The sequence below is a fragment of the Streptomyces tagetis genome (assembly GCF_018069565.1).
GTDB classification, from domain to species: Bacteria; Actinomycetota; Actinomycetes; order Streptomycetales; family Streptomycetaceae; genus Streptomyces; species Streptomyces tagetis.
Window position 1 is genome coordinate 398,404 of record NZ_JAGPNL010000001.1, and the last position, 57,193, is coordinate 455,596.

Consider the following 57,193-nt stretch of genomic DNA (forward strand, 5'->3'; position numbering starts at 1 on the left):
GCCGCCGGGCGAAGTCGTCGGCGACCGAGGCGTGCACGAGGAAGCGGTTGGCCGCCGTGCACGCCTCGCCGCCGTTGCGCATCTTGGCGACCATCGCGCCCGCGACCGCCTCGTCCAGGTCGGCGTCGGCGAAGACCAGGAAGGGCGCGTTGCCGCCCAGTTCCATGGAGGCGCCGAGCACCCGGTCCGCGGCCTGGCGCAGCAGGACCTTGCCGACCTCGGTGGAGCCGGTGAAGGAGACCTTCCGCACCTCGGGGTGGTCCAGCATCGCCCGGACCACCGGGCCGCTGTGCCGGGTCGGCACCACGTTGACCACGCCGGGCGGGGCGCCGGCCCGCCGCAGGTGCCCGGCGATCGCCAGCGCGGTCAGCGGGGTCGCCGCGGCGGGCTTGAGCACCACCGAGCAGCCCGCGGCCAGCGCCGGGCCGATCTTGCGGGTCGCCATGGCGGCCGGGAAGTTCCACGGGGTCACCAGGACGGCGACGCCGATCGGGCGGCGCTGGACGAGGATGCGGTTGCCGCCGGCGGGCGCGTGCCCGAGCGTGCCGGACAGGCGGACGGCCTCCTCGGCGTACCAGCGCAGGAACTCGGCGGCGTAGGCGACCTCGGCCCGCGCGTCGGGCAGCGCCTTGCCGTTCTCGGCGACGATCAGCCGGGCCAGTTCCTCCTGCTCCGCGCGCATCGACTCGAAGGCGCGGCGCAGTACCTCGGCGCGTTCGCGCGGGGCGGTGCCGGACCAGCCGGGCAGCGCGGAGGCCGCCGCCTCGACGGCGAGGACCGCGTCGGCGGGGGTGGCCGAGGCGACCGAGGCGACGGGCTCGCCGGTGGCCGGGTCGCTCACCTCGAAGCGGGCGCCGTCGCTTGCCGGCCGCCAGGCCCCGCCGACGAACAGGTCGGCCGGGGCCGCCGCGGCCACCGCGCGGGCCGTGGTGCTCACGCCGTCGCTCCGCTCGTCCAGTCCAGCGCGAACCGGTCCTCGCAGATCCCGTCGAGGACCCCGAGGAACCGTTCGTGCGCCGGATGGTCCCAGTACCGGCCGAACGCCTCCGGGCCGGTGAACCGGGCCAGGCAGCCGTGGGTGAACCCGCGGTCCAGGCCGGACCGGTTGGTGTTCTCGCCCCAGCTCAGCTCCGCCAGCCCGGCGAGACCGCCGGCGAGCCCGGACTCCAACGCGGCCAGTGCCTCGGCCAGTTCGCGTTCCTTGCCGGGCCGGGGGCGGAAGACGACGTAGTGCTCCAGCACGTCAGCCCCTTCCCGTGCCGCCGGCCGGGCGCCGGTCGCCCCGGTCGACCGTGAAGTCGAAGCCGTTCCAGTAGCGGGTGCCGGCCACCAGGAGTTCGTCGGCCGGGAAGCGGGTGATCACCCGGGGGCCGTCGGCGGTCACCACCACCTCCTCCTCGATCCGTGCCGCCGACGCGCCGTCCTTGGTCGGCCAGTACGTCTCCAGGGCGAAGACCATGCCCTCCTCGATCGGCACCGGGTGCTCCAGCGAGTGGTAGCGGCTGATCAGCGGCTGCTCCCACACCGAGAGCCCCACCCCGTGGCAGTACTGGAGCCCGAACGCCTCCTCCTCGCTCGCGTACCCGAGGTCGGCGGCGCTGGGCAGGGCGAGCGCCACGTCCCGGGTGGTCCCGCCGGGCCGGACGGCGGCGATGGCCTGGTCGATGGCGTCGCGGGCCCGCTGGTAGGCGTCGCGCTGGGCCGCGTTGGAACTGCCGATGTTGAGGGTGCGGTAGTAGCAGGTCCGGTAGCCGTTGAAGGAGTGGATGATGTCGAAGTAGGCGGTGTCCCCGGGCCGGGTCATCCGGTCGCTGAAGACGTGCGGGTGCGGGCTGCACCGTTCGCCGGAGATGGCGTTGACCGCCTCGACCTCCTCCGATCCGTTCTCGTACAGCACCCGGTTGACCAGCGCGACGGCCTCGTTCTCGCGCATGCCGACGTGCAGGGTGCGGTACAGCTCGTCGTAGGCCGCGTCGACCATGCCGGCCGCGTGGTCGAGCAGCGCGATCTCGTCGACGGTCTTGATCCGGCGGGCCTGCTGCATCAGCTCCTGGCCGTTGACGATGTGCAGGCCCTCGGCCTCCAGCGCGCGCAGCACCGGGATCTCCACCACGTCGACGCCGACCGGCTCGCCGAGGAGCCCGCGCTCGCGCAGGTGGCGGGCGATGCGCCGGGCGTTGCCCGACTCCACGCCGACGTTCTCCGGGATGGAGCCGCGCCAACTGGAGATGCCGGCCTGCCAACTGCTCTCCGGCAGCCAGCTCGCGTGCGCCTTGTGCTGGCGGGCGGCCGAGCCGATGTCCCACAGGATGGGGTCCTCGCCGCGCATCAGCAGCACGCAGCGGAAGAGCTTGTCGCGGGCCCAGTTCCCGATGTGGGTGGCGGTGGTGTAGCGGATGTTGTTCTGGTCGAAGAGGATCAGCGCGCCCAGGTCGGAGGCGTCGAGCGCGGCGCGGGCGCGGGCCAGCCGCTCGGTGCGCAGCCGCTTGAAGTCGACGCGCTCCTCCCAGTCGACGCCGAGCGTGGCGCCGGGCGAGGCGATGCTGTGCAGGGACATGGCAGAACTCCCTCTGGTCTGACGGTCGTTGTCGGTCTCGGGCCCGCCGGGGTCCGCCCGGCGGGCGGCTCACACGGGGGCGTACTCGCCGGACTCCGGCTCCGGCGCCCGCACTTCGGGCGCGGGGCCGGAGCGGCCGGCCAGCTCCCAGCCGGTGCGGACGATCTCCCGCACGGACAGCCCGTACTTCTCGAACAGGTACGGGCCGGACTTGGAGCCCTCGGCGAAGGTGTCGCGCAGCCCGATCCGGCGCAGCGGCACCCCCGCCCCGGCCTCGGCCAGCACCTCGGCGACGGCGGAGCCGAGACCGCCGATCACGCTGTGGTTCTCCACCGTCACCACGCCGCGGGTGCCGAGCGCGGCGCCGAGGACGGTGTCCCGGTCGAGCGGCTTGACCGTCGGCAGGTTGGCGACCCCGGCGTCGACGCCGTGGGCGCGCAGCACGGCCGCGGCCCGCAGCGTGGCCGGCAGCATCATGCCGCCGGTCAGCAGCGCGACCTCCCCGCCGGTCAGCAGGCGCTGTCCCCCGCCGACGCGGAAGGCGTGGTCGTCCTCGAAGACGACGGGGATCTCCCCGCGCTTGAGCCGCAGGTAGACGGGGCCCGGCAGGTCGGCGAGGAGCGGCACGGCCTGGCGGATCTCCACCGCGTCGGCGACGTCGACCACCGTCATGTTCGGCAGCGCCCGCATGAGGGCGACGTCCTCGATCGCCTGGTGGCTGGGCCCGCCGGGGGTGGAGACGCCGGGCATGAAGCCGACGATGCGCACCGGCAGGTTCGGGTACGCGATGGCGTTGACGATCTGGTCGTAGGGCCGCCGGGTGGCGAAGACGCCGAAGGTGTGCACCCACGGCTGAAGCCCCTCGCGGGCCAGGGCGCCCGCCATCGACATCATGTTGGCCTCGGCCATCCCCGCGTGGACGAACCGCTCGGGGAACACCTCCTGGAACAGGTCGACCTCGCACTGCCGGGTCAGGTCCCCGGACAGGCACACCACGTCCTCGCGTTCGCGGGCCAGGTCGACCAGCGCGCGGCCGTACGGCTTGAGCACGGTCGGGTAGGGAGCCTCACGCATCGCCGTCCTCCAACTCCGCCAGGGCACGCGCGGCCAGCTCGGCGGGGAGCTTGATGAAATGACCGTCCGCGTCCTCGGGCAGACAGTCGAGGCCGTGCACCGTGGAGGTCCGCGCGATCACCACGCCCGGCCGCTCGTCGGCGACGGCCCGTGCCAGCGCGGCCCGGAGCGCGGCGGTGTCGTGGCCGTCGGCCTCCTCGGCGTACCAGCCGAAGGCGGCCCACTTGTCCACCAGCGGTTCGATCGTGGTGATCGAGGAGACCGGCCCGTCGACCTGGGAGTCGTTCGCGTCCAGCAGGACGACCACGTCACCCAGCCCGTGGTGGCCGGCGAACAGGGCGGCCTCCCAGGTCTGCCCCTCCTGTACCTCGCCGTCGCTGACCAGGACGAAGGTGCGCCGGGAGCCCTCCCGGCCGCGCAGCCGGTCGGCCAGCGCGAAGCCGGCCGCGCCGGACAGGCCCTGCGCCAGCGAACCGCAGGTCAGATCGACCGCGGGGCTGGTCTCGGTGCCGATGGCCTCCAGCTCGGCCCCGTTCTGCCCGTACGCGCCGAGCTGTTCGTCCGTGAGGTCGCCCGCCTCCCGCGCCACGGCGTACGCGGCGATCACGTAGTGGCCGGGGGAGCAGACGAAGCGGTCGGTGCCGCGCCGGAAGAAGTCCGTGTGCAGCACGGCCATCTGCTCGGCCGACGACAGGGCCTGCCCGAGGTAGCCGAAGCCGTGCGGGGCGACCATCTGCACGGCCCGCAGCCGGATGCGGCGGGCGAGGGCCACGGCGGGGTCGGGGGCGGTGGCAGGCGGTGTGGTGCCGGTGCCGGCAACCCCGGCCGGGGCGTGGGTCGCGGTGCCGGGGCCGGTGGCCGCCGTCGTGTCCAGGGCGGTCATGCCGCGCCCTCCTTCGGTTCCAGCATGGCGACGAAGTGCGCCAGTGCCGCGTCCAAATCCGCCGCGTACCCGGCGTTGACGCTCAGTTCGGCGAGGGCGCGGCGGCCGGTGGCGGCCAGCGCCCCGGACCGGGCCGCCGCCTCGGCCAGCTCCCGGGTCCGCGCGTCGACCTCGTCCGCCGTGGCGGTCGCGGCCAGCACGCCCAGCTCCGCCAGCCGCGCCGCGGTGAACGGCAGGCCGGTGACCAGGTTGTACGTCGCCGCCTTGGCCGGCAGCAGATGCCGCACCGGCACCTGCGCGATCATCGGCCAGCCGCCGCCGGCCACCTCGACGGTGCCGAGCACCGCGTCCTCGGCGGCGACCGCCGCGTCGGCGAGCAGCACCAGCGAGAAGCCCGAGGCCAGCGCGTCGCCGCGGACCGCGGCCAGCACCGGCTTGCGCAACAGCGGGAGCAGGCCGAGGAGTCCGACCACCTCGGCGGCGAACTCCCGGGCGGTGCCGGTCGCCTTCAGCTTCGCCAGATCGGCGCCGCCGCAGAAGGCCCGCGCCGAGCCGGCCAGCACGATCACCGCCGCCTCCGGGTCCTCGTCGGCCTCGCGCAGCACCCGTACGAGGGCCCGGGTCACCTCCAGGTCGAGCAGGTTGCGCTCGCCGTTGTCCCACTCGATCCAGGTGGCCGCACCTCGCCGGGTGGCGGTCACCGTGGCCGGGCCGGCCGTGGTCGCGCTCATCGTGTCTCACGCCTTCCGTCGGTCGTCAGGGGGCGGAACGAGCCGAGCCCGCCCTGGAAGAACAGCAGGGGACGCCGTACCGGCTCGGCGGCCAGCGCCCGTACCCGGCCCACGACCAGGTGGTGGTCACCGGTGTCGGTGATCTGCTCGATGTCGCAGTCGATCCAGGCGAGGGCGTCGGCGAGGACCGGGGCGCCGGAGGGGGCCTCCTGCCACTCCAGGCCCTCGAAGCGCCGCTCGACGGGACCGGCGAACCGGCCGCACAGCTCGTGGTGCTGGTCGGCGACGACGTTGACGCAGAAGCCGCCGGAGTCCCGGATCGCCGGGAAGGTGCCGGAGGTCTTCGCCGGGAAGAACCCGACGAGCGCCGGCTCCAGCGAGATCGAGGTGAAGGTGCCGATCGTCATGCCGACCGGGTCGCCGGCGGCGGTCCGCGACGTGACGACGCTGACGCCGGTGGGGTAGTGGCCGAGGACGTGCCGGAACCGCTCGGGGGTCACGGCCCCGGCCTCGGACGGGGAAAGGATCGCGGTCATGGGAGTGCTCCGATCCGGCTCACACGTGAAGGGGCAGCGGGCCGTCGGCGCCGAGCAGCAACTTGCCGTAGACGTCGGTGGCGAGTCCCGGCGTGGCGTGCACATGGCTGCCGGCCATGCCGACGTCCTGGTAGATCCGGGACAGCACGCTGGTCTCCATGAAGCTGCTGGACCCGGCCGCCTTGAGCAGCGTGTCCACGGCCTCCTGGACGAGGGTGACGACGTGGCCGACGTCGTTGCGGACCCGGGCGCGGGTCAGCTCGTCCAGGTACTCCCCGCGCAGCGCGGCGGCGTCGATGTCCCGGCAGGACCGGTGCGCGAGCAGCTCCGCCGCGTCGATCTTCGACAGGGCCTCGGCGACGCCGACCTGGTGCACGGGGGAGTTGCGGCTCTCGGTGTACGCCGTGCCGACGACGCCCTTGGCCTTCAGCCGCTCCATGGCGTGCTCCATCGCGGCCCGGCCCAGACCGACCTGGATGGCGGCGAAGATGACGGTGCCGGTGGGCAGGAAGGCCGCGTTGGCGCGCGGTTCGGAGGCGCGCAGCTCGGTGGCGTAGTCGCCGCGCACCATGTCCTCGAAGAACTGGACCCGGTGGTCCGGGACGAAGACCTCCTCGGCCACCACCGTGTCACTGCCGGTGCCCCGCATGCCGATCGGGAACCAGGACCGCTCGATCGTCCACTCGCCCGGCGACAGCACCGCCAGCGCGTGGGCCGCGCCGCCGTCCTCCCGCGGCGCGAGGAACCCCATGATCGCGTGGGTGGCGGCGTACGACCCGGACGCGTACGGCCAGCGCCCGGAGACCAGGTAGCCGCCCTCGACGCGGCGGCCCTTCGCCGACGGGGCCAGCACCACGCAGCAGCGGGCGGCCGGGTCCTCGCCCCAGATCTCGTCCTGGGCCCGCACCGGCCAGGTGGTGGCGAACCAGTTGCCGATGTTCAGCAGCATCGCCGACCAGCCGGTCGAACCGTCCGCCCGCGCCAGCTCGGCCAGCACGTCGACGGTGGTCCGCGAGTTCGTCTCCCCGCCGCCGTGGCGCCGGGGCACGGTGAGGCTCAGCAGGCCCTGCCCGGCCAGCGCCTCGATGACGGCCGGGACGACACGGCCCTCCCGGTTGCCCTCCTCGGCGTGGTCCCGGATGAGGGTGCGCAGCGCCGCCGCCCGCGCGATGATCTCCTCGTTCGGCTCGGTGCCGGTCGTCGGGGGGAGCGACGCGACGCCGCTCGCCAGGGTGGTCACACTCATACCGCACTCCCGTTGGATTGCCCGCACGGATCGGGTCCGTTGCCTTGCTTCGGTGCTCAGGACTGTGGGCGAACGAGACCCCCCGGGCCCATGGTCAGGCGCCCCAAACTCCTGCCCCGCGCTGTGGACGCGGGGCGCCGGGCGACCGGGGAGGGCGGCCGACCCGGCACCGGGCACAAGAGCGGGCCGCGCGACTGTGCGGGGTGAACAGGACTTGGGCCGCCCGGCCCCGCACGGGTACTGAACCAGCCGGACCAATGGTTCGATGTGGCCGAAAGACCCCCCGTCCGTGCCGGCCGGCACCCGAGGAGAGCAGCATGGAGCACGACTGGGTCCGCGCCCTCTCGCCGAGCGAGACGGCCCAGCCCCTCACCTCCCTGGCCACCCGGCGCCGCGCCCTCAGGGCGATCGGCGAGGGGGCGACCGCATGGGGCGTCGCCGCGGGCCACCGGATGGCCGCCTACATCCTCGACACGCTCACGGACTGGCCCGGCGACCGCTCCGACGAGGAGCGGGAGGCCCTGGAGCGGGCCACCGAGGCCAGCACCCTGGACACCCTGACCGCCCTGGTCACCCAGGACGTCACCCTGCTCCAGACATCGAGCGAACCCTCACAGAACGTCGCCTTCTACGTCGCCGAGGGCATCCCCCTGGAAGAGGTCGTCCGCAATGTGCACAGCGGGCAGGAGTTCCTCATCCAGGAGCTGATCGAACGCATCGGCGCACTCGTCCCCGCGGAACACCGCCTGGCCACCATCCAGTCCGCCACCCGCCTCGTCATCCAGTCCTGGTCGGCCTTCATCAGCGAGATCACCCGCCTCTACGAGGACGAGGCGCGGCGCCGGCGCGAGAGCACCGAGGGCGCCCGGACGCAGGCGGTGCGCCGCATCCTCGGCGGCACCCGCCGCGCCCCCGACGACGCCGACCAGGACCTCGGCCACCGGCTGGAACAGACCCACGTCGGGCTCATCCTGTGGCTGGAGGGCCTCGACATCGAGACCGCGCGGCTCTTCGACTTCGCCGGGGTCGCCGCGTCCCTCGCCGCGCAGGCCCACGCCGGTCCCGAGCCGCTGGTGATCCGGCGCGGCGCCACCCGGGTCGACGTCTGGCTCGGCAGCCCCCGGGCCGACGTGGTCGCCGTGGCCGACACGAAGGTACCGCTGCCCCCGCCGCTGCGGGCCGCGGTGGGCCGGCCCGGGGTCGGCGTCGACGGCTTCCGCGCCACCCACGAGCAGGCGGTCGCCGCCCGCCGGGTGGCCCGGCTCGGCGCGAGCGGCAGCCAGGTCGTGGACTACGCCGACGTGGAACTGGTCTCCCTGCTCGCCGCCGACCCCCAACGCGCCCGGGGGTTCGCCCACTCGGTCCTGGGCCCGCTGCACCGCGCCGAGCCGCGCATGGACGAACTGCGGCGCACCCTGGCCGTGCACATCGACAGCGACCGCAGCATCGCCCAGACCGCCCAACTCCTGCACGCCCACCGCAACACGATCTCCTACCGCCTCTCCCGCGCCACCGAACTCCTCCCCCCGGGCCACACGACGACGGAGCTGCGCTGCGCCCTGCTCCTGGCGGACATGTTCCCGGGAGCGGGCTGACGCCGCCGAGCCCCGCCCCGACAGCCGGCCGGCCCCTCCACGAGGCCGGAACCAGTCCCGCCGGCAGGGCACTCGGACCGGGACCCCGCCCAACCACCCCTCTGCGCCGGGACGTTCGTCCACCGTCGTGCCCGTCGCACCCCCTGGTGTGCGGAACGCACAAGCCCCGGCGGGCGGTCGGCGGGAGCCGGGCGCGGGGCACAGGCGGCGGCGCGGAGTCGGGCGTCCGGAACGTGGCGCCCCGGGGCGGCGTGGTGAGACTCGGGTGTCAGCAGGCGGAACCAGACCGCGAGCCGACACCGAAGAGGTCCCCATGTGCCTTGACGCCGAGCACTGCCACCACCTCGACCGCCGCCGACTGCTCCGACTGGCCGGAGCCTCCGCCATGGCCGCCGGAGCCGCCACCGCCGTCGGTGCCGTGCCCGCCGCCGCGAGCCCCGGGACGAACCGGCGAGGCCGAGGGCCCGCCGCCGAACTGCTCCTCCTCGGCACCCACGCCGGACCGCCCGTGGTGCCGGGCCGGGCCGGCATCTCCTCGGCGCTGCGCGTCGACGGCGTCAACTACGTCGTCGACTGCGGACGCGCCTCCACCACGCAGTACGTCGCCGCCGGACTGCGGATGCGCGACCTGCGGTCGGTCTTCATCACGCACCTGCACGCCGACCACGTCGCCGACTACTACCAGTACTTCCTGCTCGGCGGCAGCGCGCCCAGCAGCGACGCCAGCCGGGACCTGCTCGCCGGCCCGGTGTCGGTGTACGGTCCCGGACCGGCCGGCGCCCTGCCGCCCGCCTTCGGCGGCCACGGCGTGCCGACCGTGCACCCGGAGGACCCCACCCCGGGCATCGCCGGGCTGACCGAGTACTGCCACCACGCCTTCGCCTACAGCAGCAACGTGTTCATGCGGGACTCCGGCTTCCGGGACATCCGCACCCTGGCCGACGTCCACGAGATCCGGGTGCCCGAGGTGGGCGCCGGCCCCCTCGGGCCGACCGCGCCCGCGATGAGGCCGTTCACCGTCACGGAGGACGACCGGGTCCGGGTCACCGCCGTCCTGGTGCCGCACGGGCCGGTGTACCCCGCCTTCGCCTACCGCTTCGACACCGACCACGGCTCCGTCGTCTTCTCCGGCGACACCACGTACTCCGACAACCTCGTCCGGCTCAGCCGCGGCGCGGACGTCCTCGTGCACGAGGCGATCAACATCGAGGGCGCGCAGGCGCTCACCCCGGCCCACAAGGACCACCTGCTCGAATCCCACGTCGAGATCCAGAAGCTCGGCGCCATCGCCCAGCGCGCCGGCGTCGCCCACCTGGTCGTCTCGCACCTCGCGGACTTCGTGACGTACCCCCTCGACACCCGGCAGTGGCGACGGTGGGCCCAGCGCGGCTACGACGGCAAGGTCACCGTCGCCCAGGACCTCGACCGCGTCCCCCTCACCCGGCGCCGCCACTGACCCGCCGACAGGGGTGCCCCGGGCGCGGCGAACACGCGCCCGGGGCACCCCGGAACCGGGCGGCGGCGCCCGGTTCAGCCGGTCAGGCCCATCCGGGCCCGGTCCCGCTGCTGGTCGATGAGGAGGAGGGACAGCGCCCCCGCGGCCACCAGCAGGAGCGCGGTGAGGAGGAAGGCGTGGGTGAAGCCCGCCGCCGCGGTCGCCGCCGAGCCGACCAGGAAACCGGCGATGGCGGGGGCGAACAGGCCGCCCGCGCTCAGCAGCGCGTTGGTCACCTGGAGGACCGCACCGCGCTGCCCGACCGTCGTCATCTCCGCCGCGACCAGGTACGTCACCGCGAACAGCGCCGGCGCCGTGCCGAAGCCGAAGGTGAACGCCACCACGCTGAGCGTGCCCGGCGAGACGAGCGCGCCGCACAGCAGGGCGAGCCCGCTGAAGACGGTCGCGCCGGAGAGGACCACGCCCCGGGAGACCCGGGTACGGACCCCGCGCACGTCGAGGTGCTGGGTGACCCAGCTCAGCCCCACCGTCGCGGCGGCGCCCCACAGCGCGGGGAAGACGATCATCGAACCGGCGTGCTGGGTGCTGTAGCCGAGGACCTTCTCGTAGTAGGTCGGCAGCCAGGACGTGGCGAGCGCGAAGGTCCAGTAGCCGAGGAAGGAGCACACGACGGCCAGCAGCCACGACGGCGTCAGGAAGGTCTTGCGGTACGGCACCGGCGCCACGGCCGGGGTGACGTCAGCGGCCGGTCCGGACGCCACCGGCGCCGTTCCCTCGATCTCCGCCTCGGCCCGCTCCGAGGTGTACGGGCCCTCCTTGCCCACCACCAGCCACAGCACCGCCCACACCACGCCGATCCCGGCGAGGAAGACGAAGGTCGCCCGCCAGCCGAAGTCGGCCGCGATCCAGGAGAGCACGGGTGCGAAGCAGACGATGCCGAGCGTCACCCCGGAGGAGGCGAGGGCGGCGGGCGTGGCCCCCTTCTTCCTCGGGAACCACTGGTACACCGCGTGCATCATGATCGGCGCCAGCGGTCCCTCACCGGCGCCCAGCAGGACGCGGCTGAACCACAGCGCCGGCAGCGAGGCGAAGACGAAGACCGGCACCTGGGCCACGGCCCAGATCAGGCACAGGGCGAGCAGGAACCACTTCGACTTGACGCGGTTGGCGATGGGCGCGGCGACGAGCTGGGCCACGCCGAACAGGAAGAAGACGGCGCTGCCGAGGAGGCCGAACTGCTGCGGGGTGATGTGCAGTTCCCGCATCACCGGCACCGCGACGATGCCGAGGATGGCCTTGTCGGCCCAACTGATCATCATCAGGACCAGCAGCATCACGGCCATCAGCCAGCCGTACGACGTGCGTTTCCCGGGAGTCCAGTGGCGGGGGTCCGCCGGGTCCGCGACCTGCGGGACCGATGCCGACGCGGCGAGTTGTTGCGTCATGGAAGCCTCCGGAACGGAGAACGGTCGCGCGAGCGGACCGCGAAGGGGAGGGAGGGGCGGGGCGGACGCCGGTCGCACGACCGGCGGCCCCGGGGCCCGGCGACCCGTACGGCTACGGACCGGGACTGGACAGGGCGGCCCGCGCCCGTACGGCGACGGGCTGGGCAGGGGGGTGGTTCAGGGAGGGGGCGGGGCGGGCGCGCGGCGGATGGGGTGTGCCCGGGACCTGTACGGGGCGGCCGAGGCCGGACCCCCGCCGGGCCCGCGGCCCTTCCCCGGCGCCCGCGCCCCCGTCCGTCAGGACCGGGGGGTGACCCGGACCGGGAGGGAGGCGAAGCCGCGCAGCACGTTGTGGACGAGGGGGACCGGTTCGCCGGCCGGCTCGATGGTCTCGACGCGGGCGGCGAGGGCCCGCAGCACGAGTTCGATCTCCAGCCGGGCGATGGGCTGGCCGACGCACTGGTGCAGCCCCATGCCGAAGGCGACATGGCCGGACGCCTGCCGCTCCAGGTCGTAGCGGTCGGCGTCGGCGCCCCACTTGCGCGGGTCGCGGTTGGCGGCGCCGATGAAGAGCAGCAGCTTCGCGCCCTCCGGGATCGCCACCCCGCCCAGCACGCTCGGCGCGGTCGTGGTCCGGTGGAACTTCTGAAACGGCGACTCCAGGCGCAGCGCCTCGTCCACCGCGAACTTGGCCAGCGACGGATCGTCCCGCAGCGCCGCCCACGCCCCCGGCGTCCGGGACAGGCAGGCGAGGGTGTTGCCGATGCCGAAGACCGTGGTGTCCACGCCCGCCGACAGCAGCGCCCGGACCAGCAGCGCGGCCTGCTCGGCGCTGATCAGCCCGTCCTCTACCCGCTCCCAGACGCGCGCGCCGAAGCCGGTGTCGTCCAGGTTCTCCCGGGCGCAGTTGCGCAGGATCGCGGCGCTGTGCGCGTCGGCGTGGGCGAAGGCGTCCGCGAAGACGTCGTTCTGCGGGCCGAAGGCGTTGAACACCATGTTGCCGTAGGGCAGCAGGTGCTCCCGGCCCTCCTCGGGGATGCCGACCGCGTCGGGGAAGACGCGCAGCGGGTAGCGCTCGGCGAGGTCCTTGACCACGTCGAACTCGCCGCGGGCCACCAGTTCCCCGGCGATCTCCTCCGCCGGCCCGGTGAAACGTTCCCGCAGGGGGCGTACCGTCGCCGGGTTGATGACCCCGGTCAGCGCGCGCCGCATCACCGTGTGGACCGGCGGGTCCGACTCCAGGATGCTCGGCGGGCGCCAGCCCGCGTCCCGGCGGATGTCCCGGGGGCCGAGCCCGCCGGAGGAGCAGTACGTCTCGAAGTCGGTGAGGACCTCGTAGACCTCCTCGAAGCCGGCGACCGCGTAGGCGCCGCACGTCTCCAGCCAGGTCACGGGTCCGTGCGCGCGCAGGCGCTCCAGCATCGGGTACGGGTCCGTGATGTTCGCCGGCGAGAAGGGGTCGTCGGGGAGCGTGATGACGCCCCCGGCAGGTGCGATGGTCATGAGGGGAACCTCTTCGGCAGGGATCTCACAGGTCGAGGACGAGCCGGTCACAGCCGGCCGCGGCGCGCGAGACGCAGATCATCATGGTCGAACCGGCGTCGTCGCCGGTCAGGACGGCGTCGCGGTGCTCGGGCTCGCCGGAGAGCACCGCGGTCTCGCAGGTGCCGCACAGCCCCTGCCGGCAGGAGGACAGGACGCGTACGCCCACGTCCTCCACCGCCTCCAGGACCGTACGCTCGGCGGACACCGACACGGTCTTGCCGCTGCGCGCCAGCTCGACCTCGAACGGGCCGGACGTGGCGCCGGGCCCGAGCGCGGCGGCGGCGAACCGCTCGGTGTGCAGGGTGCCCGGGGGCCAGCCCATGCACAGCTCCTCCACGGCGCGCAGCATGCCGCCCGGACCGCAGGCGTACACCAGCGTGTGGGCGCGCGGCAGCGACAGGACGGCCCCGAGGTCCATGCGGCCCCGCTCGTCCTCCGGCACCAGCTCCACCCGGTCCCCGTACGTGTCCGCGAGCTGCCCGGCGAAGGCCATCGCGGCGCGGGACCGGCCGCCGTAGACGAGCCGCCACTCCCGGCCGGCCCGCTCGGCGCGCTCGATCATCGGCAGCAGCGGGGTGATGCCGATGCCGCCGGCGAGGAAGAGGTACTTGCGGGAGTCCCGGACGGGGAAGTTGTTGCGCGGCTCGGAGATCTCCAGGGTGTCCCCGGCGCTCAGCTCACGGTGGACCCGGCGGGAGCCGCCCCGCGAGCCGGGCACGTCGAGCACGGCGACCCGCAGGTGGGACAGGTCCCCGGGCGAGGAGCACAGCGAGTACTGGCGCACCAGGCCGCCGCCGAGGTGGACATCGACGTGGGCGCCGGGCTCCCAGGGCTCGAACGGCGATCCGTCCGGAGTGACGAGGACCAGCGAGACCACGCCGTCGGCGACCCGGTCCACGCGCGCCGCGATCACCTCACGGGTACGGGGCACGAAGCCGTCCTCCGTGCGCGCACTGAGTCCGCCCATCTGAAGCCTGCTTTCTCACGTGGTACTCGGGGCCGGGCGACGCGGTGTCGCTCCGGTGCGGGAATGCTAGGTACCGCGAAGTGCCTTTCCCCGGCGCTTTCCACTCAGTGGAACCCGCCCTGCCCCGCCCGACCGCGCCCCCACCGGGACCGTGGCCACCGCTCCGCCGCGACCTGCGGGTTTCCGTCCGGCCGGGCTTTTCTTCGTCCTCCATCGGCCGTAATGTGCGGTTTCATGAGTTCCCTGGACAAGCGGACCGCCGAGCGGGGGGAGCCGTCCGGCGGCTCCGCGGGGCCGGTCCCGAAGTCCGTCGCCGCCCGCACGCTGAGAATCCTGGACACCTTCGACTCCGGGCACTGCGAGCTGTCCCTGAGCGACATCTCCCGCCGCAGCGGGCTGCCGGTGGCCACCTGCCACCGCCTCGTCGGGGAACTCGTCGAGTGGGGCGGACTGCTGCGCACCGGCGGTCGCTACCGCATCGGGCACAAGCTGTGGTCCCTCGGACTGCTCTCGGAGAGTCACCACGGACTGGCCGAACTGGCGGCCCCGTACATGCACGACGTGCTGTTCCTGACCAAGCACGTGGTGAACCTGTTCGTCCTCGACGGCGCGCACGCGCTGCTGTTGGAGCGGATCTCCGGCACCCAGCCGGGACGGGCCCTGCACCGGGTCGGCGACCGGCTCGCACTGCACGCCAGCGCCGGGGGCAAGGCGTTCCTCGCCTACGGACCCCCGGAGCTGGCCAAGGCCGCGCTCGCCAACCCGCAGCGGCTCACCCCGAACACGGTGATCGACCCGACCCGGCTCCGCCGCGAGCTGGAACAGGTACGGCGCAAGGGGTACGCGGTGACGCTGGAGGAGGCGGTCCGGGGCGCCCACGGCATCGCGGTCCCGGTCACGGCGGCCGACGGTTCGGTCCTCGCCGCGCTCGGCGTGGTCACGGTGGGCACCCGGCCCCGGCCCGCCGCCATCGTGCCGGTGCTCCAGATCGCCGCGCGCAGCATCGCCCGCGAGGCGGGCCGCCTGGCGGTACGGGGCGGGCCGGCGGCGTAGGGGAGCGGTGGGCGGGGCCCGGGGCGGGGCCGGGTGTCCGCAGGGGGAGGAGAGGGGCGCGGTGGTCCCGGCGGGACGGCGTGCCGCCGTCTGTCAGAGGGGCGGGACGAGGCAGAGCAGGGCCGTCGCGGCGGTCAGGCCCGCCGTCAGGACCATCGCCGGGCGCGGCGGTGGCGCCGTCTCCCGCCGCAGGCGGCCCGCGACGAAGGTGACGCCCGTGGCGAGCGCGGCGCAGCAGGCCGCCGCCCAGACCGGTGCCGAGGCGGCCTCCGCGGCCGTGTGCAGGAGCAGCAGCGCACCCACCGCCTGGGTCAGCGTCGTCCGCCGCCAGGCCAGGCGGGTGCGCTCGGGCTGGAGCCCCGGCTCACGCGGGGGCCGGCTCACGCGGTGCCGCCCGCCCAGACCAGCACGGTGGTGAAGGCGGCGACCGCCGCGAGGACGGCGGCCAGCAGCGGCAGCAGCCGCGAACCGGGCAGCGGGCCGCCGCGCCGGATCGCCGACTGGGCCCGCCGCCAGTGCGGATAGGCCCGTACGGCGATGACGAAGGCCAGCAGCGCGCACACGGCGGCGAGGATCTCGCGCGCGTACGGGACGGAGAAGGGCGGGACGAGCTGGCGCACCGCCACCGCGGCGGCCAGCAGGCTGACGCCGGTCCGCACCCAGGCGAGGAAGGTCCGCTCGTTGGCGAGGGTGAAGCGGTAGTCCGGCTCGACCCCGCCGTCCGCGTCCCCGGCCCCGTACTCGTCCGCCTGCCCGGCACCCGCCCGGCCCGCGGCGGGCCCCGCCCCCCGCCTCCGCCGGGTCACGCCCGGCCGCCGGCGCCGGACGGGCCGCCCACCCGGTAGCGGGCGCCGCTGGTGGCGACGTCGACGGGGCCGTCGTACGTCGAGGCGGCCTCCCCGTGCCAGTGGGCGGTGTCGGCGAGGCCCGCGAAGTGCGACAGCACCAGGCGGCGGGCCCCGGCGGCCTTGGCCACCCGGCCCGCCCCGGCCGGCGGGGTGTGCGAGTTCTCCTGGTGGGCCAGGAAGGCCGGCGAGAATCCCCGGGCGCGGTAGTAGTCGAGGTTCACGGCCTCGTGGACGAGGACGTCGGTGCCCTCCGCCAGCCGCACCAGGTTCTCCGACTCCGCCGTGTCGCCGGAGAAGGTGACGGACCCGTACGCCGAGTCGATCCGGTACGCCAGCGCCGGGTGCACCGGCGGATGGTCGACCAGGACGGCGGTGACGGTGATCAGCTCGTCGGCGTAGACCTCGAACGGCTCGCCCGCGGCGGCGGAGCCCGGCTCGGGGGCCGCCACCTCCGTCGCCCGCACCAGCTCGGCCAGCGGCGGCCGGTCCTCGTCGCCCTCCCGGATGGCGATGTCGTAGGAGAACGCGTCCAGCGCGGAGGCGACCAGGCGGCTCGTGCCGGCCAGGTGCCGGGTGCCGTCCCGGGGGTCGGGGCCGGGGCCGATGACGCGGACGGGGGAGGAGAAGCCGTTCACCGGGCGCCCCCAGTTCCACAGCAGGAACCCGGGCAGCTCGACCACGTGGTCGGAGTGCAGGTGGGTGACGAACCCGGCCCGGAAGCGGTGACCGGCCAGCCCGGCCTCGCTCGCGGCGCGGGTGCAGCCGAGCCCGAAGTCGACGAGGTAGAAGGCGTCGTCGACGACGACCGCGCTGGCGATGCCGTGCTCGGGGCCGCGGATGGCGGGCCCGGCCGCGACGCCGAGCGTGAGGAGGTCCATGCCGCGCGGCGCGGTCAGGGGGTCGGTCACCGGAGGGTTCCTTCCGAAACGGGGGCCGCCTGGCGCGGCGTGGGGAGGTGGTGGGGACGCGCGTTGACGGTTCGGGGTTCCAGGTACTCCGCCAGCCCCCACCGGCCGCGCTCCCGCCCGAGGCCGGAGGACTTCCAGCCGCCGAACGGCGCGTCCGGCTCCACCTGCGTGTGCTGGTTGATCCAGACGGTGCCGGCCTCGATCCGCGCCGCCACCGCGTGCGCGCGGTCCAGGTCGGGCGACCAGACGGAGGCCCCGAGGCCGAACTCCTGCCCGTTCAGCCCGTCGAGGACCGCGTCCAGGCCGTCGTAGGCCACGACCGGCAGCGCGTTGCCGAACTGCTCGCCGTCGACGAGGTCCATGCCGGGCTCGGCGTCGGTGACGAGGGTCGGTTCCAGGAAGTGTCCGGGCAGGTCGCAGCCGCGGCCCCCGCCCGCCGCGATCCGCGCCCCGGCGGCGACGGCGCCGTCCACCAGCGAGCGGACGATGGCGTGCTGGGCGGCCGAGTGCATCGGCCCCATCGTCGAACCGGCCGCCACGCCGTGGCCGAGCCGGTGCCGGGAGACGGCCGCCGCCATCGCCTCGATGAGCGCGTCACGGAGCCCGCGCGGTACGTAGACCCGCTTGACGGCCATGCACACCTGCCCCGCGTTGCGGAAGGCCGAGGCGACGATGGCCTGGGCGGTGGTCTCCACGTCCGCGTCCGGCAGGACGACCGCCGGGTCGTTGCCGCCGAGTTCGAGGGTGACCCGCTTGACGGTGGCGGCGGCCTGGGCGGCGACGGCCGTGCCGACCTCCGTCGATCCGGTGAAGGAGATCTTCCGTACGCCGGGCAGGGAACTCAGCGCCACGTTCACCGCCCGCCCCGGGCTCGTGCGGCACTGGAGCACCCCGGCGGGCAGCACCCGGTTCATCAGCTCCACCAGCGCCATCGTGGACAGCGGCGTGGACGCGGAGGGCTTGGCGATGACCGTGCACCCGGCGGCCAGCGCGGGCGCGAGCTTGACGCACAGCAGGGAGACGGGGAAGTTCCACGGCGTGATCGTGCCGACCACGCCCACCGGCCGGTACTGCACCTCCACGGTGCGGTCGGCCCGGTCCGGGAGCCGCTCCACCTCGTCCCAGGCGAGTCCGGCGTAGTGCTCCAGCAGCCCGGCGCCGACCCGGAACTCGCCGACCGCCTCGGCCAGCACCTTGCCCTGCTCCAGGGAGAGCAGCCGCCCGAGTTCGTCCTCGTGGGCGCGGACCAGCCCGGCGCAGGCGCGCAGCGCGGCCCGCCGGGCCTCCCGGTCGGCGGCCCAGCCGGGAGCCGCCGCCCGCGCGGCGGCGACCGCGCGCCGCACCTCGTCCTCGCCGTGCACCGGGGCCCGGCCGACCATCTCCAAGGTGGCCGGGTCGTGCACGTCGTACGTCTCGTGGGCCATCGGGGACGCTCCTGGTGGGCGGCGGGCGACCGCGTGCCGCGCGGTCGGTCGGGTACGGGGCCGGCCGCGCGCCACGGCGGACGGGGCCGGGCGCCCGCGCCGGGACCGGGCGCCGCCGGGACCGGCTCACACGATTCCCGGGCGCCCGGCCGGGGACAAGCGGCCCATCCACTCAGTGGAAAACCGTGCCGCCCCCGCCCCGTGCCCCACGTCCGCGCGGCGGCCGGGGCTTTCCGGGGAGTGGAAAGCGCGCTTGTCAAAGGCGCCGCTTCCCCGGAGCCTCGGGTCACCGTCCGACGAACGAGTGGAAGCCATGACGAACAACACGCAGATGCCCGTGGTCGTGACCGGGGTCGCCTCCGGCATCGGCGCGGCGACCGGCCGCCTCCTCGACGCGGGGGGCGTGCCCCTCATCGGCATCGACCGGTCGGTGCCCGGCTCCTTCCCCGGCACCTTCGTCCGGGCCGACCTCTCCACCCCGGCCGGCGCCCGCGAGGCCGCGCGGGCGGTACGGGACGCCGCCCCGGACGGGCTCGCCGGGCTCGCCAACATCGCCGGCGTCCCCGGCACCGCGCCCTGGCGGACCGTGCTCGGCGTCAACGTCCTCGGCCTGCGCGAGCTGACCCGCGCCCTCGTCCCGGCCGTCCGGGTGGGCGGCTGCGTCGTCAACCTCTCCTCGGCGGTGGCCGACGGCTGGCGCCAACGCCTGGCGGAGGTACGGGAGTTCTCCCTCTCCGAGGAGCCGGAGGCGGCGCTCGACGCGGTGGCCGGCGAGGCGGAGGTGACCGGGAACGCGTACCGCTTCTCCAAGGAGTGCGTCCGCTACCTCACCGAGCACCTGGCGGCCGAGTACCTGCCCCGCGGGGTGCGGGTCGTCTCGGTCAGCCCGGGTCCGGTGGCCACGCCGATCCTCGACGACTTCAAACGCGACCACGGCGTCGCCAAGGTCGAGGGCGCGGGCGCCCTGCTCGGCCGGTTCGGGGAACCGGAGGACATCGCCCGGGTGGTGGCCTTCCTGCTGGACGACGCCGCGGGGTGGGTCAACGGCACCGACCTGCGCGTCGACGGCGGCCTGACGGCCCACCGCACGGTGGCGGAGGCGGCGGCGGGCTGAGGAGCCCCCGCATACGCGCCCCCGCCGTCCGCTACGTGGCGGGGGTCTCGCCGGGGACGGCGTGCCCACGGGCCGTGTCCTCGTCGCTCCAGGAGGGCCGGAAGCGGAGCAGGCAGAGCAGGGAGAGGGCGGAGACCAGGCCGAGGAGGAGCAGGACGGCCGTACTGCCCGCCACCCGCTGTACCAGGGGGATCAGCAGGGGAGCGATGAGGATCGGGACGCCGCTCATCAGGTTGAACAGGCCCTCGGCCCGGCCGACGACGTCCGACGGCAGGTACTTGACGACGATCATGGCGGTGACGGCGGTCATGGCCGACCGCAGGGTGAAGAAGGCGACCATGCAGACCACGAACGCCGTCGGGGACGGCAGCGCCATGAGGAACAGGGCGGCCGTCATCACGATCGCGGAGAGGGCCAGCACGGTCCGGGGACGGGCGCGGGCCCGCGCGGCGATGTAGACGCTGCCGGCCAGCGCGCCGATGTTGGCGACGGCCTGCGCGGTGCTCACCCCGCTCGCGGGCATGTGCCAGTGGTCGCGCAGGTACCAGACCATGAAGGACAGTACGCCCACGCCGCCGGCGAAGTGCAGCGGCAGCGAGGTGAGCTGCACGTACAGCACCCGTTTCTCGGCCCGGACGATGTGCCAGCCGTCCAGGACGTCGCGGCCCAGCCCCGGCCCCGGAGCGGTCGGAGCCCGCCGAGTCGCGGAAGCCGCCGCGCCCTCCGTATCAGCGCGCCCCTTGCCCGGATTCGGGCAGGGGTCCGCAAAATGTGGACCGGAATCGGGAATAAACGAAACCCCTGAGACAGATGAGAGTAAGTGGGGCCGCACGTACCGCCCCGTCTCGCCCCAAGAGCCCGCAGGAAGGGAGCGCATGACCATCACCGTCCGCGACAACCCCGAGCAGAGCCGCGATGAGATCCGTGACGGGAGGACCCCGGCGGGTCTCCCCGTCCACGGGATCACCGGCCGCAGGACCGAGGCCGTCCGTGCCGCCGTCTGCCCGCAGCCCCCGGCCCCGGCCCGGGTGAGCGGGTGATGGTGGCGACACGGAGGAAAGAGGACCCGGAGCTCCAGACCCGTGCCCGGCGGCACACGGTGGTCGCCCAGCTCTCCGGCCCGGTCCGCTCCTTCCTGAGCACCGAGGCGGGCAGCGTCGGCCTGCTCCTAGCGGCTGTTGTGGTGGCCCTGGTATGGGCGAACTCCCCCTGGTCGGAGGCGTACGCGTCGCTCTGGGCGACCGACGCCTCGTTCTCGGTCGGCGGGGCCACCCTCTCCATGGATCTGGGGCACTGGGTCAGCGACGGCCTGATGGCCATGTTCTTCTTCGTCATCGGCCTGGAAGTCCGCTACGAGGTCTCCGTGGGCGTCCTGACCGACCGTCGGCGCGTCGTGATCCCGGCCCTGGCCGGCCTCGGCGGCATGCTGATCCCGGTGCTGTTCTACCTGGCGATCGCACCCGGAGGCGAGGCCGCCCAGGGCTGGGGCGTGGTCATCGGCACCGACACCGCCTTCATGCTCGGCGCGCTCGCGATCGTGGGACCCCGCTTCGTCACGCAACTCCGCGTCTTCCTGCTGGCCATCACCGTCATCGACGACATCGTGGCCGTCGCCGTGATCGGCTTCGTCTTCTCGGACACGGTCCACCTGCGGGCCCTGCTGGTCGCGCTCGTCCTGTGCGTGGCCCTGGCCGGGCTGACCCGCCTCGGGGTGTGGCGCGCGGCCCCGTACGTGCTGATCGTGCTGGCCCTGTGGCTCGCCACCTTCCAAGCCGGACTCCACGCCTCCATCGCGGGCATGATCGGCGGTCTGCTGATCCCCGCCCAGGCCCCCGCGCGGCAGGCCGTGGAACGGGCCGCCCGGCTCTTCCGCGCCTTCCGCCAGTCGCCCCGGGCGGACGTGGGCCTGACGGCGCGCAGGGGACTCAAGCGCGCCGTCTCCGTCAACGAACGGCTCCAGACCGTCCTCCACCCCTGGACGAGCTACCTCGTCGTCCCGGTCTTCGCCCTGGCCAGTGCCGGCGTCGACCTGCGCGGCGGCGTCCTGGCCAACGCCCTGACCTCCAAGGTCACCTGGGCCGTCATCATCGGCCTCGTCCTCGGCAAGCTCATCGGTATCGGAGCCGGCGCGCTGCTTCCCGCCCGCCTCGGCCTGGGCGCGCTCCCGCGGGGTGTCGGTCCGGGCCACGTACTGGGCGGCGGTGTGCTGTCCGGGATCGGCTTCACCGTCTCCCTGCTGATCGCCCGGCTCGCCTTCGAGGACCCGCTCCTGCGCGCCCAGGCGACCGTCGGTGTCCTGCTGGCGGCCGTGTTCTCCACGGTCCTGGGCTGGGTGACGTTCCGTCTGGCCGCGGTCCTGCGCGGAGAGACCGACGCCGACCTGCCCCGTACCCTCGACCGCCCCGTCGACCCGGCCACGGACCACGTCAGAGGCCCCGCGGACGCGCCCCTGACCCTGGTGGAGTACGGCGACTACGAGTGCCCCTTCTGCGCCCACGCCACCGGTGTCGCCCAGGAACTGCGGCAGCGGTTCGGCGACCGGCTCCGCTACGTCTACCGCCACCTGCCGCTGCCCGACGTGCACCCGTACGCCGAACTCGCCGCCCGCGCGGCGGTCGCCGCCGACGGGCAGGGACGCTTCTGGGAGATGCACGACCGTCTGTTCGCCCACCAAAGCGAGCTGGAGTTCGACGACCTCGTCGGCCACGCCGCCCAGGTGGGCCTCGACATCGAGCTGTTCCTGAGGGACCTCGACTCCGACGAGACGGCCGCCCGGGTACGGGCCGACGCCGCCAGCGCCGAGGCGAGCGGGGCCGGTGGCGCCCCGACCTTCTTCATCGGGGACCGCCGGCACACCGGCCCCTCCGACGCGGTGACCCTCGCCCGGGAGCTGGAGGCGGCCCCCGCCGACGCGAACAGGCGGTAGCCCGCCCCGGCACGGGACCGGCCGCCCTCGGGAAGTCCGAGGGCGGCCGGTCCCTGTCAGCCGTCAGTTCAGTTCGGTTCAGCTCGGCTCAGTGCTGGGTTCGGTTCAGTGCTGGGTTCAGCTCAGTGCGGTGAGGGTGAGGGTGGTGGTGTAGGTGCCGGCTTCGGTGGTGGCGGGGAGGCGGAGGTCGAGTGCGGCGCCGAGGGTTCCGGTGCCCTTGGCGTGGCCGGTGGTGGCGGAGCCGAGGGTGGCGGAGGCGGTCAGGCCGTCACCGTTGTCGATGCCGGGGGCCACGGCGGTGCCGGGCTGGGCGCCTGCGCCGGCGGTGAGGACCTGGGGGGTCCAGCCGAGGTACTTGCCGGAGAGTCCGCCGGTGAAGTCGCCGACCTGGCCGGAGACGGACCAGGCGGGGGCGCCGGCGCGGGTGTCGGTGACCTTGACGGGCTTGAGGTCGCCGGTGGAGTGGAGGTAGGCGCCCTTGTTGACGGCGTCGGTCAGGGTGACCGCGCGGTCGCCGGCGTCGATGGTCCAGGTGAACTCACCGGCCTGCTCGGGCACCGTCGCCGTGATCGTCTGCTCGCCCTCCGCCTGGGCGGACAGCAGCCGCACCGGGGTCCAGGCGTCCAGCGAACGGTCGTCGAAGGTGTCCCGCCAGGTGGTGATGTCGGTCAGGCGCAGGAACGCTCCGATGCCGTAGTCGTGCCGGGGGTCGAGCTTGCCCGCCGGGACGGTCAGGGAGAGGGTGAAGGTCCCGCCGGATGCCTGCATCGGGGCGTGGTAGATCTGGCCGTTGCTGGAGTCCGGTGAGGTCGCCACCCAGTCGCGGGTTCCCGTTCGGCCTGGTTGCCACACCGTGCTGTCGAAGAGGCCGACGTCGAGCGAGTAGGTGAGGGTGGGACTCGCCCAGTCGGGCACCTGGAACCCCGCTCCCAGGACGGTGAGCCGGGTGGTGGTGTCCGGGTCCAGGGGCTTGTCGGGCAGGACCACGAGCTGCGGCTTGCCCGTGGCGGGGAAGACGCGGACGGAGAAGGGCTCGGAGACCGCCCTGGTGCCCTCGGTGTTGACGGCGACGACACGTGCCCTCGCCCCGTCGGTGTCGAGCGGGATCGCGGGGACGGTGAACTGCTGGGCGCCGCCCGTCTGGGCGAACCGGGCGCCGGACCAGGGCTTCCAGGTGGCCCCCCGGTCGTCGCTGCGTTCCAGGACCATCTTGTCGGGGGCGAGCGCGGGGTTGCCGGCGGCCCTGAACTTCACGACGGCACTGGTGCCCTGGATCGCGGCCAGATCACGGGGCGGTTCGGGGAAGGAGGGCGCGGCGTACGGCGCGGTGGTGAGGCGCAGTGCCGTGGAGACCGCCCGGCCGTCGGCGTTGGTCGCCACGATCCGGACGTGGCCGCCGTTCCAGGAGGAGTCGATGGCCGGGATGACGAGGCTCTCGCCGGTCGCCCCGGCGATGGGGGACCAGGGTCCGTTCGCGGAGGCCGCGCGTTCCCACTGGAGCGCGGCCTCCCCGTCGACCTCGGCCGTGACGGTGAGGTCGCGGCCCTCGACGTACGGCGCCGCGGCCGTGGTCGAGGGGTTGGCGAGGATGACGGGCACGTTGCGTACGTCGGGCGCGGAGTCGAAGCGGACCGCGAGGTCGTACGGCGGCTTGTCGCGGTCGGCGCCCCCACCGCTGGTGTGCCAGTAGCTGGACAGCCCCGTCTCGTACTGGAAGTCGACGAACGACTGGGGCCAGGAGCCCCAGTCCGGCTGCGACTTCTTGACCCCGGCGGGTATCGCCGAGGTGGTGGAGCGCACCCCGTCGACGAGCGGGAAGTAGTCGACGCCCGCGTAGTCGGGGGTGATCCGCACCCCGCCGGCCGGGTCGGCGGTGGAGTCCACTCGTACCCGCTCGAAGGTCGCCACGGTGACCCGGCGTTCCGGGATCTCCTCCTGGTCGGCCGGGTTGTCCGGGTCGGCGCCGATGCCGCCGCCGGTGGCGGTGAGGGTTCCGGTGCCGTCCTCGGCGACCGTCAGGGTGGGGTCCTTGAGGTACCAGGTGACCATGCCGGAGTAGGCGTTCGCGGTGAAGGCGCCGGTCCAGTCGACGGTGGCCTCTCCCGTGGTCGCGTCGGCCTTCCCGGTGCCGTGGGTGAACAGCACGCGCTGGTTCAACTGCGAGCCGGTGCCGGGGACGCACTTGGTGGCGTCCGAGACGCCCTGCGCGCTGCCGTCGGGGAACCGGTGGATGATCCGTACGTCGCCCTGCACGGCGCGGAAGTCCTGCTGGGTGCCGGCGGAGAAGAAGTTGCACCCCGAGTTGGCCGGGTTGCCGCCCTGGTAGATGGCGTTGACGCCCCACTCCAGGCTCGCGTGGGCGACCGGTCGGAGGCCGCCCGTGTCCGAGGCGACGCCGAACACGGCCGGCGTGGAGGTGGCCGACGGGCCGTGGCCGTCGTCGACGACGGCCCGGAAGAGGGCACGGTCGTCATCGGCGCCGGGGTGGACGGCGAGGGGCGCGGCGGTCGCTCCGACCGTGACCGCGGCCCCCTCGGCGGCGGCGGGGGCCGATGAAGCGGATTGCGCCGCCGGGGTGTTGACGCTCGTCACCCGTATCGCCCCGGCCGGGGGCGGCAGGGCCGGTGAGGGGGCGGCCACCGCGAACGCCGCGGCGGCGGTGATGAGCCCGACGGCAAGCCGTGCGGGGAGAGGTCTGGAACGCACCATGAAGTCCGCTCGTCGAAGGGGAATGACGCGAGGGAGGGGCTTGGGCTCGCCCCGCCGTCGCGGGGGCGTGCGACGCCGGTCCCGCCCGGTGTGCCGGACGGGGTGACCGGTGCGCGGCACGCCCTCGGGCAGCCCGTTCACCGGGCCACGAGACGCGGTCCCCGGTACGGCGACCTTGGCACCCGACCGGAGGGGCAGCGAGCTTAGGTTAGCCTAGCCTGACTCTTGAATGTTTAGGTTAGGCTCACCTAAGTTGCTCCTCAGGAGTGGAACCAACAGCGGCCTCGGCCGTGGTCGTTGCCCCACCCGGATCACGCACCACCGCGTCCTCGGCATGCCCGCGGGCGATGACGGAGGGGGAATCGACGCCCCCGTCGCCCTGATTGGAGGGAAGCCCTGTGACGGGCCACAGACCGCCCCCGCACCGCGTGCCGCCCGGCGCGGTCGCCCACGGCAGAGCGCCCGGCCGTACCCGGCCGACGCGTCGACGCACCCTGGGCGGACTGCTGTTGGTGGTACCGCTGCTCCTCAGCGGCTGCCAGGCCCCGGCCGGCGCCGCTCACGCCGGGCAGGAGTCCACGAGCCGGGCCGTCCCGTGGAGTCAGGTGACCCCGCTGGCCGACCCCCGCTCCTACCGGGGGCCCACCACGGCCACGGTCCCCGACGCGGACATCACCCCCGTGACCCGGACACCCCGCCCCGAGTTGCCGGCCACGGTGACCGACGCGCAGGGCACCAAGGTGACCGTGCGCAGCGACGACCGCATCCTCGCCCTCGACCTGTACGGCACCCTCGCCGCCACCGTCTACGGCCTCGGCCTCGGCGACCGCCTGGTCGGCCGCGACCAGTCGACGGGAATCCCCGCCGCCGCGAAACTGCCGCTGGTCACCAGCGGAGCGCACCAGTTGAACGCCGAGGCGATCCTCGCCCTGCACCCCAGTGTGCTGATCACCGACACCACGCTCGGGCCGTGGGACGCCGTGCTCCAGATCCGCGACTCCGGCGTTCCGGTGGTGGTCGTCGACTCCCGGCGTTCGCTGGAGACCGTGGGCACCCTGGTCGACGAGGTGGCGGCGGCGCTCGGCGTGCGGGCGGAGGGCGAACTGCTCCGGAAGCGGCTGGACAAGGAACTCGCCGCGGAGCAGGCCCAGATAGACAGAATCGTTCCTTCCGATGCCGCGCGCCGACCCCGCGTCCTCTTCCTCTACGCCCGCGGACAGGCCGGCGTCTACTACATCTTCGGCAAGGGCTCCGGCACCGACTCCCTCATCGCCTCCCTGCGCGCGGTCGACGTGGCCGGCGAGGCCGGCCTCTCCGGGTTCACCCCGCTCAACGCCGAGGCCATGGCCAAGGCCAGACCCGATGTGATCCTCATGATGAGCGAGGGGCTCCGCTCGGTCGGCGGCGTGGACGGGGCGCTCCAACTGCCCGGCGTCGCCCAGACACCGGCCGGGAAGCACCGCCGGATCGTGGACATGAGCGACTACCAGGTGCTGTCCTTCGGACCGCTGACCCCGCGGGTGCTGGACGCCCTGGCCCGCTCCCTGTACGCGCCGGAGTCGGTCGCCGCCGCGCCCTCCCCGGGAGCCGCGCCGTGAGCACGCTGCACACCCGCACCCCCGCCGACGGCGGCTCCGCGGCCCCGCAGGACGGCGCGGACGGACCGGAGCGCGCCGCCTCCCCGGCGCCGACCGCCCGCCTCGCCGTGTTCACCGCGCTCGTCGTCGCGCTGGTCCTCGTCACCCTCTGCTCGGCCGCACTGGGCCAGTACGGGATCGGACTCGCCGACGTGACCGCCTCGGTACTGCACCGGCTGTCCGGTCCGCTCGGGTGGGGACACCCGGTGCCCGACCCCTTCGCCGAATCGGCCCTGTGGCAGATCCGTATGCCCCGGGTCGTCATGTCGCTCGTCGTCGGTGCCGTCCTGGCGACGGCCGGGGCGCTGATGCAGGGCGTCTTCGGCAACCCGCTGGCCGAACCCGGTGTCGTCGGGGTGTCCGCGGGCGCCGCGCTGGGCGCGGCCGTGGCGATCGTCCTGGGCATCGACGCCCTGGGCCAGTTCACCGTCCCGGCGGCGGCCTTCCTGGCCGGCCTCACCTCCGTGCTGCTGGTGTACGCGCTGTCCCGGGCGGGCGGCCGTACCGAGGTCGTCACACTGGTGCTCACCGGCATCGCGATCAACGCCGTGGCCGGCGCGGGACTGGCGTTCTGCATGTTCGCCGGCAGCCAGACCGCCCGCGACCAGATCGTCTTCTGGCAGTTGGGCAGCCTCAACGGCAGCCGCTGGGCGTACGTCGGCAGCGTCGCGCCGTTCGCCGTCGTCGGCCTCGTCGGCGCCTGCCTGCTGGCGCGACGGCTGGACCTGCTGGCACTGGGCGACCGCGCGGCACGGCACCTGGGCGTCAACGTCGAACGGCTCCGGGTGACCGCGATCGTGCTCATCGCCGTCATGGTCGCCGGGGCCGTCGCCTTCAGCGGCATCATCGGATTCATCGGCCTGGTCGTCCCCCACCTCGTGCGGATGGCACTCGGCCCGGGGCACCGGGTGCTGGTGCCGGCGAGCATTCTCGGCGGAGCCGTCCTGCTGGCCGGCGCCGACATCGTCGCCAGGACCGTCATCCCGTACGCCGACCTGCCGATCGGCATGCTCACCGCCATGGTGGGCGGTCCGTTCTTCTTCTGGCTGCTGCGCACCACCCGCGCGCGGGCGGGAGGCTGGATATGAACGCGCGGGCGGTACTGGCGAGACTCACGGGACGCCGAGGACCCCTCCCCGGGCCCCCGCGGCCGGGAACGGTGGAGCTGTCCGCCCGGGGACTGGGCCTGCGGACCGGCGGCGCCTGGCTCTTGCGGGACGTGGACCTCGACCTCGCCGCGGGCTCCCTGCTCGCGGTGGTGGGACCCAACGGCGCGGGCAAGTCCACCCTGCTGTCCCTGCTGGCCGGCGACCGGTCGCCCACCACCGGGACGGTCCGCCTCGGCGGGCTGCCCGTCGCCACGGCCACCGCCGGCGAACTCGCCTGGCGCCGCGCGGTGCTGCCCCAACGCGGCCTCCTCTCCTTCCCGTTCACCGTGGCCGAGGTCGTCGCCATGGGCCGGGCGCCCTGGGCGGGCACCGAGGCCGAGGACGACGACGAGAAGGTCGTCGCCGAGGCGCTGGCCACCACCGGCATGACCGGGTTCGCCCGCCGCCGCTACCCCACGCTGTCCGGCGGGGAACAGGCCCGCGCGTCCTTCGCCCGGTCCTCGCCCAGAGCACCCCGGTGCTGCTCCTCGACGAACCGACGGCCGCTCTCGACCTGCGCCACCAGGAGGAGCTGATGCGGACGGCACGGGACCGTGCCGACAGGGGACACGCGGTGCTGGCCGTCCTGCACGACCTGCAGTTGGCCGCCGCCTACGCCGACGAGATCGCGGTGCTGCACGCCGGACGGCTGGTGGAACGGGGCCGGCCCGAGTCGGTGCTCACCGAGCCACTGCTCGAAGAGGTCTACCAGCTTCCCATCGAGGTGCTCCGGCACCCCGTCACCGGCTCGGTGCTGGTCGGACCCCGACGGAACAGCAAAGGAACACCCACACCATGACCAGTTCCCTCCCTCTTGTCCCACCACCGTCCCCACGACCGAGAACCCTGCTGCGCCGGGTCGGGGCCGCGGCCCTCACCTCCCTGGGCGTACTGGCCGCCGTCCTGGTGCCGGCACCGCCCGCCTGGGCCGCGGCCCGGGTCACGACGCAGGAGACGACGGCCGATCCGGAGTACGCCACCACGCTCCACCTGCGGGGCACCGGCTTCCAGTCCGTCAAGAACGGCTTCGGCGGCGTCTACGTCCTCTTCGGCACCGTCAGCGGCACGTGGCGGCCCAGCCAGGGCGGCACCAGCGGTGTCGACTACGTCTACGTCCAGGACTCCGAGACCAAGGACAACCACGGCTACCAGCGCTTCGTGGCCTTCCCCGGCGACCCGACCGCCTACGCGGCCAACGGAGGCACCCTCGCGGCGGACGGGACCTGGGCGGCGACGCTCGTCGTGCCCGGGGCCGTCTTCCCCGCCAAGGGCCGTGACGGAGGCATCCGCCAGATCGACTGCCGCACCGTGCAGTGCGGAGTGATCACCATCGGCGCGCACGGTGTGGCGAGCCCCGGTAACGAGACCTTCACCCCGATCGACTTCGCCACCCCCAAGCGGCCGGCACCCGCGAAGAAGGAGGCGAGCCCGGACCCGTCCCCGACGAAGAACGCGGCATCGGCCACCGAGACGCCCGACGCGAGCCCGTCCGCGACGCCCGCGCAGGAGACCACCGGCTCACCGGCGGCCACAGCCGCCACCGACGCCGCCGCCACCGACACCACCGACGCCCAGGCGTCGTCCGCGCCGGCGGACACGGTGGTCGGCGCCACCTCCGTCACCGGAGTCGGCCGCCTGGCCGCCGCCGTCGGCGGCGCGCTGGTCGTCGTCACCCTGACCATCCTCTGGCTGCTGCGCCGACGCCGGCGCCGCACAACGTCCGTGAAGGCGGGAGAGCAGTGAGTACCAGTACCGGAAGAAGCGCTCGCGGCGGCATACGTACTGCCCCCGTACGCCGCGGCCTCGCGTCGGGTTTCGCGTCCGGCCTTGTCGGCCTGGTGGTCGGTGCGGTGTCGGTGGCGGGTGTGGTGGTCGGGGGTGCCGGGTCGGCGTCCGCGGCCGAGGTGACGGTGTCGGACGCGTCGTTCGCGTGGGGGCTCAGTGGTGAGCAGGGGGGTGGTGCTTTCTTCGGGGGGTGCAACTTCCTGTCGGCGGGCAAGGCCGGTGATTCGGGTTCGAGCCGGCTGTGGTCCGAGGGGGACGGGTTCTATTCGACGGCGTCGGGTGATGTCACGGTGGAGAAGCCGGACAGCGCGGGTGTGTTCTCGCAGCCGACGTGGGCGACGAAGTGCCAGGACTCCAAGGGCGCTGCGGTGTCCGCGGGTTCGACGAGTTCGCTGACGGGGAACCGGGTGGTCTTCCGTGCCGGTTCCGGGACGGTGGACACGGCGGCGAAGACGGCGACGATCCGTTGGAAGGGGTCGTTCACGTCGGTGTTCTATGGGGGGCTGACGTATTGGTCGGCGACGGACCCGACGTTGACGGTGAAGGCGGACGGGACGGGGACGCTGACGGCGACGGCGTCCGGTTATGGCGCGGACATGAATGATCCGGGCAAGTGGGTCCCGCTGCCGGAGACGACGGTGACGCTGGCGAATCTGAGTGGCGTGGAGGTGGGGGCTTCGGGCTTCACGGTCACTCCGGATTATCTCGGGGTCTCGGTGAGTGTTCCGGCCGGTGCGACGGGGCAGCCTGCCAAGTCGGAGGGGAACAAGGGGTATTGGGGTTCGTTCCCGCAGAGTTTCGTGGACTTCCAGCAGTTGACGGGGCAGTCCTCGTACTGGTTCACCTCGGGCGGTGCGCGTGACGCGGCCAAGCCCGCCACCCCCCTGACCGTCGCCTACACCGCGGCGGGAGCCACACCCGAGCCGACCTCCGGCGAACCGGGCACCTCGCCCACCCCCACGCCGCCCGGGACCACCTCGTCCCCGGACGCCCCCGACCCCACCCCGTCGGCGGACCGGCCGACGCCCACCGACGGCACACCGACCACCGCGCCGACCAGCGCGTCCTGCGAACTCACCGATGGGATCAAGGGCGGCAGCCTGACCTGGGGCTTCAAGAAGAGCTTCCGCTCCTACGTCGGCACGCCGGCGGGCAACAGCATCACCGCCGGCGACGGCCTGAAGATCCTCGCCCAGGACCAGGCCGTCGCGGGGAAGGCCGGTACGGGCACCTACCAGTGGCCCTTCGCGTCCAGTTCCGCGTACAACTCCGCCGACGACTTCACCGTCCGGTACGCGGGCAGCATCACGTACGACTATCCGGCCCACTACTTCAAGATCGTGATCGCCAAGCCGCGGCTGACCGTCCAAGGCAAGACCGGCACCCTGTACGCGGACGTGAGCCTGACCGTCAGCTCTCCGGGCGCCACGCCGACGACCAACGCCCGTAACGATGTCGCCCTGGCCTCCCTGGACCTCTCCGGCAGCACCCCGGTGACCGGTTCCGCCGGGATCACCCGCACGATGCGGACCGCCATCCAGGACACCGAGGCGTTCACCTTCGACGGAAACAGCTTCTACCAGAAGGGCCAGGAGCTGGACGACGCCACCGTGCTTCTGTCCGGCTGCGCCGGAACGGGGCCCGCCACCGGCACGGACGGACCCGGGGCGGGCACGGGAGCGGGCGGTTCCGCCGGCGGGCAGGGCACCGGCGGCGCCGGTGACGACTCCGCCCTCATCCCCGACCTGAAGGTCCGGCCCGACGAGGTGGGCCAACTGGCCCGCACCGGCGCCGACGACCGCACCACCGCGGCAGCCGCCCTCGGCGCCGTCGGCTGTGTGACCGCCGGCCTCGCCATGGTCGTCCTCACGCGGCGACACAGGAACAGCCCAGCCGTACGCCGCTGAGCCCACGAGCCGCAAGGGGCCGGGCCTGCCTGCCCGGCCCCTTGCCCAGCGGGACACACCAGGTGTCCCGACCGATTCTCTACAGGAGAGAAGAAACAAATGTATCGAATGACTACGCACAGAACCGGCGCACAGAGCACCGGCTCCCGCGTGGCACGCGTCGGCGGTCGTGGCCTTGTCGGCCTGGTGGTCGGTGCGGTGTCGGTGGCCGGTGTGGTGGTCGGGGGTGCCGGGTCGGCGTCCGCGGCCGAGGTGACGGTGTCGGACGCGTCGTTCGCGTGGGGGCTCAGTGGTGAGCAGGGGGGTGGCGCTTTCTTTGGGGGGTGCAACTTCCTGTCGGCGGGCAAGGCCGGTGACTCGGGTTCGAGCCGGCTGTGGTCCGAGGGGGACGGGTTCTATTCGACGGCGTCGGGTGATGTCACGGTGGAGAAGCCGGACAGCGCGGGCGTGTTCTCGCAGCCGACGTGGGCGACGAAGTGCCAGGACTCCAAGGGTGCTGCGGTGTCGGCGGGTTCGACGAGTTCGCTGACGGGGAACCGGGTGGTCTTCCGTGCCGGTTCGGGGACGGTGGACACGGCGGCGAAGACGGCGACGATCCGTTGGAAGGGGTCGTTCACGTCGGTGTTCTATGGGGGGCTGACGTATTGGTCGGCGACCGATCCGACGTTGACGGTGAAGGCGGACGGGACGGGGACGCTGACGGCGACGGCGTCGGGTTATGGCGCGGACATGAATGATCCGGGCAAGTGGGCTCCGCTGCCGGAGACGACGGTGACGCTGGCGAATCTGAGTGGCGTGGAGGTGGGGGCTTCGGGCTTCACGGTCACGCCGGATTATCTCGGGGTCTCGGTGAGTGTTCCGGCCGGGGCGACGGGGCAGCCTGCCAAGTCGGAGGGGAACAAGGGGTATTGGGGTTCATTCCCGCAGAGTTTCGTGGACTTCCAGCAGTTGACGGGGCAGTCCTCGTACTGGTTCACCTCGGGCGGTGCGCGTGACGCGGCCAAGCCCGCCAGCCCCCTGACCGTCGCCTACACCGCGGCGGGCACGGACTCGGGCCCCGCCGAGGGCGAGCAGACGATCACGGCGACGGTGCCGGAGCAGGCCGGTGAGTTCACCTGGACCATCGACGCCAGTGACCGCGCGGTCACCCTGACCGACGCCGTCAACAAGGGCGCCTACCTCCACTCCACCGGCGACCTCAAGCCCGTCAAGGTCACCGACACCCGCGCCGGCGCCCCCGCCTGGTCCGTCTCCGGCCAGGTCGGCGACTTCACCGGCGGACTCTCCGGCAAGTACCTCGGCTGGACCCCCCAGGTCCTCACCGCCGGCGCAGGCGCCCAGCCCGGCACCGCCGTGGCCTCCGGCATCGACAACGGTGACGGCCTGACCGCCTCCGCCACCCTCGGCTCCGCCACCACCGGCCACGCCAAGGGCACCGGCACCCTCGGCGCCGCACTCGACCTCCGCCTCCCCGCCACCACCGAAGCCGGCACCTACACCACCACCCTCACCCTCACCGCACTGAGCTGAACCCAGCACTGAGCTGAACCCAGCGCTGAGCCGAACCGAGCCGAACTGACGGCTGACCCAGCACCCCGGCACGACCCCCGCCCCCAAGGGGGCGTGCCGGGCCCACGGCACATCGCGTGCACCGGTCCGTCCCCGCGCGGGGACGGACCGGCCCGCGAGCACAGAGAGAGCCCCATGACCAGGAGACCCGCCAGAGCGGTGGCACCGCGCCGCCTCCTCACAGTCCTGCTGACAGCCCTGATGAGCGTGGTGTGGATGCCGGCGGCCGTCATGGCCGCCCCCGCGACGACGACCTCCCCGCCACCGGCCGAGAAGAACCAGATCACCTGGGGCGCCGCGCCGGCCGACACCCCCGTCGGCAAGGGGCGCAGCCGGTTCACGTACGACCTCGCTCCCGGCTCCCGCGTCACCGACGCCATCGCCGTGGTGAACCGCAGCGACACCACCATCAGGCTGCGGGTCTACGCCAGCGACGCCTTCACCACCCCGAGCGGTGGCATCGACCTCCTCTCCGGTGACAGGAAGCCGAGCGACGTCGGTTCCTGGATCAGGATGAAGTCCACGACGCTCACCCTGAAGAGCCAGCAGACGGAGGTCGTGCCCTTCACCCTCACCGTCCCCGCCGACGCCACGCCGGGTGACCACTCCGGCGGGGTGGTCACCTCACTGATCACCGAGGCCCAGGGGACGACCGTCCGGCTCGACCGTCGGCTCGGCTCCCGCGTCCATCTGCGCGTCACCGGCCCGCTCAGCCCCTCGCTCAAGGTGAGCGACCTGCACGCCTCCTACGACGGCACCCTCAACCCGGCCGGCAGCGGCAGCCTGCGCCTCACCTACACCGTCACCAACACCGGCAACGTCCGGCTGAAGGCCCGCCAACTGATCCGGACCAAGGGGCTCTTCGGGCTGATCGGCCAGGACGCCCGCATCGCCGACCTGCCGGAGATCCTGCCCGGCAACTCACTGACCCGTACCGTCACCGTCACCGGCGTGTGGCCCACCGTCCGGCTCGACGCCGACGTGATCCTCACCCCGGCGGCCCCGGACGACCAGCCCGTCCCCCGGGCCGGACAGGCGTCCGCGGGGCGGTCGCTCTGGGCCTGGCCCTGGGGGCAACTGATCACACTCGCGGTCCTCGCCGCCGCGGCCGGTGCCTACGCACTGCTGCGCAGGCGCCGCAGGCGCAAGGTCGAACAGGCCGTCAACGCCGCCGTCGCCGAGGCCCTCGCCACCGCGAAGAGCGACTCGGACACGGCACCGTGACCGGCGCGGGCCCGGCGGCGCGGGCGCGGTCGCGGGCTGCCGGAGTCATGCCTTACCCCTCTGGAGGGCCCATGAGTGCAGCCACCCGGCGCCTGGAACCGATCCCGGCGGAACGTGCCCGCTCCCTGCTCGAGACGGCCCGCTCCCTGACCATCGTCACGGAATCCCGTCGCGTCGAGCGGGTGGGACTGCGTGCCGTGGACCCCAGCGGGCGGCTGGCGCTCGCCGACCCCGTCGACGACCGTCTGCGCGTCGAAGTGGCGCGTGCGCGAGAGGGCGAACTCGTCGGCGTCGCCGAGGTCACCGATGTCGCCCCCACACCCGTGAGGGACCGGGTCCGCGCGCGGCTTACGCTGGGCGGCCACCTCACCGCGGCCGACGGCAGGCAGGGTGGAGCGCTCTGCTTCGTCCCCGAGCGGGCCGCCCTCCGTGAGGCGGGCCGGACCGTCCCCCTCGGCGTCGACCAACTCGCCCTGGCCAGGCCCGACCCGCTGGCCTCGTACGAGGCGGATCTGCTCGCCAACCTCGACGCCGCCCGGACCGGCATCGCCGCCCGGCTGGCGCGGCTGCTGCCGTCGCGGCATCTGGTCGGGGTCGTCCGCGTCCGCCCGGTACGCATCGACCGCTACGGGCTGGTGCTGCGTCTGGAGCGCACGCGGACCGATCACGACGCCCGCCTGGGCTTCCCCTCTCCCGTGAGCCACCCCGGAAAGGCGGTCCGTGAGATCCGCTCCCTGCTGGCGCGGGCGGCCACCTCCACCCGCGGCCCTGTGTGTCCCTGCCCGGCGGGCGAGTGATGCGGGGTCACCCCCCGACTGATACCTTAGGTTAGGCTAACCTTACTTACTGGCCTGGAGGCCGCATGCGCCGTTCCCGTACCCAGGTGCCGACAGCAGCCGAGCGCGTGCACTCCATCCTCGCCGCCGCCCATTCGATGACCGTGGTGAGCGGCGGGCGGAGTGCGGAAGTGCACCGGCTCGGCGGCGCCGCGGCCATGAGCCGTTTCCATCTGCACGCTCCGTGCGAAGAGGCCGTCACGCAGCCGTCCGGCATCCCCGTCCGGCTGGACCTCACCGACGTCGCCCCCACGCCGGTACGCGACCGGCTGCGGGCCCGGGTCACTTTGACCGGAGTGCTCGCCGACCCGTACGACCCCGGGGCCGCGGACCACACGTGCATGCAGTTCGGGCAGAGCGTGCTGGAGGACGCCACCGGGCGCACGCTCGTCACCTTCGAGGAACTGGAAGCGACCGAACTCGACCCCCTGGCCCTCAGCGAAGCCGCCCTGCTGAACCACCTCGTCGACGACCACGGCGAACTCGTCCCCCTGCTCCTGCGCCTCGTCCGTCCGCTGCCGGAAACCGGCGTACTGCGAGCACTCCCCGTCGCCATCGACCGGTACGGCCTCACCCTGCGTCTCGAATACCGGCACGGCCACCGTGACGCCCGGCTGCCGTTCAAGACACCGGTGACCCACCCTGAACACACCGGTCAGCAGGTGCAGGCGCTCCTCGCCGCGGCCCGCCGCCTCTCCCGCACGGGCCGCCCGCTCTGACCTTCGGTGGTCCGGCCACGGGGGCCCGTCGGGATCGGCGGCGCCACTGGTCGTCCTCGCGGTAGGCGGAATGCGGCGTACCGCCCTGCCGAAGGGGCAGCCCGCGGCGCATCAGGCGTCCTCGCCGCCCATCTGCCGCTGCAACTCCCACAACGACTTGAAGAGCCCCGGCACTTGGGTGAGTTGGGCGTAGGTGCCCTCCTGCACGATCCGCCCCCCGTCCAGGACGACGATCCGGTCGGCGACGGCCACGTTGGCGAGCCGGTGCGTGATCAGCAGCACGGCCCGGTCCTTGGCCAGCTCACGCAGCCCGGAGAAGACCCGGTGCTCCGCGCGTGCGTCGAGGGCTGCCGTGGGTTCGTCCATCACCAGCAGCGCCGCCCGCCGGTGGAAGGCGCGAGTGAGAACGAGCCGCTGCCACTGCCCGCCGGAGAGCTGCTGCCCGCCGAACCACTCACTGGTCAGGAGGGTGTTCAGACCGGAGCGGAGGCCCGGCAGCAGCTCGGCGGCCCCGGACGCCTCGCACGCGGCGAGGAGCGCGGCATCGCTGGTGTCGCCCTGCCCGAAGGTGATGTTGTCGCGCATCGTCAGCGGCAGGTAGGTGAACTTCTGTGGGACCAGGGCGACGTGTTCCCACGCCTTCCAGGGGTCCAGGTCCGCCGTGGTGGCGTGGTCCCAGGCCACTTCGCCCTCGGTGGGCAGCAGCAGCCCGCACAACAGGCGGGAGAGGGTCGTCTTGCCGGAGCCGTTCTCCCCGACGAGGGCCACGATCTCGCCGCGCCGCACGTGGAGGGAGACGCCGCTCAGGCTGTCCTTCGGGGCGCGGTCATAGCGGTAGGTGACGTCACGGACCTCGAAGCGCTCGGGGACCGAGGACAGGGGCGCGGTGCCGCGGGAGTCGGCCATGGCCTGGCCGTGGGCGTTGTCGAGGAAGTTCTGCCAGTCCTGCACGTACCAGCCGGTGCGCACCAGGCGGGCCCCGCCGTTGATGATGCCGCGCACCGAGCCGGTGGCGGTCTGGAGGGCGAAGACGGCGCCGCCTCCGGCCGCCAGGCTCATGCGGCCGGAGGCCAGGAGCCACAGCAGCGCCGCCCACACGGCCGTCGAGGCGATCCCACCGGCGACCGCGCCGGCCAGTCCCATCCGGGCGCCGGTGTTCGCGGCCTTGCGTTCGGCCGCGTTGACGGAGGCGGCCAGCTTGCGGTACCGGCCGGTCAGGAAGGGGCCGGCCAGGCAGGCGCGCATCTCCTCGCTGGAGTCCATGTAGGCCATGTGCCAGCGCAGCTTGCTCAGCATCCGGCGGCGCCCGGAGGTCTCCAGGCCGGCGAGGTAGATCACGCGCGCGGAGCGGACGTACGCGGCGGCCTGCGGCAGGCAGGTGAGGAAGAGGAGGGGAAGGAGCAGCGGGTGCAGGACGGTCAGGACGGCGGCGCCGGCCGCGAGCGTGGCGGTCGCCGCGAGGACGTCCTGCGCCTCCTCCACGAGGTCGGGGGTGACCTGGGCGCCGCGGTCGGCGATGTCGTAGGCGTCGTTGTAGCCGGGCTTGTTGTTGGCGGCCAGTTCCGCGCCGAGCGCGGCCTCGATCATCGTCAGCTCCGCCGCCCGGCCGAGCACGGGGCGCAGCCGCGCGGTCAGCCAGACGACCGCGATGCCCAGCAGTGCGCGCAGCCCGGTGGCGGCGGCGATGACGGCCAGTCGCGGGGCGGCTTCCCACAGCCGCTCGGTGATGTCGCCGGAGGAGATCAGCGCGGTGATCGTTCCGGTGACGGCCAGGAGGCCGAGGGCCGCGAGGACGCCCGTCCCGATCTGGCACACCAGCAGACCGATGGTCGCGCCCCGGTCCACCCGCCAGGCCATCCGCACCGAGCGCAGCACGAGCGCGGGCAGGCGCCGCGCCATGGTGCGGGTGGTCAGCAGGGAGCCGGCCTGGAGCCGGGACGCGTCGCGGTAGAGGTATTCCTCCTCTCGAACACCGCCCTCCTGTGTCTCGTCCTCCTGCGAGGTGCCTTTCGGCGGCTGAGGTGGCTGATCCTGTGTGATGGCCGAGGTCATCGATCCCCCTAGGACGGTCGCTGCGGCGGAGTCGTGAGGACCAACGACCCGGCACCGATATCGAACACACGTCATTCGGTCGTACCGGGAGTCCCCAACCGCCTGCCCGAGGGAGCACTACGGGCCCGGGACACCAGGTCCCGCTTGAAGGCACTCCGGGCAACGGGTGGCCGAAACGCCGACGTCGTCCCGATCCCGCACCCGCGGACCGGACGAACTACTCGATGCGCCGGGAAACCATGCCGGAAGCCGTTCGCCGTCCGAGTCGCGTCGTGTCAGCGTCCCGGCGCCATGAACGGTGATCACGAGCGGGATGCGGCTCTGGCACAGGCGATACGGCTGCGCCGGCAGGGGCAGAGTGGGCAGGCCCGGGAGCATCTGTTGATGTTGGCACAGCAGTATCCACACGATGTCGAGATCGCCTAGCAGACGGCCTGGGTACATGACCTGCTCGGCTTGGAGGACGAGGCCGCCCCCTTCTACGAGCGGGCGCTGGCCGGTCCACTATCACCGACAAGGTCATGGACGGCATGGCCGAGTGGCAGAACCGGCCCCTCGACGTCGTCTACCCGGTCGTCTTCATCGACGCGATCCACGTGAAGATCCGCGACGGTGCGGTGGCCAACCGGCCGATCTACGTGGCTCTCGCCGTCACCGCGGAGGGCCGACGGGACATCCTGGGCCTATGGGCCGGCGACGGCGGTGAGGGCGCCAAGCACTGGATGGACATCCTCACCGAGATCAAGAACCGCGGCGTGAACGACGTCCTCATGCTGGTCTGCGACGGTCTCAAGGGCTTGCCCGACGCGGTCGAGACCGTCTGGCCCAGGACGATCGTGCAGACCTGTGTGGTCCACCTGCTGCGGAACTCCTTCCGCTATGCCGCCCGCCAGGACTGGGACACGATCGCTCGTGTTCTCAAGCCCGTCTACACCGCGCCGACCGAAGAGGCCGCACTCGAGCGGTTCGCCGAGTTCGCCGACACCTGGGGCAAGAAGTACCCGGCGATCGTCCGGCTCTGGGAGAACGCATGGGAAGAGTTCACCCCATTCCTCCGCTTCGACACCGAGATCCGCCGCATCGTCTGCACCACGAACGCGATCGAGTCCGTGAACGCCAGGATCCGGCGGGCGGTCAAGGCACGCGGGCACTTCCCGAACGAGACCGCCGCCTTGAAGTGCGTCTACATGGCCATCATGAGCCTGGACCCCACCGGCAAGCGCCAGGCCCGCTGGACCATGCGCTGGAAAACCGCCCTGAACGCCTTCGACATCACCTTCGGCGGCCGACTCTCCGCAGCCCGTCAGTAACCCCAACCACCCTGGTTACACCGCTCGTTTGACAGACCCGTCAGCGGACTGTCCGGAGCAGGGCCCTGACGTGTGCCGCTGAGCGCAGGGTGCAGTTGCCTCTGTTTATCGCCCTACCTGGTCCCGACCGCCGAGCATCATGAAGCGTACAACTTGCGTCAAACCCCAACCAAGTACTTGCTCATATCGGATAGGCGGACCGAATTGCCCCTCTTTCAACCTGCTTCGAGGCGCCGGCCGTGGCGTCGGCGTACGACGATCTTCTGCGCAGCGTCGGTTCCCTCGCTCACGACCACCTTCCCCGCAGGGGCCTGCGCCCCTTCCGGGCCCCCTATGCTGCCGAGGACACCAGGAGGACTGAGGTCCGGGTACGGGGAGATCGCCGAACCAGTGCAGGGTTCACACGATCCGGACCACCCTGTATTGCGCGGGCACTCGCCAAGAACGATGCTCTACTCCTCAGGCTTGAACCCTTGCGTGTGCTGGTCGGCGGGGCGAATGGCGTATATCACCGCAGGCGGTGAGAGCGGGTCGGGCACGACAGTGCCCAGGAAGCGCCCCGGAGGCTGGACGGGGGTGGGATGGGGCTGAGGAGGTGGATCGGGGGTCCGGCTGTTGTCGTCGAGTAGCAGGGTGAGCAGCGGGCCGTTCAGGGTGTCGGTGTCGAGCACCGCGTCCGTGTGCAGGGCTACGGCTTTCAGTACGGGTACCAGGCCGGGATACTCCGTGCCCGCCGCGTCGAGCTGTTGTTGCACCATGTCCCACCAGGGGTGAGGCGCGGGTGGTCTGGTGCCGGCGAAGCCGGGTTCGAAACGCTCGATGCACTGCCCGTCACGCCAGTACGCGAAGCTGTTCATGCCATCGCCGCCCCGTAGGACGCTGAAGGTCTCGGTGCCTTGCGACAGTGCCGACAGCGGGCCAGGCATCGCGCCCATGAGCCCGTATTCCTCAAAGCAGAACGCCCACGCGTCCAGGGTCCCGGCCCGCAGCACAGAGCCCTCTGTCCCGCTGAGCTGAGCGGCTTGTTGCCGAGTGAGGAGTCGGGCGGTTCGGCTGTCGGCTCCGTACCGGGCAAGGACGTCGTGAGGTGTGATGCCGCGGGTGAGGCTCGCGCACCACATCCCCATGCCAGGATCGGCAGCCCATGCCCACTGCGTGGGCGAGGACTCTTCCACGTGATCTCCTTCAAGCTTTTCAGAGGAGGGCCCCGGGAGTCATTCTCGGGGCCCTCCTCGGTGCGCAGTAATCAGGCGACGACGTTGACGTTGTACTTCTCGGTGTCCAGGACGCGCTGGCTCTTCACGAAGGCCCCGTACTTGCCGCCGGCGGACTGGTTGGCCGGCAAAGCGACATGAGCCCGTACACACGGCTCGTTGAAGGTGACCGGCTTGTCCGTACGGGCCTCGTAGAGCATCCACTGGCCGTTCTGGAACAACGGGAGGATGTCGGCACACAGAGCACCGTCGGTGCCCCCCTCGAACGAGCCGGCGAAGGGGAACTCGTCGCACGAGTCATCCGGTACGTACTGCGGGAGCAGGGCGAACGGGTCACTGCTCTGGGCCCCACACGTACGTGCCCGGTTGGCATCGTTGAGCCCATCCGCCCGGCTCAGCGGAGCCCAGCCACGTAGGTTGGCCTGGGCAAAGCCGTAAGCGGCCGCTGCCGCGCCGTGATTGGGGTCGGAGAGCGAGTACTCCAGAGTGGCCCTTCTTTCGGGGATGACACATCCCGGCGTTGCAAGCTCTGCATCGCATCGCAGTTTCGCCTGGACTGGGCTGTCCCAGTTGACGTTGGGCTGCGTGGGAATGCTGCCGGTGGTGGTGACGTACATGTGGTACTTCGTCTGGAAGCTGTCCGACGCACCGGCAGTGACGTCGTGCAAATCCCTTTCGAGGCGGCGGTAATCGGCGTCATTGACCCGCAGTGCCGCAATGCGCTTGCGCTCGGCCGCCTGCTCCCGACGCTGCGCCTCGGCCTCGTCGATACGACTGAGGATGCGCCGCACCACCCGGGCCCGCAGCTTGCCCATCCAGAACAGCAGTCCCAGCAGCACCGAGAAGAGTGCCACGGACGCGACGGCGACCGATACGCGCGTGACCGTCCCGGTCACCAGCAGCGTCACGCCGGGCCCGAACGCGAGTTGCTCGGGTGGCCCGATGGGCAGGGCCACGGCGAACGTGACCACCGGGAGCGCCAGGGCAGCCAGCGGCAGCAGCCAGACCGTGCCGAGCAGCAGCAGCCCGAGGTAGCCGACGTCGTCCCAGCCCACCTCGGCGGACCGGTGCTCCCGCTCCACCTCCCGGTCCGCCTCGGCGGACCGGTGTGACGGGTCCCCGGGGTCGCCGCTGACCGAGTGGGCGAGCAAGCGCTCCAGGTCGGCGAGGGCCCGCAGCAGCGGCAGGCTGAACGACATGCCGTCGCGCAGGACCGCCATCCGGGCCGGCACCTGCCGCAGCACCTCGCCCAAGGTGTGGTCGGTCCCGGACGGCCGCCGCCGCGCCGCCGGAACGGCCCACCGGACCACCGCCGCCGCACCGCGCACGGCGACGACGACCGCTGTCGGCAGGCCGACGAGCAGGAACCACGACACGGCGCGCAGCGCCAGGGAGGCCGCCAGGAGGGGGACCAGCAGCAGGCCGACCAGACTGCCCACGGAGAGGTAGATCAGGCCAGCGGCCAGCCGGTAAGGAGTCGGGAGCGTCACGGGACTACGGACCATGGTGTGTCAGTCGGTTCTGTTCTTCAGCCTCTCCAAGCCCCGCAGATAGTCCAGTACCGCCAGCACCCGGCGGTGGTTCTCACCCGAATTGGGAATCCGCAACTTGCCGAGGATCGACGTGACGTGCTTTTCTACTGCGCGTTCGGAAATGCCGAGCCGGTTCACAATTCCGCTGTTGGTCAGCCCCGTCGCCATGAGTTCGAGCACTTGGCGTTCGCGCGGCGTCAGCAGTTCGGTGGCGCGCTTCTCGCGCGGACTTCCGATGAACTGCTTGAAGATGTCGGAGTCCAGGACGGTTTCCCCGCGCCGTACCCGGTGCAGGGCGGAAAGGAATTCCTCGAAATCCCCGACGCGCTGCTTCAGCAGGTACCCTGTCCCCGTCGGCGCGTCCCGGACCAGCTCCTCGGCGTAGGTAGGCTCCACGTACTGGGAAAGGAGCAGAACTGCGGTGCCGGTGCCGAGATTCTGTATCTCCAAAGCGGCGCGTATGCCCTCGTCCGTGAATGTGGGCGGCATGCGGACATCCATGATGACCACGTGCGGCCGGGTGGTCCGGACGACTTCCAGTACCCCCGTGGCGTCGCTCAGCGAAGCGACCACCTCGATTCCTTCGTCCGCCAGCAACCTCGCCATTCCGGCTCGCAAGAGCGCGGAATCCTCGGCGATCGCGACGCGCATGGAGACTCCTGCTCGCTAGGATCGTGCCAACCAACCGCCGGGCATGCGCCGCCCAAAGGTGAAGGGAATTGGAGCTGTGTGGGGGGCATCAGCATAGGCGCGGCACGATGGGTGACGCTACGCCGAGCGCCGCGTGACCACGGGCGGACGGACCTACTGGCGGGAAGTGACCATCGTGACGCCGGCTTGCCGGAGCAAACGGCCGGTCGCCGCCAGGCTCACCACCACGCCCACGAGCACGCACGCCGCGGTGAGCGCCGCGAGCATCCCCCACTCCACGCTCAGCGGCGCCTCACCACCGAACACCGTGAGCGATCCCTGATAGGCCCGCGCTCCCACCGCGACCACTCCCGCCGCGATCAGCACGCCCAGCGCAGAGGCGGACAGCGTCTCCCACAGCGCCATCCGGCGCACCTGTCCCACGCTGACGCCGAGCATCCGCATGCCCGCGATCTCCCGTCCGCGCCGGCTGTACGACATCACCAGCGTGCCCGCCACCGCGATCAGCGCGTACAGCGACGCGGGCACCGTCAGCACCGCCAGTACCAGCCGGTTGAGCCGGTCCTGGTCGGTCGCGGCTTCGCCGAACCACTGTGCCGACGGCACCACCCTGACCCGGTCCGCGCCCACGCGCGCGGTCAGCTCAGCGGCCACCGCCCGCGCCGAGCCCGCGGCCTCCTTGTCGAGCAGTACGGCGGCACGCGACGGAGCCGGGGCCGGGGCCGCGCCCCGCGAACCGGGCGGCAGCAGCAGTGGGGGCACGGCCGACCCGCCTTCCAGCACCGCCACCACGCGGGCCTTGACTGGCCGGCCGCCGAACAGTCCGTACGTCACCGTCGATCCCGCGCGATACCCGTACCAGTCGGCGAACTCCCGCGACACGGCGATGGTTCCCGGCCGGAGCGGACCGGGGGATCCGTCGACCACGGTGATCCGGTGGGTACGGGCCAGTGTGGTCGGGTCCGCGATCGCCGCCTGTTCCTTCCACACCGAGTCCGGGCCCGCCACCGCCACCTCCAGCGCGGCGGGCGCCGAGACGGCCGTCACCCTCGGGTCGGCACGCAACGCCGCTACGTCGTCCGTGCTCAGCTCGTCGCCCCGGGCGGGCTCCACGACGAGTTGTGCGACGGTACGCGCCCGGTCGTCCGCCTCCGTCGCCGCGCCCGTGGTGGACAGCACCGTGGTGAAGGCGCCGACGATCGCGAGGATCGCCAGCACTGGCCCCACCAGGGACGCCGTACGCCGCCGCGACGTGCGCACCGACTCCGCGGCCAGGCGCCCGGCCACCGGGTCGGCCCAGCGCAGCGGCAGCGCCATCAGCCGCAGCAGAGGCGGCAGATACACCGGTCCCAGCAGCGTGGCGGCGACGGCCAGTGCCATCATGCCGAACAGCGCCAGCGGAGTTGCCGCCTCCGCCCCGGCGCCGGGGGCCAGCGCCAACATCACCGCACCGGTCACGAGCATCAGCACGCCCATCACTCCGCGTCCCGCCGTCATCGTCCGGGCGTCCAGGTCCGCCTCGCGCAGCGCCTCCGTCGGGCGCACCCGGGCGGCCCGTCCCGACGCGGCCAGCATCCCCAGCACGGCCATGAACAGACCGCTGCCCGCCGCGAACACGAGCGGCCAGAACAACGGTCCCGGTCGCAAATCGACCGGCGACAGGCCGGTGCCGTTGAGCGCCTCCACGGCGACCGGCGCGGCCCCGGCGGCGACCGCGCACCCCGCGAGCGCGGCGGGCACCGCCACCGCCAGTGACTCGCCCAGCACCATCCGGCGCACCTGCGGCCCGCCCGCGCCCACCAGGCGCAGCAGTCCCATGTCGCGGCGGCGCAGGGCGATACCGAACGCGCATGTGCCGACGATGACGAACACTGTCACGAACGCGGACACCACCCCCGCCAGCGCCAGCACACTCTGCACCCCGCCCAGGTCCAGGTCACCACTGGACAGGGTGTGCGCCGTACCGGTGCCGTCCGTGAGCGTCACCGACGGGTTGCCGGCACCCGGCGACGTCGGCACCGCCCATGTCGCGGCCAGCGCCGAGGCGGACACTCCGATCAGTGCCACGCCGAGCGCGAGTGCCACGAACGTACCGGCGAACAGGGCCCAGGAGTGCCGCACCGAGCGAAGGGAAATCCGCCACATCACCGCTCCCACAGGCTCAGCCGGCGGGCGACCGCGTCGGCCGTGGGGTGGTCGAGCCGCCCGACGACCTTGCCGTCCGACAGGAACACCACCCGGTCCGCGCACGCCGCGGCCGCCGGATCGTGGGTCACCATGGCGACCGTGCGCCCTCCCCGGTCGACCACGGCGCGCAGCAGCTCCATGATCTGCCGGCCGCTGCGCCGGTCCAGGGAACCGGTCGGCTCGTCGGCGAAGACGATCTCCGGCTCGGCCACCAGTGTTCGCGCGATCGCCACTCGCTGTTGCTGGCCACCGGACAACTGCGCGGGCCGCCGGTCCGCCTTGTCCTCCAGGCCCACCTCGCGCAGTGCCTCCATGACCCGGTCCCGCTTCACGCGCCCGCCCCGCAGGCGCAGCGGGAGCGCCACGTTCTCGTACGCGCTCAGCATCGGCAGCAGGTTGAACTGCTGGAAGACGAAGCCGATCCGGCCGCGGCGTACCGCCGTCAGCTCCCGCTCGTCGCAGGCGGCGAGATCTGTGTCGCCAAGGAGGACCTTGCCACTGTCGGGCTTGTCCAGGCCGGCCGCGCAGTTCAGCAGCGTCGTCTTGCCGGAACCGGACGGGCCCATCACAGCGGTCAGCGCCTGTTGCGGAAAGCCCAGGCTGACCTCCCGCAGTACCGGGACGCGGCCCGCGGCGCCCGGATAGCTCTTGGAGACGGCGGCCAACTGGACAGCGGGGAGCTGGATATCGGTGAGCAGTGACATGCTCCCAGTCCAGCAGAGCGGGCGGCCCAGGTCAGTGGGCCTGCGGAGAGACATGGAGGGAGGGTTTTCCCTACCATCCGCCGGGGCGCGCCGACCGGTTAGAGTAACTGGTGGACCCGCACGCGCATGCCCCGGAGGGACACGCATCATGACCGTCGCCGTCTGGGAGGCCATGCGACGGCGCCCCTTACGTTTCGCTCTCTCTACCTGGCCGCCGCGGTGTTGGGCGTTCCTGCTGAGCGGCACCGTCGTGGGCTTCGTCGCGTTGCTCCTCCTGGCCGCCCTCCTCTTCGTCGGCATCGGCCTGTCCGTGGTGGGTGTCGGACTGCTCGTCCTCATGGGGGTCGCCGTCCTGGGAATCCCCGTCGCCGCCCTGGAGCGGCGCCGGTTACGACTCGTCGAACCGGAGCCCCTCCTCGACCCGCACGGCTCCCTGCCCGGTACGGGCGCCTGGCCGTGGCTGCGCACCCGGCTGCGCGAGCGGGCCACCTGGCGGGAACTGGGGTACACCCTCGCCCTGGGCGTCGTCTTCACGGCCATGGGGATCGGCTTCACCGCCCTGCTCGGCCTGTCTCTCATGCTGACGGCGACGCCGGTCATCGTGTGGGCGATCGCTCCCGACACGGTGATGCTGGTGCCCGGCCAGCCCATCTCCGACCCCGTCGCGGCCCTGCCGGGCAGCGCCGCGGGCCTGTTCGGACTGCTGGTCTCGGCGTACGTGGGTGGGCTGCTCACCGGCGCGCAGGTGTGGGTCGCCCAGTCCCTGCTGTCGGTGCGGGACGAGGACCTGAGCAGCCGGGTCATCGAACTGACCCGCTCCCGCGCCCGGTTGATCGACGCGTTCGAAGCCGAGCGGCGACGTATCGAACGCGATCTGCACGACGGCGCGCAGCAGCAACTCGTGGCGCTCAGCATGACCTTGGGACTGGCCGAACTGGAGCTGCGCGGCCAGGACTCGCCGGCCGCTGCGCTCATCGTCCGTGCCCGCGGCGAGGCACGCCAGGCGCTGGACCAGTTGCGTTCCCTGGTACGCGGCATCCACCCCCAAGTCCTCACCGACCACGGGCTGTCTGCCGCCGTCGCCGAACTCGCCCTGCGCAACCCGATCCCGGTGACCGTCGACGTCGACCTGCCGCACCGGCTGCCGTCGGCAGTCGAGACGACGGCGTACTTCACCGTCACCGAGGCGCTGACCAACGCCTCCAAGCACAGCGGCGCCGACCAGGTCGCCGTCGTCGGCCGCCTGCGCGACGACAGGCTGGTCCTGCTCATCACCGACAACGGGCGCGGCGGCGCGGATCCGGCCATCGGAGCAGGTCTGCAAGGATTGGCGGACCGCGTGGCCATTCTGAAAGGGAGACTCGTCGTGACCAGTCCCGCCGGCGGACCCACGCAACTGCGGGTGGAGGTGCCGTGCTCCGCGTAGTACTCGCCGAGGACTCCGTCCTGCTGCGTGCCGGTCTGGTGGAACTGCTGTCCCGAGTCGGACACGAGGTGACCGCCGCCGTCGGGGACGCCGGAGAACTGGCGCGCGCCGTGGACGCCGACCGGCCGGACGCGGTCATCACCGATGTGCGGATGCCGCCGGACTTTCGCGACGAGGGGCTGAAGGCGGCGCTGGAACTGCGCGACCGGCACCCGGGCCTGCCGGTGTTGGTGCTGTCGCAGTACGTCGCCACGGCCTACGCGACCCAGTTGTTCAGCGGCAGTTCGTCGGTTGAGGGAGGACTCGGGTACCTGCTGAAGGACCGGGTCGGGGAGGTCACCGACTTCCTCGACGCGCTGGACCGGGTCGCCGGCGGGCAGACCGTGATCGACCCGGAGGTGGTCCGGGTGCTACTGCAGCAGCGGACCGCCGACGAGCCGCTGCAGCGCCTCACGCCCCGCGAGCGGGAGGTACTGGCCCTCATGGCGGAGGGCCTCAACAACCAGGCCATCGCGCAGCGGCTCACCATCACGGAGGCGTCGGTGGTCAAGCACTCCAGCAACATCTTCATGAAGCTGGAGCTCGACCCGGCCGAGGGAAACCGCCGAGTCCTGGCGGTCCTCGCCCACCTCCGCCGCGAGGTCCCGCCGGTCTGACCGGGGCGCACCACACCCGCCCGCAGGAGGACCGGAGATCCGTCAGCCCTCCCCGTTGCCCCACCCGGGCACGGCCGCCCTGCGGTCGGCGCCCGGGGCGAGCAGCCGCGTCAGCCGTTCCGCCGACGTGTCCCAGGACCACTGCGAAGCCACCCATGCCCGGCCGGCCTCGCCCATCTGCGCGGCCCTCTCCGGAGCGCGCAGGATCCCCGACACGGCGCGGGCCACGGCCCGTACGTCCGTGCCGTCCACGACGGTGCCCGTCACCCCGTCGACGACCGTGTCCGGCGCGCCCCCCGAGTCTCCGGCGACCACGGGCAGTCCGCCGGCAGCCGCTTCCAGGAACACGATGCCCAGCCCCTCCGCCTCCAGCCCGGCCTTCCGGGTCCGGCACGGCATCGCGAACACGTCCGACGTCGCGTAGTATGGGGCCGTCGACGCGTGGTCCAAACCCCCGGCGAACACGACGTGCCCGTCGGCGTGCCGACGCGCGAGCTTCCGCAGTCGCTCCTCGTCCGGGCCGCCGCCCACGATCACCAGCACCGCGTCCGGCACGGCTTGCCGTATGCCCGGCAGCGCCCGTATCAGCGTGTCCTGGCCTTTGCGCCGTACCAGCCGCGAGACGCACAGGACAACCCTGCGGCCCACGATGCCGTGCCGCTCCCGAACCTCCCGCGCCTGGCCGGGCGCGGGCCGGAAGGCCGCCGCGTCCACGCCCGGAACCAGCCGCACCAGTTCGGCCCGCGGCCCCAGCGCCGGCGCGATACGGCGCCGGGTGTACTCGCCGAGGTATGTGACGGCGTCCACGTGGTCGCCGATGCGCCGCATCACCTGCCGGGCACCCGGTGTGCGCGCCCACCAGATCTCGTGACCGTGCGTGGTGGCGACCATCCGCCGTATCCCGCCACGCCGCAGCGCCGGCGCCATCGCCGCGAGCGGCGCGGCGGCCCCGAACCAGGCCCGGTCGCAGCCGTGGTGCCGGGCGATCTCCAGAGCACGGCGGGTCACGCGGGAGGTGGGCAGCAGCATGCGGCTGGGATCCCTGACCACCGGGAACGGCAGGGTGGCGTCGTACGCGGCGGCCCCCGGCTCACTGGACGTGTAGACGACCACGTCGTTGCCGGGGACGCGCGTCGCCATGGCGTGGACGAACGTCTCGATACCCCCCTGACGGGGCGGGAAGTCGTTGGTGACGATCAGGGTGGTGCCCATGGTTGGTCGCTGCCTTCGGGGATAGGGGGTGGTCAGGCGGTGAACAGGTAATTGCGGCAGTCGTCGGTGACGCGGGGAACGGGGACCCAGCGGCAGCGCCACCGGCGGTGGGCCTGGTAGCCGAAGCCCCGCAGGTGCCGCAGGACATCGGCCGGGTCCACGCCGTACTTCGCCAGGTGACGCCGCTCTATCTCCAGCAGCAGCGTGGGCCGGTGGCGGCGCAGAGTGGCCGAGCTGCCCATCAGGACCGCCAGTTCGGCGCCCTCGACATCGGCCTTGACGAACGTCAGCCGCTCCAGACCGGCTTCGTGGGCCAGCTGGTCGAGGGTGCGGACGGGGGCCTCCACGGTGCGGGCGGCGCGGAACTCGGCATTGGGGCCGGGCCCGTCCGCGCCCTCGGTGAGAGGTAGGCCCGCCCGTGCACTGGCAGACCTCGCCGCATTGGCAGGCTGAGCCTCCCGCGCCCGGACCGGGCCCCCAAGGCGGCGCGGTGCACAGTCACGTTGCGGGCGTCCAGGAGCCGCGCGGTGATGCGCAGCCAGCGGTGCGGGCCGGGCAGCGGCTCCACGCTGTGCACCCGGCCGGACGGCCCGGCCAGAGTCGCCAGCACCCAGGTGTACAGCCCGTACTCGGCGCCCACGTCCACGCACACCGACCCCGGCGGTACGAACGCCCGCAGATCCGCCACCTCGTCCTCCACGAACGGGAACCGGTGCGCACCCCACCGCAGGGCGGTCGCCACCGCCGCGGTACGGCGGGAGCTCACCGGGCACCCCACGCGACCGGAACCGGCGCCGGGTGCGCGGGCCGGGAGGCCCGTACGACGAGACCGTGCGTGGGCTCCTTCCGGCGGCCGGCGTCCACCAGCCGGGCCAGCACGGCCAGGGTGATTGGCAGGGCGAGGTATCCGAAGCGCCCGGCCGGCGCGAGGAGGAACGCCACGCACAGGCCGACGGCAAGCCGGTCGGCGGCGGACACGAGGTCGTGCGGCGGTCGTGCCACGAGAGACACTGCGACGGCCAGCCCGCCGGCCAGCAGCAGTGCGACCGCCGCGTACCAGCCGGCCGGTCCGAGGTCGGCGAGCAGCCGGCCCGGCAGCGGACTGGCCGCCGGAGTCTCCCACGGCCCGCGCCCGGTCGGGAACGCGAACACCTGCTGCAGCAGGGGCCCGGGCGACAGCAGCGCGCTCGGCAGAACGAGCAGGACGGTGCCCCCCATCGCCACGGCCGCCCCGCGCACGGCCCTCCGGGTCCCGCCCCGGTGAGCGAGCAGCGCCACGACGACCGCGACGGCGGGCCACGCCGTCCACTTGAGGGAGCAGGCGGCGGCGAGCGCCAGCCCGGCGGCCACCGGCCGCCGCCGCGCCGCATACGCCAGCGCCAAGAACAGCAGTCCGGTCAGCGGCAGGTCCACGCCGCTGACGCAGAGCGGGAGCGCCACGACCGGCGAGGCGACGAACGCGCCGACGGCGTCCCGGCTCACCGCACTGCCCAAGGCCGCCGACGGACGGCCGACCCGGCGCCGGGTCGCGTGCCGCGCCGTCCACAGGCAGCCGAGGAACGTCGCCGCGCACCAGAGCCGGGCGTCACCCAGCAGCCTGGGCAGCGGGCCACTGTCGTCCAGCACCGCACGCGGCAGCCCGAACATCGCCATGCCCGGTAGGTACGGGGTGACCTCGACCACCATGCGGGGATCCGCCAGGTACGGTGTGGCCTGCCGCAGCGTCAGTAGCCCGGAGCGCTCGACCACGCCGACCTCGCTCTGTGCTGTGCCGGTCAGCAGGAACATCGCGAGGGGCACGGCGACGGCACCACCGACGGCGAGCCAGACCGAGACGGCGCGGCCGTACGGGCGCGACGACAGCGCGGCGACCGCCGCGCAGAGGTAACCCAGACAGGCACTCATGCCCCACAGACGGTGCGGCTCGGGTGCCGTGATCAACGGAAAGACGGCGGCCCACACAGCGGCCATGAACCAGCCGCCGCACCACAATTTCCGGCTTTCCAGACGTAGTTGAGCCCGATGAGTCAGCACTCATCCATTGCAGCGGGAGCGTCTTGTCAGGTCATGAGAGCCAAGTCGAGACCTGGAGGTCGGGTTTTCCCCACCACCACGGGCCTCGCCGCCTCAGCGCGCGCCCTCCGACACTCGACGTCCGCGCGGGCCGTGGAGCGAGTCGCCTCACGGTTGCTGTCGTGCGAGCTCGGCGGCGACCTCGTCGGCCGTCGGCCAGTCGATCTTGCCGACGACACGACCACCGACGAGAAAGACGACCCGGTCCGCGCAGGCCGCCACCGCCGGATCGCGTGTGACCATGACGACGGTACGCCCGCCCTGCTCCACCATCGCGCGCAGCAAATTCATGATCCGGCGCCCGCCGGCGTGGTCGAGCGAGTCCGCCGGTTCGTCGACGAACAGGATCTCGGGGTCCGTGACCAGGCTCCTGGCGATAGTGACGCGCTTCTGCTGCTCGGCGGAGAGCTCGGCAGGTTTCTGCCCGGCCTCGTCCTCGAGACCCACTTGGCGCAGCGTTTCCATGATGGCCGTCTGCTGGGCCTTCAAGCCGGTGATACACGACGCCTGGGCCACGTTCTCGTACGTGGTGAGCGCCGGAAGCAACTCGGGCTGCTGCGGGACGAAGAGGCTTCGAAAGGCGGTGAGTTCCTGCTCGTCCATGGCGTCCAGTTCCCGGGAGCCCCTGAAAACCTTGCCCTGGCTGGGTCGCTCCAAGCCCGAGGCACAACGCAGGAGTGTGCTCTTGCCCGCGCCGGAAGGGCCCACGACCGCGGTCAGGGTTCGCTCCGGAAAGCCGACACTGACTTCGCTGAGTACCGGCCGATTGCCTTTGGCGCCGCGGTAGTCCACGGAGACCTTGACCAACTGGATGACGGGTAGACGAATATCGGCTATCTGGGGCATGTCGGCTGTGTCCTCGTCGAGGTCGGGAGCTGGTGGTCTCAGTGCAGCAGGATGACCTGTAGGAGGCAGTAGACCTGACAGGAGTGTCGGAGGGCGGGTTTCCCCACCATCGTCCCGGACCGGAAAGCGGAGCGTTCCGCCGTGTGTTCCTGCGGGTTCCAGCAGGTGTCCGCAAGGGTGAACAACTCGGGGACGTGTTCCCGATCAGACACTTGTGGCCACAGCACCGATGCAAAGACGCCCGATCCATCACCTGAAACCCACGCTGTCCGCCGGTCGTGGCCGCCCCCGCACCGGCCGTGACCCGTTCGACGTCTGAGGGCGAAGACCAAGTCGGCCGGCCCAGTCCGAGGCCACCCACCGCGGACCGACCAGAACACCAGCCCTCCGTGTCGGACCCAGTGGCCCACACCATGACCTGACGTGCGGCGGGTGGGAGTGACGACCGCTCATGCTCGTTTGATGCTCCGGCCTCCCGCAAAGCCGCTCGGAGCGGCCCAAGAATGCCCTTTGACCTGCGCTTGTGTCAGCTACCGCCCTTCTGATGTGTTTCCGATGACGCCTCATGTGGAGTGCGTGGCGACCGGAAGCCTCCGGTCCCGGCCAAAAGTCCCAGAAAAGTCCCAGAGGCGCCGCCACGCCCCCTCTCGCCTCGTGTTCATGCAGGTCAGGATGGGTGTGACGGCGCTTTTTCTGATGACCTTCAGATGTCCCGGAAGATTTCGATCTGGGCGCCTACCGAGTTCAGGCGTTCGGCGAGGTCTTCGTAGCCGCGGTTGATGACGTAGACGTTGCGGAGGACCGAGGTGCCCTCGGCGGCCATCATGGCGAGGAGGACGACGACGGCGGGGCGCAGGGCGGGTGGGCACATCATCTCGGCGGCCCGCCAGCGGGTGGGGCCCTCGACCAGGACGCGGTGCGGGTCGAGCAACTGGAGCCTGCCGCCGAGGCGGTTGAGGTCGGTCAGGTAGATGGCGCGGTTGTCGTAGACCCAGTCGTGGATGAGGGTCTGGCCCTGCGCGGAGGCGGCGATGGCCGCGAAGAACGGGACGTTGTCGATGTTCAGGCCCGGGAAGGGCATCGGGTGGATCTTGTCGATCGGCGCCTCCAGCTTGGAGGGTCGGACGGTGAGGTCCACCAGCCGGGTGCGGCCGTTGTCGGCGACGTACTCGGGCGTGCGGTCGTGGTCGAGCCCCATCTCCTCCAGGACCGCCAGCTCGATCTCCAGGAACTCGATCGGCACCCGGCGCACCGTCAGCTCGGACTCCGTGACGACGGCGGCGGCCAGCAGGCTCATCGCCTCGACCGGGTCCTCGGAGGGCGAGTAGTCGACGTCCGCGTCGATGACCGGGACGCCGTGCACGGTGAGCGTGGTGCTGCCGATGCCCTCGACCTTGACGCCCAGGGCCTCCAGGAAGAAGCAGAGGTCCTGCACCATGTAGTTGGAGGAGGCGTTGCGGATGACGGTGACCCCGTCGTGCCGGGCGGCGGCCAGCAGCGCGTTCTCGGTGACGGTGTCGCCCCGCTCGGTCAGCACGATCGGCCGGGTGGACCGTACGGTCCGGTCGACGACCGCGTGGTACTGGCCCTCGGTCGCGGCGACCTCCAGACCGAACCGGCGCAGCGCGATCATATGCGGCTCGATGGTGCGGGTGCCCAGGTCGCAGCCGCCCGCGTACGGGAGTTTGAAGCTGTCCATACGGTGCAGCAGCGGGCCGAGGAACATGATGATGGAGCGCGTGCGCACCGCGGCGGCGGCGTCGATGGCGGCCATGTCCAGCTCGGCGGGCGGCACGATCTCCAGGTCGACGCCCTCGTTGATCCAGCGGGTGCGTACGCCGATGGAGTTCAGCACCTCCAGGAGGCGGTAGACCTCCTCGATGCGGGCGACCCGGCGCAGCACGGTGCGCCCCTTGTTGAGCAGCGACCCGCACAGCAGCGCCACGCAGGCGTTCTTGCTGGTCTTGACGTCGATGGCGCCGGAGAGCCGGCGTCCGCCGACCACGCGCAGGTGCATCGGGCCCGCGTAGCCCAGGGAGACGATTTCGCTGTCCAGCGCCTCGCCGATCCGGGCGATCATCTCAAGGCTGATGTTCTGGTTGCCGCGTTCGATGCGGTTGACCGCGCTCTGGCTGGTGCCGAGAGCGTCTGCGAGCTGCGTCTGCGTCCAGCCTCGGTGTTGCCGGGCGTCACGGATGAGCTTGCCGATGCGTACGAGGTAGTCGTCTGCCATGAGATTGAGGCTATCTCAGATATGAGATGGCGCCTCTCGGGGGGTCTGTCCGGGTGATGCCCCGTCATGCCGGCGTCCGTCGCGCCCTGTCCAAGGGTGCCCCATCGTCCGTCCGTCGGCGAACGGAAGTGTGTGGGAGGGGTGACTTCGCGGTGAACGTCCGGATTTGAAGCAATCGATGCCCGTGCGCCCTCGGTGCGTGCGCGGCTCCCGTCCCGGCGTGTGTCCTCCGGCCGTCGGGTTCATGATGGGACGGTGTCCTGTTCGTCCGGTTCCGCCATGCGTGCCGACGCCACCGGCTCGCGTCCGTGGCGGAAGTCGACGTGTCCGCGATGCGGGCCGGGCATGACCAGCTCGCCCCTATGTACTAGAGTTATCTCGACATCGAGATATCTGCCGAGGCGCACCGCAGCCGCCACCCCGGTAAGGGCTACCTAACTTAGCCTTACCTTAGCGGATTGGCCAGGGTGGCGTGGCGGCACGATGCGGTGGTACGCGCACATCAATGAAGGAGACTGTCGTGTCGGCGAACAGCTTCGACGCCCGCAGCACGTTGCAGGTGGGCGACGAGTCGTACGAGATCTTCCGGCTGGACAAGGTCGAGGGCTCCGCGCGCCTTCCCTACAGCCTGAAGGTGCTGCTGGAGAACCTCCTCCGTACCGAGGACGGCGCGAACATCACCGCCGACCACATCCGCGCCCTCGGCGGCTGGGACTCCCAGGCCCAGCCGTCGCAGGAGATCCAGTTCACGCCGGCCCGCGTGATCATGCAGGACTTCACCGGCGTGCCCTGCGTCGTCGACCTCGCCACCATGCGCGAGGCCGTCAAGGAACTGGGCGGCGATCCGGCGAAGATCAACCCGCTGGCCCCGGCCGAACTGGTCATCGACCACTCCGTCATCGCCGACAAGTTCGGCACCAACGACGCCTTCAAGATCAACGTCGACCTGGAGTACGGCCGCAACAAGGAGCGCTACCAGTTCCTGCGCTGGGGCCAGACCGCGTTCGACGAGTTCAAGGTCGTCCCGCCCGGCACCGGCATCGTCCACCAGGTGAACATCGAGCACCTGGCCCGCGTCGTCATGACCCGCGACGGCAAGGCGTACCCCGACACCCTGGTCGGCACCGACTCGCACACCACGATGGTCAACGGCCTCGGCGTCCTCGGCTGGGGCGTCGGCGGCATCGAGGCCGAGGCCGCGATGCTCGGCCAGCCGGTCTCCATGCTGATCCCGCGCGTCGTCGGCTTCAAGCTCACCGGCGAGCTGCAGGCCGGCACCACCGCCACCGACCTCGTGCTGACCATCACCGAGATGCTGCGCAAGCACGGCGTCGTCGGCAAGTTCGTCGAGTTCTACGGCGAGGGCGTGGCCGCCACGAGCCTCGCCAACCGCGCCACCATCGGCAACATGTCGCCCGAGTTCGGCTCCACCGCCGCGATCTTCCCGATCGACGGCGAGACGCTGAGCTACATGCGCCTGACCGGCCGTTCCGAGCAGCAGGTCGCGCTGGTCGAGGCGTACGCCAAGGAGCAGGGCCTCTGGCTGGACCCGAAGGCCGAGCCGGACTTCTCCGAGAAGCTGGAGCTCGACCTGTCCACGGTCGTGCCCTCCATCGCCGGCCCCAAGCGCCCGCAGGACCGCATCGTCCTCGCCGAGGCGAAGGCCCAGTTCAGCCAGGACGTGCGCAACTACGTCAAGGACGGCGGCGACGTCGACGAGGCGAGCAAGGAGTCCTTCCCGGCCTCCGACGCCCCGGCCATCTCCAACGGCACCCCCACCCACAAGGTGAAGGTCACCGCGGCCGACGGCACGGAGTACGAGCTGGACCACGGCGCGGTCACCGTCGCCGCCATCACCTCGTGCACCAACACGTCCAACCCGTACGTCATGGTCGCCGCCGCCCTGGTGGCCAAGAAGGCCGTCGAGAAGGGCCTGACCCGCAAGCCCTGGGTCAAGACCACCCTCGCCCCCGGCTCCAAGGTCGTCACCGACTACTTCGAGAAGGCGGGCCTGACCCCCTACCTCGACAAGGTCGGCTTCAACCTCGTCGGCTACGGCTGCACCACCTGCATCGGCAACTCCGGCCCGCTGCCGGACGAGGTCTCCAAGGCGGTCAACGAGCACGACCTCGCCGTCACCTCGGTGCTCTCCGGCAACCGCAACTTCGAGGGCCGGATCAACCCCGACGTCAAGATGAACTACCTGGCCTCCCCGCCGCTGGTCGTCGCCTACGCGCTGGCCGGCTCCATGAAGGTGGACATCACCCGCGAGGCCCTCGGCTACGACCAGGACAACAACCCGGTCTTCCTGAAGGACATCTGGCCCTCCGAGGCCGAGGTCGACGAGGTCGTCGCCGGCGCCATCGGCGAGGACATGTTCACCAAGTCCTACAGCGACGTCTTCGCCGGCGACGCCCAGTGGCAGGCGCTGTCGGTCCCCACCGGCAACACCTTCGAGTGGGACGCCGACTCCACCTACGTCCGCAAGCCCCCGTACTTCGAGGGCATGGGCATGGACCCGGAGCCGGTCGAGGACATCTCCGGTGCCCGCGTCCTCGCCAAGCTGGGCGACTCGGTCACCACCGACCACATCTCCCCGGCCGGTGCCATCAAGGCCGACACCCCGGCCGGCAAGTACCTCACGGAGCACGGCGTCGAGCGCCGCGACTTCAACAGCTACGGCTCGCGCCGCGGCAACCACGAGGTCATGATCCGCGGCACGTTCGCCAACATCCGCCTGCGCAACCAGATCGCGCCGGGCACCGAGGGCGGCTACACCCGCGACTTCACCCAGGACGGCGGCCCCGTCTCCTTCATCTACGACGCCTCGCGCAACTACATCGCGCAGGGCACCCCGCTGGTCGTCCTGGCCGGCAAGGAGTACGGTTCCGGCTCGTCCCGCGACTGGGCGGCCAAGGGCACCGCGCTGCTCGGCGTCAAGGCCGTCATCGCCGAGTCCTACGAGCGCATCCACCGCTCCAACCTCATCGGCATGGGCGTCCTGCCGCTCCAGTTCCCCGAGGGCCACACCGCCGACTCGCTCCGGCTGACCGGCGAGGAGTCCTTCTCCATCTCCGGCGTCACCGAGCTGAACGACGGCACCACCCCGCGCACGGTGAAGGTCACCACCGACACCGGCGTCGAGTTCGACGCGGTCGTCCGCATCGACACCCCCGGCGAGGCGGACTACTACCGCAACGGCGGCATCATGCAGTACGTGCTCCGCGGTCTGATCCGCAAGTGAGCCCGCAGGGC

General features: G+C 72.5%; 48 protein-coding genes and 2 pseudogenes (1 of these 50 cut by a window edge). 19 read left to right on the plus strand and 31 right to left on the minus strand.

What is annotated here, in order from left to right; translation table 11 throughout:
* From J5Y05_RS01765 to J5Y05_RS01800, 8 genes are all read right to left on the minus strand, one after another.
* Positions 1 to 937, minus strand: partial view of an NAD-dependent succinate-semialdehyde dehydrogenase gene (locus tag J5Y05_RS01765; RefSeq protein ID WP_307853648.1) — the 5' portion only. 524 nt of this gene lie to the left of the window's left edge; the window shows 937 of its 1,461 coding nt (coding positions 1–937); its start codon is at positions 935 to 937; its stop codon lies beyond the left edge, outside the window.
* On the minus strand, positions 934 to 1,242 hold the full coding sequence (locus J5Y05_RS01770; protein WP_210867935.1) for a Dabb family protein: 309 nt from the start codon (positions 1,240 to 1,242) through the stop codon (positions 934 to 936). Before J5Y05_RS01770 ends, J5Y05_RS01765 begins: the two co-directional genes overlap by 4 nt.
* A 1-nt stretch (position 1,243) precedes the next feature.
* The gene (locus J5Y05_RS01775; protein ID WP_210867936.1) at positions 1,244 to 2,557 is read right to left on the minus strand and encodes a M24 family metallopeptidase; all 1,314 of its coding nucleotides are present in this window, start codon (positions 2,555 to 2,557) and stop codon (positions 1,244 to 1,246) included.
* Positions 2,558 to 2,626: 69 nt separating this feature from the next.
* Positions 2,627 to 3,631, minus strand: a complete 1,005-nt coding sequence (locus J5Y05_RS01780) for a transketolase family protein (RefSeq protein ID WP_210867937.1) — start codon at positions 3,629 to 3,631, stop codon at positions 2,627 to 2,629.
* Positions 3,624 to 4,514, minus strand: coding sequence for a thiamine pyrophosphate-binding protein (locus tag J5Y05_RS01785; RefSeq protein WP_210867938.1), 891 nt, complete (start codon positions 4,512 to 4,514; stop codon positions 3,624 to 3,626). The genes J5Y05_RS01780 and J5Y05_RS01785 overlap by 8 nt, the downstream gene beginning before the upstream one ends.
* A complete protein-coding gene (locus J5Y05_RS01790; RefSeq protein WP_210867939.1) occupies positions 4,511 to 5,245 on the minus strand; it encodes an enoyl-CoA hydratase/isomerase family protein in 735 nt (244 codons plus the stop codon). The genes J5Y05_RS01785 and J5Y05_RS01790 overlap by 4 nt, the downstream gene beginning before the upstream one ends.
* Entirely contained in the window at positions 5,242 to 5,781 is a 540-nt protein-coding gene (locus J5Y05_RS01795) for a flavin reductase family protein (RefSeq protein WP_210867940.1), read from the minus strand. The genes J5Y05_RS01790 and J5Y05_RS01795 overlap by 4 nt, the downstream gene beginning before the upstream one ends.
* Before the next feature lie 19 nt (positions 5,782 to 5,800).
* Positions 5,801 to 7,027 carry an acyl-CoA dehydrogenase family protein gene (locus tag J5Y05_RS01800; protein ID WP_210867941.1) on the minus strand — a complete coding sequence of 409 codons (1,227 nt, stop codon included), beginning with the start codon at positions 7,025 to 7,027 and terminating at the stop codon, positions 5,801 to 5,803.
* Positions 7,028 to 7,344: 317 nt separating this feature from the next.
* Here J5Y05_RS01800 and J5Y05_RS01805 point away from each other — a divergent pair, with 317 nt between their 5' ends.
* Both J5Y05_RS01805 and J5Y05_RS01810 read left to right on the plus strand, forming a co-directional pair.
* Entirely contained in the window at positions 7,345 to 8,622 is a 1,278-nt protein-coding gene (locus tag J5Y05_RS01805; protein ID WP_210867942.1) for a PucR family transcriptional regulator, read from the plus strand.
* Positions 8,623 to 8,935: 313 nt separating this feature from the next.
* Entirely contained in the window at positions 8,936 to 10,078 is a 1,143-nt protein-coding gene (locus J5Y05_RS01810) for an MBL fold metallo-hydrolase (RefSeq protein ID WP_210867943.1), read from the plus strand.
* A 74-nt stretch (positions 10,079 to 10,152) separates the two neighbouring features.
* On the opposite strand, the gene J5Y05_RS01815 is transcribed toward J5Y05_RS01810, so the two are convergent.
* From J5Y05_RS01815 to J5Y05_RS01825, 3 genes are all read right to left on the minus strand, one after another.
* On the minus strand, positions 10,153 to 11,523 hold the full coding sequence (locus J5Y05_RS01815) for an MFS transporter (RefSeq protein ID WP_210867944.1): 1,371 nt from the start codon (positions 11,521 to 11,523) through the stop codon (positions 10,153 to 10,155).
* A gap of 297 nt (positions 11,524 to 11,820) precedes the next feature.
* Positions 11,821 to 13,026: a cytochrome P450 gene (locus J5Y05_RS01820; RefSeq protein ID WP_210867945.1), complete on the minus strand. Its 1,206-nt coding sequence runs from the start codon at positions 13,024 to 13,026 to the stop codon at positions 11,821 to 11,823.
* Positions 13,027 to 13,051: 25 nt separating this feature from the next.
* Positions 13,052 to 14,035: a PDR/VanB family oxidoreductase gene (locus J5Y05_RS01825; RefSeq protein ID WP_210867946.1), complete on the minus strand. Its 984-nt coding sequence runs from the start codon at positions 14,033 to 14,035 to the stop codon at positions 13,052 to 13,054.
* Positions 14,036 to 14,269: 234 nt separating this feature from the next.
* Between J5Y05_RS01825 and J5Y05_RS01830 the strand changes: the two genes are divergently transcribed.
* Positions 14,270 to 15,088 carry an IclR family transcriptional regulator gene (locus J5Y05_RS01830; RefSeq protein ID WP_210867947.1) on the plus strand — a complete coding sequence of 273 codons (819 nt, stop codon included), beginning with the start codon at positions 14,270 to 14,272 and terminating at the stop codon, positions 15,086 to 15,088.
* 93 nt (positions 15,089 to 15,181) lie between these two features.
* Here J5Y05_RS01830 and J5Y05_RS01835 read toward each other — a convergent pair whose 3' ends face one another.
* The 4 genes from J5Y05_RS01835 to J5Y05_RS01850 are packed head-to-tail and all read right to left on the minus strand — an operon-like array spanning position 15,182 to position 18,268.
* A complete protein-coding gene (locus J5Y05_RS01835) occupies positions 15,182 to 15,472 on the minus strand; it encodes a DUF202 domain-containing protein (protein WP_210867948.1) in 291 nt (96 codons plus the stop codon).
* Positions 15,469 to 15,894 carry a YidH family protein gene (locus J5Y05_RS32120; protein WP_210867949.1) on the minus strand — a complete coding sequence of 142 codons (426 nt, stop codon included), beginning with the start codon at positions 15,892 to 15,894 and terminating at the stop codon, positions 15,469 to 15,471. Before J5Y05_RS32120 ends, J5Y05_RS01835 begins: the two co-directional genes overlap by 4 nt.
* On the minus strand, positions 15,891 to 16,844 hold the full coding sequence (locus J5Y05_RS01845) for an MBL fold metallo-hydrolase (RefSeq protein WP_210867950.1): 954 nt from the start codon (positions 16,842 to 16,844) through the stop codon (positions 15,891 to 15,893). The genes J5Y05_RS32120 and J5Y05_RS01845 overlap by 4 nt, the downstream gene beginning before the upstream one ends.
* Positions 16,841 to 18,268, minus strand: a complete 1,428-nt coding sequence (locus tag J5Y05_RS01850; protein WP_210867951.1) for an aldehyde dehydrogenase family protein — start codon at positions 18,266 to 18,268, stop codon at positions 16,841 to 16,843. The genes J5Y05_RS01845 and J5Y05_RS01850 overlap by 4 nt, the downstream gene beginning before the upstream one ends.
* A gap of 313 nt (positions 18,269 to 18,581) precedes the next feature.
* Between J5Y05_RS01850 and J5Y05_RS01855 the strand changes: the two genes are divergently transcribed.
* Positions 18,582 to 19,382, plus strand: a complete 801-nt coding sequence (locus J5Y05_RS01855) for an SDR family oxidoreductase (RefSeq protein WP_210867952.1) — start codon at positions 18,582 to 18,584, stop codon at positions 19,380 to 19,382.
* Between the two features lie 31 nt (positions 19,383 to 19,413).
* On the opposite strand, the gene J5Y05_RS32125 is transcribed toward J5Y05_RS01855, so the two are convergent.
* Complete coding sequence (locus J5Y05_RS32125; RefSeq protein WP_210867953.1) at positions 19,414 to 19,992, minus strand: MFS transporter; 579 nt, start codon at positions 19,990 to 19,992, stop codon at positions 19,414 to 19,416.
* Positions 19,993 to 20,257: 265 nt separating this feature from the next.
* On the opposite strand from J5Y05_RS32125, the gene J5Y05_RS01865 reads away from it, so the two are divergent.
* Both J5Y05_RS01865 and nhaA read left to right on the plus strand, forming a co-directional pair.
* Positions 20,258 to 20,422, plus strand: a complete 165-nt coding sequence (locus tag J5Y05_RS01865; RefSeq protein WP_210867954.1) for a hypothetical protein — start codon at positions 20,258 to 20,260, stop codon at positions 20,420 to 20,422.
* Entirely contained in the window at positions 20,422 to 22,308 is a 1,887-nt protein-coding gene (gene nhaA / locus J5Y05_RS01870) for a Na+/H+ antiporter NhaA (protein ID WP_210867955.1), read from the plus strand. Before J5Y05_RS01865 ends, nhaA begins: the two co-directional genes overlap by 1 nt.
* Before the next feature lie 117 nt (positions 22,309 to 22,425).
* Here the strand turns inward: nhaA and J5Y05_RS01875 are convergent, their stop codons facing one another.
* On the minus strand, positions 22,426 to 25,014 hold the full coding sequence (locus J5Y05_RS01875; RefSeq protein ID WP_210867956.1) for a hypothetical protein: 2,589 nt from the start codon (positions 25,012 to 25,014) through the stop codon (positions 22,426 to 22,428).
* Positions 25,015 to 25,415: 401 nt separating this feature from the next.
* Between J5Y05_RS01875 and J5Y05_RS01880 the strand changes: the two genes are divergently transcribed.
* The 4 genes and pseudogenes from J5Y05_RS01880 (at position 25,416) to J5Y05_RS01895 (ending at position 29,545) form a co-directional block, all read left to right on the plus strand.
* Positions 25,416 to 26,615, plus strand: coding sequence for a heme/hemin ABC transporter substrate-binding protein (locus J5Y05_RS01880; protein ID WP_210867957.1), 1,200 nt, complete (start codon positions 25,416 to 25,418; stop codon positions 26,613 to 26,615).
* A gap of 5 nt (positions 26,616 to 26,620) precedes the next feature.
* Positions 26,621 to 27,742, plus strand: a complete 1,122-nt coding sequence (locus J5Y05_RS01885; RefSeq protein ID WP_210869624.1) for a FecCD family ABC transporter permease — start codon at positions 26,621 to 26,623, stop codon at positions 27,740 to 27,742.
* Positions 27,739 to 28,601 (plus strand): annotated as a pseudogene (locus J5Y05_RS32550) (heme ABC transporter ATP-binding protein). Before J5Y05_RS01885 ends, J5Y05_RS32550 begins: the two are co-directional and overlap by 4 nt.
* On the plus strand, positions 28,598 to 29,545 hold the full coding sequence (locus tag J5Y05_RS01895) for a hypothetical protein (RefSeq protein ID WP_210867958.1): 948 nt from the start codon (positions 28,598 to 28,600) through the stop codon (positions 29,543 to 29,545). Before J5Y05_RS32550 ends, J5Y05_RS01895 begins: the two are co-directional and overlap by 4 nt.
* Before the next feature lie 304 nt (positions 29,546 to 29,849).
* On the opposite strand, the gene J5Y05_RS31495 is transcribed toward J5Y05_RS01895, so the two are convergent.
* A complete protein-coding gene (locus tag J5Y05_RS31495) occupies positions 29,850 to 30,071 on the minus strand; it encodes a hypothetical protein (RefSeq protein WP_247613995.1) in 222 nt (73 codons plus the stop codon).
* A 112-nt stretch (positions 30,072 to 30,183) separates the two neighbouring features.
* Between J5Y05_RS31495 and J5Y05_RS01900 the strand changes: the two genes are divergently transcribed.
* Complete coding sequence (locus tag J5Y05_RS01900) at positions 30,184 to 31,494, plus strand: HtaA domain-containing protein (RefSeq protein ID WP_247613996.1); 1,311 nt, start codon at positions 30,184 to 30,186, stop codon at positions 31,492 to 31,494.
* Positions 31,495 to 31,889: 395 nt separating this feature from the next.
* On the opposite strand, the gene J5Y05_RS32385 is transcribed toward J5Y05_RS01900, so the two are convergent.
* Entirely contained in the window at positions 31,890 to 32,111 is a 222-nt protein-coding gene (locus J5Y05_RS32385) for a hypothetical protein (protein ID WP_247613995.1), read from the minus strand.
* Between the two features lie 112 nt (positions 32,112 to 32,223).
* Here J5Y05_RS32385 and J5Y05_RS32390 point away from each other — a divergent pair, with 112 nt between their 5' ends.
* From J5Y05_RS32390 to J5Y05_RS01920, 4 genes are all read left to right on the plus strand, one after another.
* Positions 32,224 to 33,024, plus strand: a complete 801-nt coding sequence (locus J5Y05_RS32390) for a hypothetical protein (protein WP_247614410.1) — start codon at positions 32,224 to 32,226, stop codon at positions 33,022 to 33,024.
* A 174-nt stretch (positions 33,025 to 33,198) separates the two neighbouring features.
* A complete protein-coding gene (locus J5Y05_RS01910) occupies positions 33,199 to 34,287 on the plus strand; it encodes a WxL protein peptidoglycan domain-containing protein (RefSeq protein WP_210867961.1) in 1,089 nt (362 codons plus the stop codon).
* A 71-nt stretch (positions 34,288 to 34,358) separates the two neighbouring features.
* The gene (locus tag J5Y05_RS01915) at positions 34,359 to 35,084 is read left to right on the plus strand and encodes a DUF2470 domain-containing protein (RefSeq protein WP_210867962.1); all 726 of its coding nucleotides are present in this window, start codon (positions 34,359 to 34,361) and stop codon (positions 35,082 to 35,084) included.
* A 65-nt stretch (positions 35,085 to 35,149) separates the two neighbouring features.
* Complete coding sequence (locus tag J5Y05_RS01920; RefSeq protein WP_210867963.1) at positions 35,150 to 35,842, plus strand: DUF2470 domain-containing protein; 693 nt, start codon at positions 35,150 to 35,152, stop codon at positions 35,840 to 35,842.
* A gap of 111 nt (positions 35,843 to 35,953) precedes the next feature.
* Here the strand turns inward: J5Y05_RS01920 and J5Y05_RS01925 are convergent, their stop codons facing one another.
* Positions 35,954 to 37,894 carry an ATP-binding cassette domain-containing protein gene (locus J5Y05_RS01925; RefSeq protein WP_210867964.1) on the minus strand — a complete coding sequence of 647 codons (1,941 nt, stop codon included), beginning with the start codon at positions 37,892 to 37,894 and terminating at the stop codon, positions 35,954 to 35,956.
* Between the two features lie 500 nt (positions 37,895 to 38,394).
* Here J5Y05_RS01925 and J5Y05_RS01930 point away from each other — a divergent pair.
* A pseudogene (locus J5Y05_RS01930) lies at positions 38,395 to 39,204 on the plus strand (IS256 family transposase); the annotation flags it as partial.
* A 452-nt stretch (positions 39,205 to 39,656) separates the two neighbouring features.
* Here the strand turns inward: J5Y05_RS01930 and J5Y05_RS01935 are convergent.
* The 5 genes from J5Y05_RS01935 to J5Y05_RS01955 all read right to left on the minus strand — a co-directional run bounded on the left by J5Y05_RS01935 (position 39,657) and on the right by J5Y05_RS01955 (position 45,492).
* Complete coding sequence (locus J5Y05_RS01935; protein WP_210867965.1) at positions 39,657 to 40,379, minus strand: DUF6461 domain-containing protein; 723 nt, start codon at positions 40,377 to 40,379, stop codon at positions 39,657 to 39,659.
* Positions 40,380 to 40,450: 71 nt separating this feature from the next.
* Complete coding sequence (locus J5Y05_RS01940; protein WP_210867966.1) at positions 40,451 to 41,908, minus strand: sensor histidine kinase; 1,458 nt, start codon at positions 41,906 to 41,908, stop codon at positions 40,451 to 40,453.
* A gap of 21 nt (positions 41,909 to 41,929) precedes the next feature.
* Complete coding sequence (locus J5Y05_RS01945) at positions 41,930 to 42,601, minus strand: response regulator transcription factor (protein ID WP_210867967.1); 672 nt, start codon at positions 42,599 to 42,601, stop codon at positions 41,930 to 41,932.
* Positions 42,602 to 42,754: 153 nt separating this feature from the next.
* Positions 42,755 to 44,722: an FtsX-like permease family protein gene (locus tag J5Y05_RS01950; protein WP_307853653.1), complete on the minus strand. Its 1,968-nt coding sequence runs from the start codon at positions 44,720 to 44,722 to the stop codon at positions 42,755 to 42,757.
* A gap of 23 nt (positions 44,723 to 44,745) precedes the next feature.
* The gene (locus J5Y05_RS01955) at positions 44,746 to 45,492 is read right to left on the minus strand and encodes an ABC transporter ATP-binding protein (protein ID WP_210867969.1); all 747 of its coding nucleotides are present in this window, start codon (positions 45,490 to 45,492) and stop codon (positions 44,746 to 44,748) included.
* A 148-nt stretch (positions 45,493 to 45,640) separates the two neighbouring features.
* Here J5Y05_RS01955 and J5Y05_RS01960 point away from each other — a divergent pair, with 148 nt between their 5' ends.
* A complete protein-coding gene (locus J5Y05_RS01960) occupies positions 45,641 to 46,918 on the plus strand; it encodes a sensor histidine kinase (RefSeq protein WP_210867970.1) in 1,278 nt (425 codons plus the stop codon).
* Complete coding sequence (locus tag J5Y05_RS01965) at positions 46,906 to 47,574, plus strand: LuxR C-terminal-related transcriptional regulator (RefSeq protein ID WP_210867971.1); 669 nt, start codon at positions 46,906 to 46,908, stop codon at positions 47,572 to 47,574. Before J5Y05_RS01960 ends, J5Y05_RS01965 begins: the two co-directional genes overlap by 13 nt.
* A 42-nt stretch (positions 47,575 to 47,616) precedes the next feature.
* On the opposite strand, the gene J5Y05_RS01970 is transcribed toward J5Y05_RS01965, so the two are convergent.
* From J5Y05_RS01970 to J5Y05_RS01990, 6 genes are all read right to left on the minus strand, one after another.
* Entirely contained in the window at positions 47,617 to 48,786 is a 1,170-nt protein-coding gene (locus tag J5Y05_RS01970; RefSeq protein WP_210867972.1) for a glycosyltransferase family 4 protein, read from the minus strand.
* A gap of 32 nt (positions 48,787 to 48,818) precedes the next feature.
* Positions 48,819 to 49,133, minus strand: a complete 315-nt coding sequence (locus tag J5Y05_RS32395) for an FkbM family methyltransferase (RefSeq protein ID WP_307853655.1) — start codon at positions 49,131 to 49,133, stop codon at positions 48,819 to 48,821.
* Complete coding sequence (locus J5Y05_RS32400; RefSeq protein WP_307853656.1) at positions 49,073 to 49,564, minus strand: FkbM family methyltransferase; 492 nt, start codon at positions 49,562 to 49,564, stop codon at positions 49,073 to 49,075. Before J5Y05_RS32400 ends, J5Y05_RS32395 begins: the two co-directional genes overlap by 61 nt.
* Positions 49,549 to 50,691: a glycosyltransferase 87 family protein gene (locus J5Y05_RS01980; RefSeq protein ID WP_247613998.1), complete on the minus strand. Its 1,143-nt coding sequence runs from the start codon at positions 50,689 to 50,691 to the stop codon at positions 49,549 to 49,551. Before J5Y05_RS01980 ends, J5Y05_RS32400 begins: the two co-directional genes overlap by 16 nt.
* A gap of 276 nt (positions 50,692 to 50,967) precedes the next feature.
* The gene (locus J5Y05_RS01985) at positions 50,968 to 51,705 is read right to left on the minus strand and encodes an ABC transporter ATP-binding protein (protein ID WP_210867974.1); all 738 of its coding nucleotides are present in this window, start codon (positions 51,703 to 51,705) and stop codon (positions 50,968 to 50,970) included.
* Positions 51,706 to 52,408: 703 nt separating this feature from the next.
* Positions 52,409 to 53,938, minus strand: a complete 1,530-nt coding sequence (locus J5Y05_RS01990; protein ID WP_210867975.1) for a helix-turn-helix domain-containing protein — start codon at positions 53,936 to 53,938, stop codon at positions 52,409 to 52,411.
* A 520-nt stretch (positions 53,939 to 54,458) separates the two neighbouring features.
* Between J5Y05_RS01990 and acnA the strand changes: the two genes are divergently transcribed.
* On the plus strand, positions 54,459 to 57,182 hold the full coding sequence (acnA, locus tag J5Y05_RS01995) for an aconitate hydratase AcnA (RefSeq protein ID WP_307853657.1): 2,724 nt from the start codon (positions 54,459 to 54,461) through the stop codon (positions 57,180 to 57,182).
* Positions 57,183 to 57,193: the final 11 nt, after the last annotated feature.

Coding starts and splice junctions, on each gene's coding strand:
- J5Y05_RS01775 (WP_210867936.1), bottom strand. CDS start 2,557: ATGTCCCTGCACAGCATCGCCTCGCCCGGCGCCACGCTCGGCGTCGAC.
- J5Y05_RS01780 (WP_210867937.1), bottom strand. CDS start 3,631: ATGCGTGAGGCTCCCTACCCGACCGTGCTCAAGCCGTACGGCCGCGCG.
- J5Y05_RS01785 (WP_210867938.1), bottom strand. CDS start 4,514: ATGACCGCCCTGGACACGACGGCGGCCACCGGCCCCGGCACCGCGACC.
- J5Y05_RS01790 (WP_210867939.1), bottom strand. CDS start 5,245: ATGAGCGCGACCACGGCCGGCCCGGCCACGGTGACCGCCACCCGGCGA.
- J5Y05_RS01795 (WP_210867940.1), bottom strand. CDS start 5,781: ATGACCGCGATCCTTTCCCCGTCCGAGGCCGGGGCCGTGACCCCCGAG.
- J5Y05_RS01800 (WP_210867941.1), bottom strand. CDS start 7,027: ATGAGTGTGACCACCCTGGCGAGCGGCGTCGCGTCGCTCCCCCCGACG.
- J5Y05_RS01805 (WP_210867942.1), top strand. CDS start 7,345: ATGGAGCACGACTGGGTCCGCGCCCTCTCGCCGAGCGAGACGGCCCAG.
- J5Y05_RS01810 (WP_210867943.1), top strand. CDS start 8,936: ATGTGCCTTGACGCCGAGCACTGCCACCACCTCGACCGCCGCCGACTG.
- J5Y05_RS01815 (WP_210867944.1), bottom strand. CDS start 11,523: ATGACGCAACAACTCGCCGCGTCGGCATCGGTCCCGCAGGTCGCGGAC.
- J5Y05_RS01820 (WP_210867945.1), bottom strand. CDS start 13,026: ATGACCATCGCACCTGCCGGGGGCGTCATCACGCTCCCCGACGACCCC.
- J5Y05_RS01825 (WP_210867946.1), bottom strand. CDS start 14,035: ATGGGCGGACTCAGTGCGCGCACGGAGGACGGCTTCGTGCCCCGTACC.
- J5Y05_RS01830 (WP_210867947.1), top strand. CDS start 14,270: ATGAGTTCCCTGGACAAGCGGACCGCCGAGCGGGGGGAGCCGTCCGGC.
- J5Y05_RS01850 (WP_210867951.1), bottom strand. CDS start 18,268: ATGGCCCACGAGACGTACGACGTGCACGACCCGGCCACCTTGGAGATG.
- J5Y05_RS01855 (WP_210867952.1), top strand. CDS start 18,582: ATGACGAACAACACGCAGATGCCCGTGGTCGTGACCGGGGTCGCCTCC.
- J5Y05_RS01865 (WP_210867954.1), top strand. CDS start 20,258: ATGACCATCACCGTCCGCGACAACCCCGAGCAGAGCCGCGATGAGATC.
- nhaA (WP_210867955.1), top strand. CDS start 20,422: ATGGTGGCGACACGGAGGAAAGAGGACCCGGAGCTCCAGACCCGTGCC.
- J5Y05_RS01895 (WP_210867958.1), top strand. CDS start 28,598: ATGACCAGTTCCCTCCCTCTTGTCCCACCACCGTCCCCACGACCGAGA.
- J5Y05_RS01900 (WP_247613996.1), top strand. CDS start 30,184: ATGAATGATCCGGGCAAGTGGGTCCCGCTGCCGGAGACGACGGTGACG.
- J5Y05_RS32390 (WP_247614410.1), top strand. CDS start 32,224: ATGAATGATCCGGGCAAGTGGGCTCCGCTGCCGGAGACGACGGTGACG.
- J5Y05_RS01910 (WP_210867961.1), top strand. CDS start 33,199: ATGACCAGGAGACCCGCCAGAGCGGTGGCACCGCGCCGCCTCCTCACA.
- J5Y05_RS01915 (WP_210867962.1), top strand. CDS start 34,359: ATGAGTGCAGCCACCCGGCGCCTGGAACCGATCCCGGCGGAACGTGCC.
- J5Y05_RS01920 (WP_210867963.1), top strand. CDS start 35,150: ATGCGCCGTTCCCGTACCCAGGTGCCGACAGCAGCCGAGCGCGTGCAC.
- J5Y05_RS01925 (WP_210867964.1), bottom strand. CDS start 37,894: ATGACCTCGGCCATCACACAGGATCAGCCACCTCAGCCGCCGAAAGGC.
- J5Y05_RS01945 (WP_210867967.1), bottom strand. CDS start 42,601: ATGCGCGTCGCGATCGCCGAGGATTCCGCGCTCTTGCGAGCCGGAATG.
- J5Y05_RS01955 (WP_210867969.1), bottom strand. CDS start 45,492: ATGTCACTGCTCACCGATATCCAGCTCCCCGCTGTCCAGTTGGCCGCC.
- J5Y05_RS01960 (WP_210867970.1), top strand. CDS start 45,641: ATGACCGTCGCCGTCTGGGAGGCCATGCGACGGCGCCCCTTACGTTTC.
- J5Y05_RS01970 (WP_210867972.1), bottom strand. CDS start 48,786: ATGGGCACCACCCTGATCGTCACCAACGACTTCCCGCCCCGTCAGGGG.
- J5Y05_RS01980 (WP_247613998.1), bottom strand. CDS start 50,691: ATGAGTGCCTGTCTGGGTTACCTCTGCGCGGCGGTCGCCGCGCTGTCG.
- J5Y05_RS01985 (WP_210867974.1), bottom strand. CDS start 51,705: ATGCCCCAGATAGCCGATATTCGTCTACCCGTCATCCAGTTGGTCAAG.
- J5Y05_RS01990 (WP_210867975.1), bottom strand. CDS start 53,938: ATGGCAGACGACTACCTCGTACGCATCGGCAAGCTCATCCGTGACGCC.